49 protein-coding genes (2 of these 49 cut by a window edge) are annotated in these 57671 nt (G+C 44.3%); 23 read left to right on the top strand and 26 right to left on the bottom strand.

The annotated features are described in order from the left end of the window. Positions 1-332, bottom strand: partial view of a thioredoxin-disulfide reductase gene (gene trxB, locus VEA_RS11005; protein WP_006742613.1) — the beginning only. 628 nt of this gene lie to the left of the window's left edge; 332 of the gene's 960 nt are visible here — the first part of the coding sequence; it begins with the start codon at positions 330-332; its stop codon lies off the left edge, out of view. 359 nt (positions 333-691) lie between these two features. Here trxB and VEA_RS11000 point away from each other — a divergent pair, with 359 nt between their 5' ends. Both VEA_RS11000 and VEA_RS10995 read left to right on the top strand, forming a co-directional pair. After that, the gene (locus VEA_RS11000; RefSeq protein ID WP_005393193.1) at positions 692-1348 is read left to right on the top strand and encodes a 2OG-Fe dioxygenase family protein; all 657 of its coding nucleotides are present in this window, start codon (positions 692-694) and stop codon (positions 1346-1348) included. Beyond that, positions 1332-2567 (top strand): cysteine desulfurase-like protein, encoded by a 1236-nt coding sequence (locus tag VEA_RS10995; RefSeq protein ID WP_006742611.1) that lies wholly within the window; start codon positions 1332-1334, stop codon positions 2565-2567. The genes VEA_RS11000 and VEA_RS10995 overlap by 17 nt, the downstream gene beginning before the upstream one ends. A 95-nt stretch (positions 2568-2662) precedes the next feature. Here VEA_RS10995 and VEA_RS10990 read toward each other — a convergent pair whose 3' ends face one another. Beyond that, positions 2663-3487 carry a DUF2797 domain-containing protein gene (locus VEA_RS10990; protein ID WP_012841918.1) on the bottom strand — a complete coding sequence of 275 codons (825 nt, stop codon included), beginning with the start codon at positions 3485-3487 and terminating at the stop codon, positions 2663-2665. A 336-nt stretch (positions 3488-3823) separates the two neighbouring features. Between VEA_RS10990 and VEA_RS10985 the strand changes: the two genes are divergently transcribed. Continuing rightward, the gene (locus tag VEA_RS10985) at positions 3824-5161 is read left to right on the top strand and encodes a GGDEF domain-containing protein (protein ID WP_006742609.1); all 1338 of its coding nucleotides are present in this window, start codon (positions 3824-3826) and stop codon (positions 5159-5161) included. A 142-nt stretch (positions 5162-5303) separates the two neighbouring features. Here the strand turns inward: VEA_RS10985 and VEA_RS10980 are convergent, their stop codons facing one another. The 3 genes from VEA_RS10980 to VEA_RS10970 form a co-directional block, all read right to left on the bottom strand. After that, entirely contained in the window at positions 5304-6674 is a 1371-nt protein-coding gene (locus VEA_RS10980; RefSeq protein ID WP_005395853.1) for an SLC13 family permease, read from the bottom strand. Positions 6675-6893: 219 nt separating this feature from the next. Further along, positions 6894-7628 carry a SanA/YdcF family protein gene (locus tag VEA_RS10975; RefSeq protein WP_006742608.1) on the bottom strand — a complete coding sequence of 245 codons (735 nt, stop codon included), beginning with the start codon at positions 7626-7628 and terminating at the stop codon, positions 6894-6896. Between the two features lie 154 nt (positions 7629-7782). Next, positions 7783-9471 carry an NAD-dependent malic enzyme gene (locus VEA_RS10970; RefSeq protein WP_005395857.1) on the bottom strand — a complete coding sequence of 563 codons (1689 nt, stop codon included), beginning with the start codon at positions 9469-9471 and terminating at the stop codon, positions 7783-7785. A gap of 213 nt (positions 9472-9684) precedes the next feature. Here VEA_RS10970 and VEA_RS10965 point away from each other — a divergent pair, with 213 nt between their 5' ends. The 3 genes from VEA_RS10965 (at position 9685) to VEA_RS10955 (ending at position 14708) form a co-directional block, all read left to right on the top strand. After that, positions 9685-12039 (top strand): helicase-related protein, encoded by a 2355-nt coding sequence (locus VEA_RS10965; protein ID WP_041853044.1) that lies wholly within the window; start codon positions 9685-9687, stop codon positions 12037-12039. A 288-nt stretch (positions 12040-12327) separates the two neighbouring features. Further along, positions 12328-12705, top strand: coding sequence for a hypothetical protein (locus VEA_RS10960; RefSeq protein WP_005377965.1), 378 nt, complete (start codon positions 12328-12330; stop codon positions 12703-12705). A gap of 329 nt (positions 12706-13034) precedes the next feature. Further along, the gene (locus VEA_RS10955) at positions 13035-14708 is read left to right on the top strand and encodes an alkaline phosphatase D family protein (protein ID WP_012841915.1); all 1674 of its coding nucleotides are present in this window, start codon (positions 13035-13037) and stop codon (positions 14706-14708) included. Positions 14709-14786: 78 nt separating this feature from the next. Here VEA_RS10955 and VEA_RS10950 read toward each other — a convergent pair whose 3' ends face one another. The 7 genes from VEA_RS10950 to VEA_RS10925 all read right to left on the bottom strand — a co-directional run bounded on the left by VEA_RS10950 (position 14787) and on the right by VEA_RS10925 (position 20773). Further along, complete coding sequence (locus VEA_RS10950) at positions 14787-15890, bottom strand: phosphoribosylaminoimidazolesuccinocarboxamide synthase (protein WP_006742604.1); 1104 nt, start codon at positions 15888-15890, stop codon at positions 14787-14789. Between the two features lie 203 nt (positions 15891-16093). Beyond that, positions 16094-16486 (bottom strand): SulA-like leucine-rich domain-containing protein, encoded by a 393-nt coding sequence (locus VEA_RS10945; protein ID WP_012841914.1) that lies wholly within the window; start codon positions 16484-16486, stop codon positions 16094-16096. A gap of 422 nt (positions 16487-16908) precedes the next feature. Continuing rightward, on the bottom strand, positions 16909-17082 hold the full coding sequence (locus VEA_RS23935) for a hypothetical protein (RefSeq protein WP_012841913.1): 174 nt from the start codon (positions 17080-17082) through the stop codon (positions 16909-16911). 177 nt (positions 17083-17259) lie between these two features. Continuing rightward, the gene (locus tag VEA_RS10940) at positions 17260-18234 is read right to left on the bottom strand and encodes a J domain-containing protein (RefSeq protein WP_006742603.1); all 975 of its coding nucleotides are present in this window, start codon (positions 18232-18234) and stop codon (positions 17260-17262) included. 76 nt (positions 18235-18310) lie between these two features. Beyond that, positions 18311-18979, bottom strand: coding sequence for a YiaD family glycine zipper/OmpA-like lipoprotein (locus VEA_RS10935; RefSeq protein WP_005395877.1), 669 nt, complete (start codon positions 18977-18979; stop codon positions 18311-18313). A gap of 208 nt (positions 18980-19187) precedes the next feature. Next, entirely contained in the window at positions 19188-19883 is a 696-nt protein-coding gene (locus VEA_RS10930) for a DUF2786 domain-containing protein (RefSeq protein ID WP_005395879.1), read from the bottom strand. Between the two features lie 209 nt (positions 19884-20092). After that, complete coding sequence (locus tag VEA_RS10925) at positions 20093-20773, bottom strand: DUF3334 family protein (protein ID WP_006742601.1); 681 nt, start codon at positions 20771-20773, stop codon at positions 20093-20095. A 264-nt stretch (positions 20774-21037) separates the two neighbouring features. Between VEA_RS10925 and ydiJ the strand changes: the two genes are divergently transcribed. Then, positions 21038-24073, top strand: a complete 3036-nt coding sequence (gene ydiJ, locus VEA_RS10920) for a D-2-hydroxyglutarate dehydrogenase YdiJ (protein WP_012841912.1) — start codon at positions 21038-21040, stop codon at positions 24071-24073. A gap of 73 nt (positions 24074-24146) precedes the next feature. Further along, positions 24147-24608 (top strand): methyltransferase family protein, encoded by a 462-nt coding sequence (locus VEA_RS10915; protein ID WP_041852969.1) that lies wholly within the window; start codon positions 24147-24149, stop codon positions 24606-24608. A 110-nt stretch (positions 24609-24718) separates the two neighbouring features. Here VEA_RS10915 and VEA_RS10910 read toward each other — a convergent pair whose 3' ends face one another. The 6 genes from VEA_RS10910 to hutC form a co-directional block, all read right to left on the bottom strand. Next, positions 24719-25444 (bottom strand): DUF3581 domain-containing protein, encoded by a 726-nt coding sequence (locus tag VEA_RS10910; RefSeq protein WP_005395883.1) that lies wholly within the window; start codon positions 25442-25444, stop codon positions 24719-24721. A 337-nt stretch (positions 25445-25781) separates the two neighbouring features. Beyond that, the gene (hutH, locus tag VEA_RS10905) at positions 25782-27317 is read right to left on the bottom strand and encodes a histidine ammonia-lyase (protein ID WP_012841910.1); all 1536 of its coding nucleotides are present in this window, start codon (positions 27315-27317) and stop codon (positions 25782-25784) included. 11 nt (positions 27318-27328) lie between these two features. Then, complete coding sequence (hutU, locus tag VEA_RS10900; protein ID WP_012841909.1) at positions 27329-29026, bottom strand: urocanate hydratase; 1698 nt, start codon at positions 29024-29026, stop codon at positions 27329-27331. Positions 29027-29099: 73 nt separating this feature from the next. Next, complete coding sequence (gene hutG / locus VEA_RS10895; protein WP_012841908.1) at positions 29100-30110, bottom strand: formimidoylglutamase; 1011 nt, start codon at positions 30108-30110, stop codon at positions 29100-29102. Position 30111: 1 nt separating this feature from the next. Then, a complete protein-coding gene (hutI, locus tag VEA_RS10890; protein WP_006743324.1) occupies positions 30112-31362 on the bottom strand; it encodes an imidazolonepropionase in 1251 nt (416 codons plus the stop codon). Positions 31363-31491: 129 nt separating this feature from the next. Beyond that, entirely contained in the window at positions 31492-32199 is a 708-nt protein-coding gene (gene hutC / locus VEA_RS10885) for a histidine utilization repressor (RefSeq protein WP_006743323.1), read from the bottom strand. A gap of 247 nt (positions 32200-32446) precedes the next feature. On the opposite strand from hutC, the gene VEA_RS10880 reads away from it, so the two are divergent. Next, positions 32447-33190: a sporulation protein gene (locus VEA_RS10880; RefSeq protein WP_006743322.1), complete on the top strand. Its 744-nt coding sequence runs from the start codon at positions 32447-32449 to the stop codon at positions 33188-33190. A 6-nt stretch (positions 33191-33196) separates the two neighbouring features. On the opposite strand, the gene VEA_RS10875 is transcribed toward VEA_RS10880, so the two are convergent. Continuing rightward, positions 33197-34174 (bottom strand): DUF3187 family protein, encoded by a 978-nt coding sequence (locus tag VEA_RS10875; RefSeq protein ID WP_006743321.1) that lies wholly within the window; start codon positions 34172-34174, stop codon positions 33197-33199. A gap of 423 nt (positions 34175-34597) precedes the next feature. Between VEA_RS10875 and thrS the strand changes: the two genes are divergently transcribed. From thrS to pheT, 12 genes are all read left to right on the top strand, one after another. Further along, positions 34598-36526 carry a threonine--tRNA ligase gene (gene thrS, locus VEA_RS10870; protein WP_005395892.1) on the top strand — a complete coding sequence of 643 codons (1929 nt, stop codon included), beginning with the start codon at positions 34598-34600 and terminating at the stop codon, positions 36524-36526. 3 nt (positions 36527-36529) lie between these two features. Beyond that, a complete protein-coding gene (infC, locus tag VEA_RS10865) occupies positions 36530-37081 on the top strand; it encodes a translation initiation factor IF-3 (RefSeq protein ID WP_074191168.1) in 552 nt (183 codons plus the stop codon). Positions 37082-37202: 121 nt separating this feature from the next. Then, a complete protein-coding gene (gene rpmI / locus VEA_RS10860) occupies positions 37203-37397 on the top strand; it encodes a 50S ribosomal protein L35 (protein WP_005377932.1) in 195 nt (64 codons plus the stop codon). A gap of 40 nt (positions 37398-37437) precedes the next feature. Beyond that, entirely contained in the window at positions 37438-37791 is a 354-nt protein-coding gene (rplT, locus tag VEA_RS10855) for a 50S ribosomal protein L20 (RefSeq protein ID WP_004727974.1), read from the top strand. Between the two features lie 190 nt (positions 37792-37981). Then, complete coding sequence (locus tag VEA_RS10850; RefSeq protein ID WP_012841907.1) at positions 37982-38299, top strand: heavy metal-binding domain-containing protein; 318 nt, start codon at positions 37982-37984, stop codon at positions 38297-38299. Positions 38300-38666: 367 nt separating this feature from the next. Then, a complete protein-coding gene (locus tag VEA_RS10845; RefSeq protein WP_006741660.1) occupies positions 38667-39476 on the top strand; it encodes a helix-turn-helix domain-containing protein in 810 nt (269 codons plus the stop codon). Between the two features lie 490 nt (positions 39477-39966). Beyond that, positions 39967-40755 carry a TetR/AcrR family transcriptional regulator gene (locus VEA_RS10840; RefSeq protein WP_005395898.1) on the top strand — a complete coding sequence of 263 codons (789 nt, stop codon included), beginning with the start codon at positions 39967-39969 and terminating at the stop codon, positions 40753-40755. A gap of 246 nt (positions 40756-41001) precedes the next feature. Then, positions 41002-43380 (top strand): efflux RND transporter permease subunit, encoded by a 2379-nt coding sequence (locus VEA_RS10835; RefSeq protein ID WP_006741659.1) that lies wholly within the window; start codon positions 41002-41004, stop codon positions 43378-43380. 18 nt (positions 43381-43398) lie between these two features. After that, on the top strand, positions 43399-44190 hold the full coding sequence (locus VEA_RS10830; protein WP_005395903.1) for an outer membrane lipoprotein-sorting protein: 792 nt from the start codon (positions 43399-43401) through the stop codon (positions 44188-44190). Positions 44191-44200: 10 nt separating this feature from the next. After that, positions 44201-45376 carry a hypothetical protein gene (locus VEA_RS10825; protein ID WP_006741658.1) on the top strand — a complete coding sequence of 392 codons (1176 nt, stop codon included), beginning with the start codon at positions 44201-44203 and terminating at the stop codon, positions 45374-45376. Between the two features lie 192 nt (positions 45377-45568). After that, positions 45569-46552: a phenylalanine--tRNA ligase subunit alpha gene (pheS, locus tag VEA_RS10820; RefSeq protein ID WP_005385470.1), complete on the top strand. Its 984-nt coding sequence runs from the start codon at positions 45569-45571 to the stop codon at positions 46550-46552. Positions 46553-46570: 18 nt separating this feature from the next. After that, positions 46571-48976, top strand: a complete 2406-nt coding sequence (gene pheT, locus VEA_RS10815) for a phenylalanine--tRNA ligase subunit beta (protein ID WP_006741657.1) — start codon at positions 46571-46573, stop codon at positions 48974-48976. A gap of 217 nt (positions 48977-49193) precedes the next feature. On the opposite strand, the gene VEA_RS10810 is transcribed toward pheT, so the two are convergent. After that, positions 49194-50075 (bottom strand): AEC family transporter, encoded by an 882-nt coding sequence (locus VEA_RS10810; protein ID WP_006741656.1) that lies wholly within the window; start codon positions 50073-50075, stop codon positions 49194-49196. Positions 50076-50608: 533 nt separating this feature from the next. Between VEA_RS10810 and ihfA the strand changes: the two genes are divergently transcribed. Further along, positions 50609-50905, top strand: coding sequence for an integration host factor subunit alpha (ihfA, locus tag VEA_RS10805; RefSeq protein ID WP_005377899.1), 297 nt, complete (start codon positions 50609-50611; stop codon positions 50903-50905). Between the two features lie 123 nt (positions 50906-51028). On the opposite strand, the gene VEA_RS10800 is transcribed toward ihfA, so the two are convergent. Next, complete coding sequence (locus VEA_RS10800) at positions 51029-51808, bottom strand: RelA/SpoT domain-containing protein (protein WP_006741655.1); 780 nt, start codon at positions 51806-51808, stop codon at positions 51029-51031. A 316-nt stretch (positions 51809-52124) separates the two neighbouring features. Between VEA_RS10800 and VEA_RS10795 the strand changes: the two genes are divergently transcribed. Next, a complete protein-coding gene (locus VEA_RS10795) occupies positions 52125-52775 on the top strand; it encodes a thiopurine S-methyltransferase (RefSeq protein WP_041853041.1) in 651 nt (216 codons plus the stop codon). A gap of 71 nt (positions 52776-52846) precedes the next feature. Here the strand turns inward: VEA_RS10795 and purT are convergent, their stop codons facing one another. The 5 genes from purT to sbcB all read right to left on the bottom strand — a co-directional run. Further along, positions 52847-54022, bottom strand: a complete 1176-nt coding sequence (purT, locus tag VEA_RS10790) for a formate-dependent phosphoribosylglycinamide formyltransferase (RefSeq protein ID WP_006741653.1) — start codon at positions 54020-54022, stop codon at positions 52847-52849. Between the two features lie 145 nt (positions 54023-54167). Next, entirely contained in the window at positions 54168-55055 is an 888-nt protein-coding gene (cdd, locus tag VEA_RS10785; RefSeq protein WP_005397788.1) for a cytidine deaminase, read from the bottom strand. A 443-nt stretch (positions 55056-55498) separates the two neighbouring features. Continuing rightward, positions 55499-56176, bottom strand: a complete 678-nt coding sequence (locus tag VEA_RS10780; RefSeq protein ID WP_005377888.1) for an LrgB family protein — start codon at positions 56174-56176, stop codon at positions 55499-55501. Position 56177: 1 nt separating this feature from the next. Then, complete coding sequence (locus VEA_RS10775) at positions 56178-56552, bottom strand: CidA/LrgA family protein (protein WP_005397786.1); 375 nt, start codon at positions 56550-56552, stop codon at positions 56178-56180. Between the two features lie 55 nt (positions 56553-56607). Continuing rightward, positions 56608-57671 carry the 3' portion of an exodeoxyribonuclease I gene (gene sbcB / locus VEA_RS10770; protein ID WP_006741652.1) on the bottom strand. Its footprint extends 358 nt past the window's final position, so 1064 of the gene's 1422 nt are visible here — the last part of the coding sequence; the start codon falls outside the window, past its right edge; it ends in the stop codon at positions 56608-56610.

The following is a 57671-nucleotide window of genomic DNA, read 5'->3' as shown; positions in this document are numbered from 1 at the left end:
ATAATCAATGCGTCACATGTGTACTCGCCAGATTCGCCTTTTAAACGAAATGGGCGTTGTGATAGTTCTACTTCGTTGATGTGATCAAACACGATTTCAGTTTCGAAACGCTCGGCGTGCTCTTTCATGCGATCCATCAATGCAGGACCTGTCAGACCTTCAGCGTCGCCGGGCCAGTTTTCAACTTCAGTAGTGGTGGTTAGCTGACCACCTTGTTGCATTCCCGTCACAAGCACAGGGTTTAGGTTGGCACGCGCTGCGTAGACGGCAGCTGTGTATCCTGCTGGACCAGAACCAAGAATTAATAGTTTACAATGTTTTACGTCGCTCATTATGGCTCCAAAAAGGGCTGAACATTTCCCTCGATTGTATGGAAATTCTTAGTGCTTTAAAAGCATAAACAACGATTGTGATCGAATAATTGGTTATAGATTAGAACCCACTAAAGATTGATAAAGAACGTTGACTTCTAGCATAAAATTCTATTCGTAGTAGAGAAGTCTAGTTTCAAATATCGCCAAAGCGCAAAACTGAAACATGGTTCTGTATTTGTGCCTTGGATTGGTCTGTTATGTTGTTTTTGTTATTTTGTTGAAGCTATCAACGTTAAAAGCTGGCAATTGCAGAATATTTGCGTAACCTAGTGTGTAAATTAAATGTTAATTAATGTGCCTCATTAAAGGAGACAATGATGTTACATTCACGTGAGAATACTCTGCATTTAACACAGCTCAGCATGGCAGCAATTGAGCAGCTTTCCCCATCGTTTGAAGAACTGCCTCGTACCGAGCATGCAGATGGTCAGTATCGACTAAGACGTTATTCTGTGGTTGGTTTTGATAATGGCAAAGTCATTGACTTAAACAAAAACAGCTTTGTTCAATCGTCTGATATCAACCGATTCCAAGGTGATGTTGTAAGACAATTTGAGCCGATTGAGAAGGATATTCTCACCAGTGATGGTTTCCGAGAAATGTGCGAATTGTTTGTCAATGCGAATCATCTGCCTAACGGCCAGGAAATAGAAATTCACCAAATCCGAATCACAGCGCTAGAAGAAGAAACTCAAGTGGCACCTGAAGGTGTACACCAAGACGGTTTTGATCACATTGCAATGGTTGGCGTGGGACGTCATAACATCATTGGTGGCGACATCATGCTGTACAGCAGTCATAACCAAGCCCCATTTTTCCGTAAGGTGTTAGAAACGGGTGAGGTTGCAATATTGGCAGACAGTAAACTGTGGCACAACGCGTGCCCAATCCGTTCTGTCATTGATGATGAAGCGGGTCATATGGATGTGTTTGTACTCACGGCTACGGATAAGCGCAATGAACTTCAATCTTAATCTGATCAGAGAGCAGTTTCCGGCACTCGCTCAATACCATAACGACAAACCTGTGACGTTTTTTGATGGTCCAGGCGGGTCACAGGTACCTCAATCAGTGCTAGACAGCATGGTGGGGTATTTAGGTCGTTTCAACGCCAACTTAGGCGGGCATTATTTTTCTAGCCAAAAGACGGTTGACGTGATGCAAAACGCACGCGAGTCAGCGCAAGCTCTGCTTAACGCGCCGTCATCTGGCAATATCGTCTTCGGTGCGAACATGACATCGTTAACCTTTCAGCTCAGCCGTGCGATTAGCCGAGATTGGCAAGAGGGAGATGAGATCATTGTTTCTGCTTTGGACCACTATTCGAATGTGTCCAGCTGGCAACAAGCGGCAGAAGATCAAGGCGTTATCGTTCATCAGGTTCGTATCAACGAAGATGATTGTACGTTGGACTTGGAGCATTTAAGCAGTCTTCTTTCTGATAAAACGCGCCTTGTAGCGGTGACCTATGCATCGAATACGACTGGTTCTATCGTGGATGTGCAGCGAGTAGTAAGCATGGCGCACAACGTCGGGGCACAAGTTTATGTGGATGCCGTTCATTACGCGCCGCATCACTTGGTTGATGTTCAAGCGTTGGGTTGTGACTTTTTAGCGTGCTCTGCTTACAAGTTTTTCGGCCCGCACGTTGGTATTGCTTACATTGCCGATCAGTGGCTGCACAGTATTCGTCCGTACAAAGTCGAGCCAGCAACCAATATTGGCCCAGGCCGATTTGAAACGGGGACGCAAAGTTTTGAAGGTCTTGCTGGTGTCGTTGCTGCGGTTGAGTATCTGGCTCAATTTGGTGAAGCCGGTTTACCTCTTCGTCAACGATTGGAACAAAGTTACCAGTTGTATGAACAACATGAGCAACGCTTGAGTGAGCGTTTCTTACAGCGTCTGAGTGCACTAGATGGTGTCAATCTATTTGGCATTGCGAAAGAAGATAGCCAACTCCGCACACCGACTTTTGCGCTAACATTCGACCGATATTCTCCAGAATTTATCGCGAAAACGCTGGGAGAACACAACATCTGTGTTTGGAACGGCCACTTTTATGCGCTGGGCTTAGTTCGTCAACTTGGTCTAGAAGAGTCGGGTGGTGTAGTACGAATTGGTTGCATGCATTACAACACAATAGAAGAAGTCGATATGTTGTTCGATGTACTAGAAAACATCCTTGATGCGTAACTGATTATATCTTCCTGATAGAAAAAAAAGCTCGAGTCAAACTCGAGCTTTTTCGTTTTTATTTCAACAAACCATCTATATATATATATATGCAGCTAGGTGCTTACTTCCGCTTCATAGGAAGTGAATTTTCTTACGTTGATCACGCCAGTGTCAAAAATGAGGTATTGACCTTTGATGCCTTGCAAAGTGCCAGTAACAATCGGGTTTTTATCGAAATTATGCGAGGTGATCTTAGTTGGGTGCTGTTGCACCGGATAGCTAAGGTCGGTAATGCTTTCGCTTAATATTTCAATTGCATCTTCACCGAATTGCTGTTTTATCTCAGCAATCTTGTCTTCGACTAAAGGTAATAGCTCAGCAAAACGATCTTGCAGTGCCATTGGTTCACCATCGCCTTTCAGCAGTGTGCGCCAATTGGTTTTATCTGCGATGTGTTTCGCCAGTTCAACTTCAATTAATCCGGAGATATGTCGAGTTTTTACCTTAAAAATTGGCAAACCCTGAGTCGCACCTTGATCAATCCAACGAGTTGGGATTTGCGTGTGACGAGTGATACCAACTTTTAAGCTGGATGTATTGGATAGGTAGACAAAGTGATCCACCATGCAGTTCTCTTCGCCCCATTGTGGCTCGCGACAAGTCCCTTGGTCGTAGTGGCAAGTCTCTGGCTTCATGATGCACATATCGCAGCTTGCTAGCTTTTTCATACAGACAAAACAATGGCCTTGCGAATAACTCTTTTTCGTTTTCTTACCACATGAGCAACAAAAAATATTGCCCGTGTGAGTCAGTGTGAGCGTTTTACCCAGAAACGGCGATAGATCAATTTCTTCCTCACCAACAGGTAGACGGTAACTGACAGCACCGTCCAGAGATGCACGCATTTTATTTAGCGTACCAGTTGCAATTAATGACATGACATTACTCATTATTGTGTTTTTGCACAGTATATCCGAAGTGGTGATGAGATGCAGGGTTGACAGGCACATTAAAGCGAAATGTATCGCTCTGAAATGTTATGCACTGGCCTTCATGGGTTAGGAAATACGGCTGTGAAATGCTTCGCAAATAACAAGTGAACCGCATTTTTGAGAGATTTAAAAACGTGATAACGGTTCAAAACACGTTACCATGTATCGAAAGTAAGAACGAAAGCTAAAAGTAATTTTGTTTCTTGATAAATGACTTTGTTTGAAGTTCGAAAAATCATTGAGTACATTGTGTTGTATATAAGCTGAGCAGGTCACTCGCCCATGAAGTGGATCCATAAATTTATCTTTGCCCTCTCTATTTGCACTATTAGTTTGGTTGCGCTTTATAGTGTTCTTGGCGATACACGAAAGCTGACCATTACACCAGAACATTTCAATATCTATGCGACTAAAGACGCCAGCGAAGGTGGCTTGAGTGAGGCTGATATTTTTTACGATAAGCAAAGCCTAGTTCTCAGCTGTGACTTAAAGCAAAGCTCGTATGCTTGGCCTTATTGCGGAATCTCTGTTTATACCGATTCCACAACGCCAACACAGGGGATTGACCTTTCCAATTACCATACGATTCGATTGAAAGTGAGATATGAAGAGGCGGGGGTGGGGCCCAATCCGAGCCATGATTTGCGTTTATATCTGCGCAACTATAACCCTGAGTATTCCAAACCAGACGACGAGTACACGATTAAATACAATGGCATGCAGTTTTCTCCGTCCGGTTCAAACGACATCATCGAAATTCCGATTAAAAATCTACAGGTGATGACGTGGTGGTTAGTAGACAACAAAGTCGCGATTGAACACTCTGCACCTGAATTTTCAAACATCACACGTATTGATATCGCGACCGGATCTGGTGCGGCACTTGGCGAGCACAAAATTGTGATTGATAAAATTGAGTTTGAAGGCGCTTACCTTGCACAAGAAACGTTACTGTATGCGCTCTTACTCTCTTGGATGGCGCTTGGACTGGCATTTTCGCTGCACGAATTACGAAAAAATCGAGTCGCTTATGAAAAAGCGAAAAAACGTCATCGTCATTTAGAGAAGGTGAATGGTACGTTGCGAGCTCAAAACTATGAGTTTGCAGAGTTGGCGCATCGCGATGCGTTGACGGGAGCGATGAACCGTCACGCAGTTCAGCACTGGCTTGAGCAGCAATCACGGCAAGTTCGCTGGGGGCATAGTACATTCAGTATCCTTTATATGGATTTGGATAAATTTAAGAAGGTGAATGACAAATTTGGGCACCAAATGGGGGATGACATATTGCGCGAATTTGTCATGGTGGTGGCAAGTTCCATCTACCCAGATGACCGACTTGTTCGTTGGGGGGGAGAAGAATTTGTTGTATTTTGCCCTGACACCAATATTGATCAAGCTGTGAAGAAGTCGGAAATGATTCGCAAAAATGTGGAGAGTCATTTGTGGGTACACGGTGAATCATTAACATGCAGCATTGGCGTCGCCCAAATGCAAAATGAACGCGTCTCAGAAACCATGGCGAGAGCAGATGAAGTGCTCTATCAAGCGAAGCGCAATGGTCGTAACCGGGTCGAGGTTCATTATGGTTTGCTTGCCTGCGAAAAGAAGCAAGCCTAACGATTCGTCACTCAAAGGAATAAAAAAAGGTGGCCAACTGGCCACCAAGAGGGAAACTGCTGAACACCACTTAGGGGGAAGTTTAGGTCATCGATATGATTACCGTGAGCAGCAGTGTAGTGCTAATCGAACTTGCTATTTTTTACCAGAACAACCAAGCGAAAAGCGTTAGTGCAGCAATACAGGCAATGTTTAAGACGAAGCCAATTCGCATCATTTCTTTTTGCTTGATATGACCCGTACCGAACACAATCGCATTTGGAGGCGTCGCAACTGGTAACATAAATGCACAAGAAGCGGCGACGGCAATCAATGCAGAGAGAATGACCGGAGACATGCCTAAGGCCTCTGCGATGGTTGCAAATACAGGGACCAGTAGTGCAGCACTAGCGGTGTTACTTGCAAATTCAGTCAAGAAGACAACAAAAGCAACCACTGCAAGAATCGTTAGGAGAATACCGGCTTGCTCAAGGAAGCCTGACAAGCTATGAGCCAAAAATACGCTTGTTCCGGTTGCTTTTAGAACGTTGCTCAAACAGATACCACCACCAAATAGGATTAACACACCCCAGTCGGTTGTTTTCTCAATATCTTTCCACTCGACGGCGCGAGAAGCCCCAAGCAGAAGGATCGCACCTATTGCGACAAGGGTATCGAACTTAGCGAAGCCACCTAGCATAGCGTTAATTGGCTTACTGAATATCCACAAAGTCACGGTCAGTAAGAAAATCGCCAGCGTAATCATTTTGCCGTTTGTCCACTCGACTGGTTGATGGTCAAGGTCAAACTTGTGGCTAAGGTCAGGCTTAGTCATGGTGTACAAAACGAGAATAGCGATTGGCATTAGTACTAATGAGATAGGCACACCGAGCTTCATCCACTCAGTAAAACTTAGGCCGACTTCAGCTGCTGCAATGGCGTTTGGTGGGCTACCAACCAGCGTTGCAATACCACCAATCGAAGCACTGTAAGCGATGCCGAGCAGAACAAACAAAAAGGTATTGTGATTTTTCTTCGCGTCTAGCTTTGTCATCACACCCAGTACAAGGGGCAGCATCATAGCGGCAGTGGCGGTGTTTGAAATCCACATTGACAGGCCAGCACTCACACCAAATAGCATGAATACAGCGACAGACATTTTGCCTCTTGCGAGCAATAGCACTTTATCAGCAATAGCTTGGTCTAACTTCTGCTTATGCAAAGCTGCAGCAAGTGCAAAACCACCTAAGAATAGAAAGATGATGGAGTTGGAGAAGTTGTTCAGTGCGGTCTGAGTATTAAACACGCCTAAAAATACCGCAAGTAATGGTATGAGTAGCGCGGTTATGCTGACGTGAATTGCTTCGGTTAGCCAAAGAATAGCAACAAAAACTAAGATGCTCAGGCCGGTTACTACTTGTGGCTCAAAGGGTAGGGTATTAAACAAGATAATGAACAATACGATATTCGCGTTCAAAATCATGCTGTTGCGAGTGAAGAACCAGTTCTTCAATGTCACAGCGAGTGCGGTCATGGGTAGTGCTCCTTTTGCATTGCCTTTTGTCGGTTTTTTTATGGCAAAGTAACTGACTTGTAGTTATTTATTGATTAAATGTTACTTGGAATGCAAAAAAGAGTTTTGCCTGAATCGTAGAGCAAATTAGAAAATGTGATGTTGAGAATTGGAAATGGGTAGAAAACTACCCATTTGTTTTATAGAAATGTTATTAGCCTTGTGAGCTGCGTGATTCCTCTATTCGACGGGAACTTGCAGAGGCTCATTAGAGATTTTTTCAGGCTCTTTTACTGCAACGATAGGCTCTTGAGGACCAAGAAACTTGGGCTGCGTATTAATAATGTAGAGGTCTAAAAAGGCTTTCACACGGGCGAGCAACTCTCGAATACGCATTGATGTTTTTTGTTTGTTTGTCGTAGGTCCTGCTACCGCAAGACACTGCGCATCAATATTGTAAGCATCGGCAATAAACAGCGCTCGCTCACAATGAAAGCGCTGAGTCACAATCAGAAAGCGCTCCGAAGCAAAAATCTTTTTCGCCCTCACAATCGAATCTAGAGTACGAAAGCCAGCATAATCAAGGTGAATCACTTCCTCAGGCACGCCGGCTTTAAGTAAGTCGCGTTTCATCGTCCACGGTTCGTTGTAGGAGCGATGGGCGTTATCGCCACTCAATAAAAACTGTTTTACTTTGCCTTGGTTGTAAAGCTCAATCGCCGCATTAATGCGATGAGTGTAGTAAGTGTTGAGGATCTTACCGATGTATTTACTGGTACCGAGAACCACAGCAACCTCATGTTGAGGTATTGGTTCGTATTCAGTGAAAATGCTTTCTTTGGCTTGTAAAACCACCCACCGGTCGATGGCAATAACAGAAACAAGCAGACTAAGTACAGAGATCGACAAAATCAAAGCAAGTCGCTTCCAGGAAAATTTCAGCTTCCACTTTGATCTTATGCGAGAAAACAACAAAACGTTTTATATCCTTAACTAAAAATGTAGTTCTCATCATATCTGATAGAAACAAAAAGAGAGAAGCCCATTTATGCCAAAATCTGGTTAGGATGATAAAAAAATAAAAGCCCCTACATGGTAGGGGCTAATTATTAAACGAAATGTCTCAAGCTTAGAACGCAGTGCGTTTGTAACGACGGTAAACAGGCTGCCAGAACGATTGTTCAATCGCCACGTTCAATGCTTCATCAGTAATTTCTAATGCCACACCTTGTTCGATTGCCTTCTTACCAACAGCAAACGCGATCTTTTTCGATACCGAGTGAATCTCTTCCAACGGTGGAAGTAGTGCACCACGACCGTTGATTGCTAGAGGAGAGCATGTTGCGAGCGCACGGCTCGATTCCATTAGCATTTCGTCGGTGACACGTTTTGCGTTTACAGCAAGTACACCAAGGCCAATGCCTGGGAAGATGTAGCTGTTGTTACATTGTGCAATCGGGTAAGTGCGACCTTCATGAACCACAGGCTCAAATGGGCTACCTGTTGCAACAAGTGCTTCACCATTTGTCCAGCGAATGATGTCGTTAGGTGTTGCTTCTACGCGGCTTGTTGGGTTCGATAGTGGGAAGACAATCGGACGCTTACAGTGTTTATGCATTTCTTCGATGACTTCTTGGCTAAATAGGCCAGGAGCACCAGAAACACCAATCAGTACCGTTGGTTTGGCGTTACGCATAACGTCGAGGAGTGAGAAGCCATTTCCTTCATTTTCCCACTCTTTCGTATTGGTATGTTTCTGCACCAGGCGTTGTTGGAAATCAAGAAGGTTAGGCATACCTTCTTGTAACAGACCCCAACGGTCAACCATGTAAACTTGTGAGCGAGCTTGCTCGTCAGAAATCCCTTCCGATACCATTTGTGCGATGATCGCTTCTGCGATACCGCAACCAGCAGAGCCAGCGCCCAAGAAGGTGATACGCTGTTTAGACAGCTGAGTACCTGCTGCTTTACAGGCTGCAAGTAGAGAGCCAACAGTAACGGCCGCCGTGCCTTGAATATCATCATTGAAGCAGCACACGCGATCTTTGTAACGCTCAAGAAGAGGCATCGCATTTTTCTGAGCAAAGTCTTCGAACTGGATCAAGGCATCAGGCCAACGGCGCTGTACTGCTTGAATAAACTCTTCTACAAATGCATCGTATTCTGCACCCGTAATACGAGGGTGACGCCAACCCATGTACATCGGATCAGCTAAACGTTGCGGGTTATTGGTACCCACATCAAGCACGATTGGTAGCGTGTAAGCAGGGCTGATACCACCACACGCGGTATAAAGTGACAGTTTACCAATAGGAATACCCATGCCGCCGATACCTTGGTCACCCAAGCCAAGGATACGTTCGCCATCTGTCACAACAATCACTTTAACGTTGTGGTTTGCTGCGTTGTTCAGCAGATCGTCAATACGGTCACGGTTCGGATATGAAATGAATAGACCACGACCACGACGGTAGATGTTAGAGAAGTTTTCACATGCTGCGCCGACAGTTGGCGTGTAGATGATAGGCATCATCTCTGAAATGTGGTTTTGCACTAGGCGGTAATACAGTGTTTCGTTGGTGTCTTGGATATTACGCAGATAAATGTGCTTATCCATATCGCTTTCGAAACTCTTGTATTGCTGGTAGGCACGTTCCACCTGCTCTTGGATTGTTTCGGTAGACTCTGGAAGCAAGCCTTCTAAGTTGAATGAACTACGTTCTTCAGCAGAGAATGCACTGCCTTTGTTCAAAAGAGGGGTTGCTAAAAGAGCCGGACCCGCATATGGAATATATAGTGGGCGTTTATCGTTGTTCATTGGGTGCCTTATGTAGGGTTGAAGGATGCGCACCAAATTTTAACGGGTTCACCATTTAGTTGTAAACATGCGTTGATGCACATCAATGTAATGTCGCAAAAAAACTCAGATACCGCCGAAAATATCGGCAATATTGGTTGTTTAGAGATACCTAAAGCAGGATTTTTTTACTTGGGTATAATGTTCTGCATCATCAAATCAAATCCAATTTCTATGTTTCAACTACCTATCGACAGCCTGCAAGCTGAGTTTGACCAACATGTGAACCAAAACCATCTCGTGGTGGAAGCCGAAACCGGGTCAGGTAAATCTACACGTTTGCCTATGTGGGCGGTAAAACACGGACGCGTGCTGGTTATTGAACCACGTCGAATTGCTTGTACCTCGTTGGCTGAATATCTTGCGGAGCAATCTGGTGAGCCAATAGGTCGCAAAGTCGGTTACGCGATCAAGCTTCATGCCTACTTTGATGAAAAAACCGAAGTTGTATTTGTGACTCCGGGAGTCGCACTGCGTTGGTTTGCGGAAAACAAGCTAGCAGGCTTCGATATCGTGATAGTGGACGAATTTCACGAGCGACGCTGGGATATTGATCTATTAACCGCAATTTTGAAGCAAGAAAATCAACATCGGTTGATCGTCACTTCCGCTACGCTGGAGGGCGAAAAGCTAGCGCGTTACCTGAATGCGAAGCGTCTGCGATCTGAAGGGCGTTGCTTTCCAGTCACGGTGACACATAGTTCTTTAGACAGCCGTTATTTACCGAATAAGAAGGGATGTGAACAAGAGGTTTTCAGAGCGGTAAAAGAAGCATTGGAAGATGAAGATGGCGATATTCTTGTTTTCCTGCCTGGACGCAAAGAGATCACCCAATGTGCTCAGATGCTACAAAGTTGCGGCGAAGTCATGGTGGTCAAACTTCATGCCTCGGTTAGTGATGAAGAACGGCACCGCGCGTTAACTACGCAAAAACAACGAAAAGTCGTATTGGCAACCAATGTTGCGGAAACCTCCTTAACGATACCTAACATCCGAGTAGTCATTGATAGCGGCTTAGAGCGTCGAACCATTCAACGTAACGGTCGCACAGCGTTAACGCTGACCCACATTTCTAAGGCCAGCGCCGCGCAGCGAATGGGGCGGGCGGGCCGTGTTGCTGAAGGGGCTTGTATTCGTCTATATGGTGAACACGCGCCTTTAGAATTAGTGACGCCTCCAGAATTGCACAGAGAAGAGCTCGTCGAGCCCATGCTGGCAGCGGCTTGTTGTGGATACCGTCTTTCAACACTCGATTTTCTCGACTCAATTCCTCCAAAGTCGCTAGAGGCATCTCATTCGACGTTGTTATCTATGGAAGCGATTGATGAGGATGGCAATGTCACGCAGCACGGTAGAAAAGTATACCCACTACCTATTGATGCACTGTTTGCCGATCTTGTTACCAGAATTCAAGCGAAGCCAGAGAAGGAAGCAATGATTGATTTGGCTGCCGCCTTATCTGTGCCTGCGCAGCTCTATCAGCGACAAAGTGGCGAAGTCGCTGAGCTTCTATCTCAAGAGGAGCCATACGGATGTGATGCCTCTTTGCTTATCCGTTTGGTTCGGGGGGAGCGACTTCCGGGCATTGTCATTGATGCCAGCGCACTCGAAGAGGCACAAGGTTTAGCGAAACAAATGCGAGAAGTATTTGAATTACCGGAACTTGACGTTGCCTCTCGATATAACCGTGAAGCGCTCTTTTTCTCCATCGCCTCATTACACCCTGAGCTTGTGTTTGTCCGACGAGCTCGTCGAAGAGATGCTCTAGGAAATGGAGTAGTCGAGATGCTGGTTGGGCGTAACAGCCGCTTTCCTGATAAAGAAGAAGCGGCCATTGTGCTAGATAGCCATAGCGTGCCAGGACGAGGCGTTAAGCAAACACTGAACCTCGCATCGGTCATGATGCCTATCCCGCTGACGTTGTTACGCGAACTTGAACTAGGGGAGTGGCAACAAGGCGAGACGAATTATGAAGAGGAGGCCCCAAGAGCAACGATGCATTTGGTCTACGCCGGGCGAACAGTCTGTTCTGAACATCAAGCGTTACAAGGTGATGTTGCTGTTCAGTCTATTGTCGAAATGATAGAAGACGAGACACTGTTACCAGGTTTTGCTTCTCAAAGAAAACAACAAATCCAACACTGGAAACTCTACAACGCATTGGGCCTTAATGTCGAAGGAGAAGAGGTTAACGACTTGGCCTCCTTGACATTTTCTAGCTGGTTAAAGGATCAGTTGGAAACATTAGGCGTTGAAAATGTCGATGATATGGCGTTGTTTGAACCGGAAGACTTAACATTTTACGGTGTTCCAGAATGGGAATACGACGATTTCACGGAGCAGTACCCTTTGGAACTTTCGCTGCCAGAACTCCAACTGGATGTTGAGTATTACGCGTCTCGCAAGCTGGTACAGGTCGTTTATCGAGAGGGAAACCGTAAGGGAGACCCGAAGCGTTGGGAGCTGCCACGCTGGGCTGGTTGGAAGATACAGTATAAAAAGGCCAGTCGAGTGATTGATGTGAAGTAGGTAGGCGGATGACGTTGTGACAAGAATTGATATTTTTTTGGTGAATCTATAATAATTTCATATTGATAGCGTTACTTACGTGTTGTTTTTAGTTTCTTAATTGAAATATTAATCAATTGAATGCTTATATATGGCGAAGCTGTACATCAGTTGTTACAAAGCTGGTTTTAATATTTCCTTTTGCATGTAAATTAGTGCATAAAAGACGAATGTTTTATATCCCATTGCTATATCAAAACAGTTGAACGATATTTGGTATATCTCATTTTCGAGTGTCGGGGGCATAGAATGGATCAACAAGGAAAGACGTGCATTGAATTCGACTACACTAGCTTTTTAGGGGCAACAGGTAGTAAAAAATGGACCTTTTTAGAGGCATTTGCCACCATCGCGCCTATTTTCGGTTTGATGTGGAAACAGAACATTGCGGAATTGAGCAAGCCTGAAGATCGGTTGTGGGATGCCGCATTAAAATCGATGTCTTCTCGTAAAAGTGATGAATCCAATTTGGTCCGCTTAACCCAGTTAGCTAAACATGAAGGGATCAATGAATTGCGAGTCGTTATGCCATATTCGCTCGATGTTCAGCAAATCGAGTACATAGAATCTCGCAGTCAGTTGAAGGTGGACACGTCAGAACAAGATGTCCTGAACATCAAGTTTTAGGCTGAGCATTTCCACTTCATCGATGTACCACTTAACAATAGTGCAATGAAAAGCGACCTCAAAGTAGGTCGCTTTTTTATTTTGAGGTTTTTGTCACAGGTCTTGGAAGTGTGATGAATATAGAGTATTTGCACTTAAATTAACAAAAATGTAACGTTTGGAAATGCAATTGTCATAACTAGCTTCTAACTTTGTGTTTTTAGGACAAATTACCGACTAAGTGGTTGGTACTGTAAGTTCGAATTAACGTCCCTTATTGGCATACAAGGATGATTGAGTCACCACGTCATTTGGGCATAAAAACAAACACAATAAGAAAGGAAGTCAATATGTCTTTGTCTCGTCGAGACTTTATGAAAGCTGCCTCTTCAACGGCGATTGTTACCGGGCTGGTGGGCTGTGGTAGCGATGCTAGTGAATCTGTTGCGGTTACCTTTGAGCACGGAGTGGCGAGTGGAGATCCTACTCAAACACAAGTAATCATTTGGACTCGTGTTACGACCTCAGCAAGCTACGCAGATGTAAGCTGGCAAGTTTCATCTAACGAAAATTTTACTGATATCGTGCAAAGTGGCACTTTTGCCACAGACACGAGCCGAGATTTCACGGTAAAAGTCGATGTTCAAAATCTCAACGCAAATTCTCGCTACTACTATCGATTCATGGTTGGAGATGTCACTAGCGAAGTCGGGCAAACTCAAACATTACCAGAGGATGGTGTAGAAAAGGCATCCATGGCTGTTGTTTCTTGTGCAAACTATCCTGCAGGCTATTTCCATGTGTATCGAGAGATCTTAAATCAACATGAACAAGACCCGTTTGATGTGGTGCTTCATCTCGGTGATTACATTTATGAGTATGGTGCTGGTGGCTACGCTAGTGAAGATGCTGAGGCACTAGGGCGAGAGCCAAGCAAAGGCACTGAATGTATTACCTTAGATGATTACCGAAAACGGTATGCGCAATATCGCCAAGATGCTGATCTGCAAGCGTTACATGCGAGCCTACCAATGATTGCTGTCTGGGATGACCATGAGCTTGCAAATGATACTTGGAAAAATGGTGCGGAAAACCATCAAGAAGAGGAAGGCAGCTTTAATGATCGTCGTGCAGCTGCGGCTGCCGCGTGGACAGAATGGTTGCCCGTTCGTGAAAACACTTTCTCAAACATGCTGATTTACCGTCAGTTTTCGTTTGGAAGTTTAGTCAATTTGATGATGCTCGACACGCGACTTGTGGGACGTGATAAACCGTTGGATTACTTCTCGCTCAGCTCTCCAAAGATGGAAGCTATTGGCGGTTTAGTTGCTCAGTCGCGCAGTGAAGACCGAGAGCTGTTAGGCGCTGACCAACTCGCTTGGCTGATGGATGCGTTCAGTACGCACGACGCAACTTGGAATGTGCTAGGGCAACAAGTGTTAATGTCTCGTATGGAGCTGCCAAGTTCGGTGATGACCGCTATGTTTCAATTGTTTACTGCCACTGAAGACCAAAAAACAGAGGCGTTATTAGCGGTAAACTCTGCGATTACGGGTTATCTCTTTGACCCAAGTTTAGATACCATTGCTTTGCCATATAACCTAGATGCATGGGATGGTTACTACGTTGAGCGAGAGAAAGTTTATCAACTGGCCAAAGCCAGCAGTGGTAACTTTGTCTGCTTGGCAGGAGATACGCACAACGCATGGGCAAGTGAGCTTAAAGACGTATCTAAGCATCCTATCGGGATAGAGTTTGCAACTAGCTCGGTGAGTTCCCCTGGGCTAGAGGCCTACCTAGCGTTAGATCCTGTTGCGATCGCTCAAATGGAATACACGTTGCCGCACTTAGTGTCAGAATTACAGTGGGCAGACATCAAACAGCGTGGCTTTATGCGCGTTACTTTTACGCCCGACAAGGCAGAGTCGACCTGGTATTTCGTATCAACGATTAAAGACAAAACATATCAGGTGACGACTAAGTCAGCCTCTACAACAGATGGCACTACGTTAAATATCGGCTAAACTGAGCCTAATACGAAAAAAGTCCGCAAGCTAGTGCGGACTTTTTATTGGAAAGCGTTTAGCAATCTGGCGACAGTGCTAGTCAATCAATCCGTATTCTTTGCTCAGTACTTCGATGATTTCCGCTTTCGGATTCTCACTCAAATGAATCGGCTTGCCTGTAATCTTCTCGGCAATACCAATGTAGGTGCTCGAAATCGCCATCAAAGATTCGACGGGTAAAGCATTATCACGAGCGAGTGCTTCGCGCTCTGGCATACGTTCTTTGTTTAGCAGGATATCTGGGTCAGGGAAGTGGTTAAGTAGGAACTGGCGGAAGCCTTCTTTTGAGTTCTCTACGATGTGACCTGCTTGGTACTCTTTAGCATCCCATATACGAGACGAGTCTGGTGTACCCACTTCATCCATGTAAATCAGCTTTTCATTGCCAGCAGCATCATGAACATAACCAAATTCGAATTTGGTATCGACAAAGATTTGGTCGATTTCTTCTAACGCTTGGCTGATAACGTTAAAGCCTTCTTTCAGCAGTTTTTCGTAGAGTGCGATATCGTCGGCACTTGAGAAGTTAAATGCTTCGTAGTTGTCTACGATGTTTTGACGAGTAATATTCACGTCATCCGCTTCTGGCACACCGGGAATACCTTTTAGAATGCCTTTTGTGGATGGGGTCATGAGCAACTCTGGCAGTGCTTTGTCTTTTTCTAACCCTTCAGGAAGTTGGATTCCACAAAACTCGCGCTCGCCATTTGCGTAAGCGCGCCACATCGAACCCGTGATGTATTTGCGGCAGATGGCTTCTATTTTTACAGGTTTGGCTTTTTGTACAATCCAAACAAAAGGGTGAGGAATGTCTAGAATATGGCTATCTGCTAAGCCATTTTCTTTGAACAGTTTGAACCAGTGATTAGAAATCGCATTAAGCGCAGCCCCTTTACCCGGGACACCATTAAGACCACCTTCAGCATGCCAAATACAATCGAATGCAGAGATTCGGTCGCTAATCACCATGATAGCCAAAGGCGCATCTGGAGCGACATCGTATCCTTTTTCTTTGATCAGTCGGGCACTGTCTTCTTCAGTTAACCAGTAAACTGAACGAACTTTTCCGCTGTGAACGGGTTTATGGGTGCGAATTGGCAGGTCGTCATTGACGGCAAGTACTTGATTAGCAAGGCTCATTGCGACATTCCTATCATCTTAATCAAACGTCAGAAAGAGAAGATATTCAGCAAAATGTGGGCGCTGAATAAATCGAATGTGGGCATCATACCAGAACTATTTTAACTCGCCAGAGAAAAAGCAAACGTTTGCTTATTTTCTTTAATACAAAAAAAGCCCCCTTAAAAAGGAGGCGAGATGCAGGATGGATAACGTCGAACTTATTAGTGGTACTTATTAACTCTGCCTTCGACGAAAAAAACCTCACACTGATAGCGCTGCGCCATGTCGCGCAACATCGATTGATTCATAAGTGCAATTTTATTTGATGCGACAACAGCACTGGCATTACCTGATCGGATGGCTTTGATCACGATCTCGACTTCTGAAAGCTGTTGAGAAGGCTTCATTTGAATCACGTTTTTACAGCAAATATTAGAAGCAGTAAGTTGTTCAAAGTCTGGACGAGGGCAGTCTGCTGTAAACAAAATCCATTGTTTCTGCTGCGATAAAACAGCCAGCTTAGATAGAAGCTGATCCGAAACGGCCATGGGCTGAGTTGCTTGTGCCAATACGTTGTAACGAGAGTATGTATGAGATTGACTTTGTAACTGCATCTTACTGTTCCTTTATACATGCTGTATGTGTATACAGTAGTTTGTTTTGACGACCTGATCAACCCGTTTCTCAAAAGTTATTTGCGTTTTTTTGAGAAGGAAACAAAAGGATTTTATTTTAAGTATCTGAATTTATTTGGTTATTTTTCATTTTTGATATGTCTAACATCAATTTAAAAATGTGAGATGAGTAGAAAATTGGACGAGATACATACAGGGGGTCACTACTGTATATACAGGTGTTTTTTCACGGGCAGTGGTTTGTATACAGTAGGAGAGGGGCTGATAACCGATGCGACATGCTATGTAGGATAGGAGGGAATACGAGATAGAGATTGGAAATAGGGCTTGGCCGATCAAAAAAGCGCCTTAAAAGGCGCTTTTGAAAATCAGTTCCGTTGATTCCGTCTTGCTTAGCTCGCTCATTGCAAGCGTTCGCGCATTTGTAATTCGCCTTGGTTAAATAGGCGCACGTCGATTTTTGCCATGTCGTAACAAGCTTTACATGAGTAATGGTGCTTGCCATCTAAATAATCGTGACGAGTTACAAGACTAGGTTTTTTACACCAATCACAGGTGCCTTCTTCAGTGAACATTGATTTTCTCCCCACCTAGATTAATTTGAGTCGTTAGGTGTTATTTTGCGCTGAGCATTATGGCATAAAAGCGAGACTTAAGTTAAATGTCTGTTAATTTGTTTGAGAGGGAGATCGATTGCGGCGCTTGATTATATGGGTCTAAAAGCATGCTAGCCAAAGTGTCTCGACCTGTTTTTACTGTTTTGTAACATTTTGTGAGACAAGCTTAAAGGCATGATTGAGTCGCTTCATTTCTTCTTCACTGCCTCTTGTGTCCGGATGATAAAGCTTTGATAGCTGTCTATAGCGTAGCTTTATTGCTTGTAAATCAGGGATGTGTTGTGGTGTGTAGCCAAACATGGCGCATGCGACGCTTAGCTTATGGTTCTCTGCCTGGGTTTTGGATTTCTTAAATTCTTTGAATACTTTCTCTAGCTGGCGTTTCAGTTGCTTGTTCGTAAACTCTAGCTCTTTAACTTTTGCCGCCATTCGCTGATTTTGGCTTTCCTCTTTGGCTTCACGCGCTTTTCTATTCTGCTTATGTTTCTTGATTACGAAGAAGCTTAAGCCGCTGATGATGAGTATCGCCGCTAGCCAGATCAGCCATAAAAACTGCGAGTATTCTACCTTGGGGTTTGCAACTGTGCTTTTCTCTTCTTGTGTTTGTTCAGCCTTTTTATCGAGCGACTTTATTTGCGAGACTTGTTTAGCTCGCAGTTGGTTGAAGCGCTGCTCTAACAGTTGATTATATGCTTGTTCTGCTGCTGGATTATGCTGAGAAGCCATTTGATACAAGGCTTCAGTCAATTGAGAAGTTGTGACCTTATCTTGATTGCGCTGAATAAAATCGGCGAGAAGAAAGCCACGATCGGTTGGGTCATTGAGTGCGATAGAGGTTAGCCAATATAACGCTTGTGTTTCATTTTTTTCGCCATTTATCCCTTTAGCAAAGTCGTTCGCGAGCTGTTTTTGCGCAGGGAGGTAACCTTGGTTGGCGGATTGCTCTAGCCAGTAGCGTGTTTCTGTTGAGGCTTCAGCTTTGTTTGATGCCAATAATTGTTGTGCGTACTCGTATTGTTCTATGGGGTCATTTGGAGCTTGAGAGGCAAGCGAGTAACCAGAAAAGCAGAGGCTAAATAAGCAGAGTAGGGCAGACGTTTTGACAGACATTGATATGTCAGGCCTAACGATTATGGTTAGGCCTGCTCCGGTAATTTTTTATTATTACCGCTATGGTGCAACCAAATTACTTCAGTGGCAAGATCTGGATTTCAACACGACGGTTGCACGCACGACCTTCAGAAGTTTGGTTTGAGCAAATTGGGTTACGTTCGCCGTAGCCACGTGCAATTGCACGACCAGGTGCAACGTTTTGAGATACTAGGAATTGACGTACGGACTCTGCACGACGCTCAGACAACGTTTGGTTGTATGACTCACTGCCCGTGCTATCAGTGTAACCGTCGATAACAAGGCTGGTATCTGGGTATTCAACCAAGATGCGAGCAACACCGCGTAGCGTATTATGAATGCTAGCATCAAGCTGGTAAGAGCTTGAAGAGAAGCCGATACCATTTTCCATACGCAGTAAAAGCTGGTTCTCACCAACACGCTGAACTTGTACACCAGAATTTAGCAAAGCGCGACGCAATTCTGCTTCTTGTTGGTCAAAGTAGTAACCAACGCCAGCGCCAGTCGCTCCGCCTGCGGCCGCACCAATGAGTGCATGCTGACGACGTTCTTTAGCGTCATCGCCCGTTGCTAGACCGATTGCTGCACCAGCGATAGCACCAATAAGCGCGCCTTGCGTGGTTGAGTTAGTTTCGTATTCACCCGTTGTTGCATTTTGGCGTTGAGTGGCTTGACAGCCAGTAAGAGCTAGCACTAGAGCTAGTGCAATAGGCATCTTTTTCAAGGGAAAATCTCCGTATAAAACTGAGGCGAAACCATGCCTCATAATGGGATGCGAATTATGAATAAGTAAGCATTGATATTTGTTATGAGAAAGTAAGATTGATAAGAGTTTCTGTAAGAAAATTCTTATCGTTACTATCACAACTTTAAAAAGTAGGTCCCAATCACATTGGAATATTGGGACCTACGTTAATCAATTGCTGTTCTGGTTATTTCGATGGATTGCCCAACATTTTACGCGCTTGCTCGCCGCCAACACCACGGTTAACGGAGACTCTTCTACCTTTCTTTAAGCCCACTTCGTAGTCTTCGGTTAGGTTTTTCATCGCTTCTTTCAGTTGCTTCTTGAAGGTTTCGCGGTCAATGTTTTGGAATTCTTTATCAATATAATCATTGATTTTGTTGGCCGACTCTTCGTCTGGGGAAATGACTGGAAGTTTCTCTATCGCGCCCTCTACCCAACCAGATACAAATGAGTTCACGCGGCGAGTCACCTCTTGAGAAGAGGTGCCCGTACCTGCGAAGCTGTTTCGGAATTGTCCGGTACTTTCGTTCATCTCGCGATAAATAATATCGAAAGCAAATGCAGCAAAAATCGCGCGATCTGCTTCACCGATAAACTCGACACGTTTGAGCCCTTTGTGATTCAACAACACCGCTTCAACACCGAATTTAGTGTTAATGCCGCGAATCACTCGCAATATGGTAGAACTGATATTCGCTGGTAGTAGGTGGGAAGATTGTGTTTTCCCCATTCTGATAAACTCAATATCGTCTTTATCCAGACCATATTTGAGCATGAGGCGATGTGCCATTTTGATAGCATTGGCAGCCTCATTAACATTAGCGGAATTGCCCAGTTCTAAGCACTTGGCGATTTTTTTCAGAGCTTTTTGTTTATCCATCGACAACCAGTAACGAAAGCAGAAAATTTATGAAGTCAGACATATTACCTTTTTTGACATAAAAACGAAATACAAGGTGGGAGTGAAGGTGGTTTATGGACATAAAAAGAAGCCCCGCGGAAGGCGAGGCTAGGCGTTTTAGTTCGTCATAATCAGTATGAAGTCGTACTTGTGTCTAAGAAGCCATTCTTCATTAAGATTAGTTGGAATTACAATCCGAGCTGGTTGAGTAAATCATCGGCGTCATCGTTTGAACTCGACGATTTAGATTCTTTCTCAGCCATATTTTTACGTGTTGCTTCTAAAATATCGTCTGGATTTTCGTCTTCTGCGATTTCAAACTCTTCTAGTTGGATGAACTCAGTTTTGTCCATCGCTAACTCCAGATAGAAAATGTTGTTATTTTCGGTGGAGAACGTCACTCGGCGAGCTTGAGGGCGGTCAAGGTTGGTATCCACTTGTAAGATGACTTGCTTATTCAGCGCCATCATTTTTGGCTGGTTTTGTGTGATGTTCGTTTGCAGCTCTTTACGAATTTTATTGGTGAAATCTCCAACCAGTTGGTTCATTAGCTCACCCAGAACATCTCCCACCTCGTCAGAAGTATGAGATATTGCCAGTTCTTCTTCTGGCATACCCATATTACGCATGTAGTTGGTGTAGATCTCTAATGCGGCTTTTGCCGTAAAATTAATTACGACCAGCCCGGTAAACCCGCCATCAAACAGAACAAAACAGCCAAAATCTGGCTTGAGGCTAGTCTTGTGGATTTTTTGCACCATTGCAGAGTAATTTACTTGAGAAGATGTCGCCGAGGTAAGGACGCCAGAAACAGACTGGCAAAGTTTGAGAAGGATATCTTCAGTGGTCACAATTTTATTTTTTTTCATTCTGAAAACTCATCTATAAACGCGATTCGTTCCCCAATGTAAGGCATCAAGCGTGAAAAAATAAAGCATAAGTTTAATTATTGTATCGAGATTCTGATTTGCTCGTCTTTTTAAATGTTGTAAAGTGACGAAATTCAAAGAATATTACTTCACTTACTCTTTTGTGGTGTTTTGTTTCGCTGAACGCCAACTTGTATGATAAGTGAGCAAATAATTACATAACCCGCAGCTGATCGGATTCAGCGTCGTAGGGGCAGGAAGCAAATGTTACCAAGATTACACTCGCAAACTGATGTTGATCCTCTTGTTCTTAGTTTTCTGAAAGAGCTTGAGCACGCCGGATTCACTGGTGATATCGAAAGCCAATATTCAAGCCGACTAGCGGTTGCCACTGACAACAGTGTTTACCAGCAACTTCCTCAGTCTGTCGTTCATCCCAAAACGACAGAAGATGTTTCTCTCCTCGGGAAACTGAGCAATAAAGAAAAGTACGAACGAATTACCTTTTCACCTCGTGGTGGCGGCACAGGGACCAATGGTCAGTCGCTAACCAAAGGTATTGTGGTGGATATGTCTCGCCACATGAACAAAGTGCTTGAGATTAATGAGAAAGAAGGCTGGGTTCGTGTACAAACTGGTGTAGTGAAAGACCAGTTAAATGATGCGGTTCGCCCTTACGGTTACTTCTTCTCTCCAGACTTATCTACCAGTAACCGTGCCACGATTGGCGGAATGGTCAACACCGATGCTTCTGGTCAAGGATCTCTGAAATACGGAAAAACATCCGATCATGTATTGTCGCTACAAGCGGTGTTTGCTGATGGTTCAGTTTTAGAGTCGGACTTGTCTCATGGTTACCCAAAAGAGGGCGAGTTTGCTGCCAAGGCGCTACGAGTAACGGAATCCGTATGTCGTGAAAAACGCCAGCAGATCGTGGATAAATTTCCTCCTCTCAACCGATTCCTAACGGGCTATGACTTAAAGAACGCGCTAGATGAAGACGATGATCGTTTCGATATCACACGAGTGCTGTGTGGCGCGGAAGGTTCATTGGCATTTATTACTGAAGCGAAGCTAAACCTGACGCCAATTCCGAAAGCACGTACTTTGGTTAACGTTAAATACAACAGTTTTGACTCTGCGCTGCGTAATGCACCGTTTATGGTCGAAGCGAAAGCGCTATCTGTAGAAACCGTTGACTCGAAAGTACTTAATCTCGCGAAGCAAGATATCGTCTGGCACACCGTGAGTGATTTGCTTACCGATGTTCCAAACAAAGAGATGCTTGGCATCAATATGGTGGAATACGCAGGTCAGGACGAAGAGGAAGTTGCTGCGCAGGTTGCAGCGTTGACCGCCAAGCTCGATACCATGTTGGAAACAGAAGAAGCGGGCATCATCGGCTACCAGGTTTGTAACGATGTAGCGAGCATTGGGCGTATTTACAACATGCGTAAAAAAGCGGTGGGTTTGTTAGGCGCAGCAAAAGGTCGTGCTAAACCGGTCGCATTCGCTGAAGATACCTGTGTGCCACCAGAAAACCTGGCAGACTTCATTGTAGAGTTTCGAGAGCTGTTAGACAGCAAGTCTCTGAATTACGGCATGTTTGGCCACGTCGATGCCGGGGTGCTTCACGTACGTCCTGCGTTGGATTTGTGTGACCCGCACCAAGAAGCATTGATGCACGAAGTTTCTGATGAAGTGGTTAAGCTGGTGGCGAAATACGGCGGTTTGATGTGGGGTGAGCATGGCAAAGGTTTCCGCTCAGAATATGGCCCTGAGTTTTTCGGCGACGAGTTGTTTACTGAGCTGAGACGTGTGAAAGCGGCATTCGATCCACACAACAAAATGAACCCGGGCAAAATCTGTACGCCACTTGATAGCGATGCAGAGTTGGTAAAAGTAACCGACACCAAACGTGGTTACTATGACCGCCAAATTGACGTACAAGTGCGTGACAGCTTTAAGCAAGCGATGGAATGTAACGGTAACGGTTTGTGTTTTAACTACGATACCAGCTCACCGATGTGTCCATCGATGAAAGTGACGGCCGATCGTCGTCACTCGCCAAAAGGGCGTGCTGGCTTGGTTCGCGAGTGGTTGCGTCAGCTTACTGAGCAAGGCATTGATATTCTTGACTTAGAAAAGCAAACACTAGAAAACAAAACATCAATCAAAACCATGATTGACCGCGTACGTCATTCTATCAATCGTCGTCACGAATACGATTTCTCCCACGAAGTGTATGAAGCGATGAATGGTTGTTTAGCATGTAAAGCGTGTGCGAGCCAGTGTCCGATTAAAGTCGATGTTCCGAGCTTCCGCTCACGCTTTTTAAACATTTATCACTCTCGTTACCAACGTCCAGCAAAAGATTATCTGGTTGCGAACATAGAGACTATGCTGCCGATGATGGCGAAAGCGCCAGGTGTCGTAAACGGTGTTTTGAAGCAGTCGTGGGTCAAGAGCTTAACGGCTTCAGCAGTTGGGTATGTCGATGCGCCGTTGTTATCAGTACCTACATTGAAACAACGAGTAGAGTCGCTGACAACGCCTTATGATCTGCAAGCGCTCAGCGGTTTGTCTTCGTCTGAAAAGAGCAAGCATGTTTTAATTGTTCAAGACCCATTCACTAGCTACTACGACGCCGATGTTGTAGAAGACTTCGTTAAATTATTGAAAAAGCTGGGCATGCATCCGGTGCTTCTGCCATTTAAGCCGAATGGTAAAGCACAACACATTAAAGGGTTTTTACGTCAGTTTAAGGATACAGCAGCCGATACTGCGAAGTTTTTGGCGATGGTAGCGGATCTGGATATTCCTTTAGTTGGTGTCGATCCTGCGTTGGTGTTGTGTTATCGAGATGAATACGCTGAAGTACTTGGCAGTAAGCGAGGTGATTTCGATGTACTAACGGCCCACGAATGGCTTTACCCAAGACTAGAAGCGTTTGAAAGCGGAGAGCATAACGCGCAGGAACCTTGGTATCTGTTTGCGCACTGTACTGAAAAAACCAAAATGCCGAATGCGGAAAAAGAGTGGGGCGCTATTTTTGCTCACTTTGGTGCGGTTTTAAATACTGTACCGGTTGGTTGTTGTGGTATGGCGGGTACGTTTGGTCACGAGGTCGATAAGTTGTCGATGTCGAAAGACATTTACAATTTAAGCTGGAAGCCAAGCTTAGATAAGTTAGATAACGAGAGATGTTTGATTACTGGCTACTCTTGCCGCAGCCAAGTGAAACGCTTTGAAGGAACAAAGCCCAAACATCCCGTTCAGGCGCTGTTAACTTTGATATAATCACATCAAATTAAGCCCAGTTTTACTGGGCTTTTTTAGAAGTCACATACAACAATTTCAAAGGATATGAATCTTGAGAAAACTTGAACTCAAAGTCCCACCTGTTGCGGTGTTTTTGTTGGTCATACTACTCATGTATGGACTGACAGTTCTGGTGCCGAGCCTGAATATTAGTGTGCCCTTTGTCGAGGTTGTGGTTGGCGGGTTAACTTTGCTCTCTGGTTATATGGGCATTGCTGGTGTGTATGAATTCCATAAAGTAAAAACGACGGTTAACCCTGTAAAGCCTGACACGGCCTCTTCCGTGGTGAGAACTGGCGTATTTTCTTTTTCGCGCAACCCGATGTATATGGCGCTACTGCTTCTAATCATTGCAATTGGTTTGTGGTGGCAGCACTTGAGTGTGGTGCTTTGTAGCGTCGTATTTGTCAGTTATATAAATCGATTTCAAATCAAGCCAGAGGAACGTGTTCTAGAGCGATTGTTTGGTGAAGAGTATGTGGATTACAAAAACCACGTCCGCCGCTGGATCTAAGCATTGCGTTTAGTTTTATTTGGATGAGACATAAAAAGAAAGCCCAACGATCGACGTTGGGCTTTCTTTTAGTAAACACGTTTTTTGAGCGCTTCTGATAGGGCAGTCGATTAGGCTGCCTTAACGAACTTTGCTAGGAATGCATCTTTACGTTCATTGAAACGGCGTACAAGGTCATCAACCGCTTCTTGGTCATATGGTTTCAAGCCGCTTGCAACCATGCGCTTGATGCCTTTGCCAACAACTTCACCGTCTTCTTTGAACGCAAAGTTTAAGGTGACTACCCCACGTTTGCCTTCCACGTCGAACGTTGCGCCAGTGAAATCCACTTCAGGATGCGTAAGGTCTAAGCGTGAAAATTCAACTTCCATGCTTTCATAAATAACTAATGGACGTTGGCAGTTGATCATCATTTGCTTCTCTTCCATAAGAGGAACCATGATGTGAGGGAAGTTCATGCCAGAGAATTGCACGTAATTTGTTACGACATGCTCAATAAATGCGGGATCGTGATTAGTCTCACCTTCACGGGACATGTGTAAGTATTCTTTACCTGCCTCGTCAACAACGGCGCTTTCTTTTTCACACTTATTTTCAATATGAAGTGCTACACCATCGTTTACCATGCCAGAGAAGTTAAAACGCATCTTTTGGCTGACGCCTTCTTTACTAAGAAGCACTGCGAAAAGTAAGTCCCCAGGGACACAAAAGCGTTTGTTGTCTTCATCGTGGATTGGGTTATAGTCACCTGCGACACGTTTTGCAAAGTGGCTTGCTTGTTCGCGAGTGAACTGAAACTGGTGATTAGTGTTTGAAAAATAAGGTGTTAGAAACATAATTTTTACGTAGTAACCAAAACTGTGTGGGATTATATGCGAATATCTGCGTAGCAATGGTCCATCCAGTGAAAACTTCACCGTATCCTAACAATAAGACACTATTTCGGCGGATAAATCGTTAAAAACGCATACTTTAGCAACGCTTTTATTTGTGAAAGCAATAAACAGCGACTTTATTACGTCGGCTATTTTTAAAAGTATAGCAATAACAATATGCAAGTGTTCATAAAGATCGCTGGGAATACGTTTAATGAGGAGATAAAAAAGCTCCACGCGAAACGTGGAGCCTTCAAGTTATCATCCGGTTTTTAGGTTAAGTGCTAGTAATGCTGGATTACTGAACACTTGGTAACAGGCTCTCTGGCATGAGCGTGTTGTGAATAGCCAGCTTAAGCAGAGTATTGGCCTGTTCAATGTCCGGCGCAAAGTAGCGATCTTTATCGTAGAACGATACTTTTTCACGCAACATCTGTTTGGCAATCTCGATACGCTCAGAGGACTTGTTTGGTGCTCTAAAGTCTAGGCCTTGTGCTGCTGATAGGTATTCGACCGCTAGAATACCGCGAGTGTTTTCGCCCATTTCTTTCAGTCTGCGAGCCGCGAATGTTGCCATTGACACGTGATCTTCTTGGTTTGCTGATGTTGGCAAGCTGTCTACTGACGCTGGGTGAGCGAGCGTTTTGTTTTCGCTTGCTAGCGCAGCAGAGGTGACTTGGGCAATCATGAAACCAGAGTTCACACCACCATTATCAACTAAGAACGGTGGTAATTTTGATAATGCGCTATCGATAAGCAATGCCATACGACGTTCAGACAGGCTGCCGATCTCAGCAATCGCCAGTGCTAGGTTGTCAGCTGCCATTGCAACAGGCTCAGCGTGGAAGTTACCGCCAGAGATGATGTCGTCATCTTCAGCAAACACCAACGGGTTATCTGATACGGAGTTCGCTTCTACTTGCAATACTTCGGCGGCGTTGCGGATTTGCTGCAAACACGCCCCCATTACTTGAGGTTGACAGCGCAAAGAATACGGGTCTTGCACTTTTTCACAGTTAGTATGCGAATCACCAATGTCACTTGATGTATCCAATAGATGACGATAGGCCAGTGCAGCGTCCATTTGGCTGCGATGACCACGTACACGATGAATGCGCGGATCGAATGGACGTCGGCTGCCGAGAGCGGCTTCGACAGACATTGCCCCACATACTGTAGCCGAAGCGAAAAGATCTTCCGCGATAAACAGACCTTCTAATGCGAACGCTGTTGATGCCTGGGTACCATTTAGCAGCGCTAAACCTTCTTTCGGCGCCAGAGTTATGGGTTCTAGACCTGCGATTTTTAACGCTTCTTGCCCAGAAATGATATTACCGTTGTGACGAGCTTGTCCTTCACCTAGTAATACTGTGCTCATGTGGGCCAGAGGAGCTAAGTCACCTGATGCGCCAACAGAGCCCTTTTTAGGTACACAAGGGTAAACTTGTGCGTTAACTAGGTCGGTCAACATATTAATGACTTTTAGGCGAATCCCAGAAAAACCACGAGACAGACTATTGATTTTCAATACCATCATCAGACGAACCGTTTCGTCTGACATAAACTCACCGATGCCTGCTGCATGAGAAAGAACGATACTGCGTTGCAGTGTTTCTAAATCTTCCGGGGCTATTCGTGTGTTAGCCAATAGACCAAAACCAGTGTTAATTCCGTAAACCGTTCGATCTTCCGCGATGACACGATCCACGACTTGCGTGCTTTCTTCAATGGCCGGAATGGCTTCAGGATCCAAAGTAAGGTTGACTGGTGAACGGCTCACTTGGCGTAGTTCGTTTAAGCTAATATGACCTGGCTTTAGCGTTAAATTTAACATCTCTTTCATCCTTACTTGAGCTTCTTCAGTTCTTCGTTGAGCATTGGCAAATCTAGCCCTTGCTCTGCTGCACATTGTTTAGCAATATCGTATCCCGCATCAGCATGACGCATCACGCCTGTTGCTGGGTCGTTATGCAGCACGCGGGCAATACGTTTTGAGGCATCTTCACTGCCGTCACAGCAGATAACCATACCTGAGTGTTGCGAGAAGCCCATACCTACGCCACCACCGTGGTGCAGTGAAACCCAAGTTGCGCCGCCCGACGTATTGAGTAGTGCGTTTAATAGTGGCCAGTCTGATACGGCGTCAGAACCGTCCATCATGCCTTCTGTTTCTCGGTTCGGGCTTGCAACGGAGCCAGAGTCTAAGTGGTCACGACCAATGACAACAGGCGCCTTAAGTTCGCCATTTTTCACCATTTCGTTGAATGCTTGACCAAGACGCTCACGATCTTTAAGACCAACCCAGCAAATACGTGCAGGTAAACCTTGGAACTGAATGCGCTCGCGCGCCATATCTAGCCAGTTATGTAAGTGCGGATTATCTGGAATTAGCTCTTTTACTTTTTGGTCGGTTTTATAGATGTCCTCAGGATCGCCAGAGAGAGCAGCCCAACGGAAAGGACCGATACCTTCGCAGAATAGAGGGCGAATGTAGGCTGGAACAAAGCCAGGGAAATCAAATGCGTTTTCTACGCCTTCTTCCAGAGCCATTTGGCGGATGTTGTTACCGTAGTCGAGTGTTGCGGCGCCGCGATTTTGCAGTTCTAACATGGCTTGAACTTGCACTGCCATGGATTTTTTCGCTGCTTTAACAACCATTGCTTCATCTTGCAAACGCATTTCTGCAGCGTGAGACATGCTCCAGCCTTGTGGTAAGTAGCCATTGAGCGGGTCGTGTGCAGATGTTTGGTCTGTTACTACATCAGGCGTGATATTACGTTCTACCAACTCAGAGAAAACGTCTGCTGCATTACCTAGTAGACCAACTGATACTGGTGTGTCTGATTCTTTGATGATAGCAAGCGCTTCATCTAAAGATGTCGCTTTCTTATCGACATAGCCTGTACGTAGGCGGTAATCGATACGCGATTCATCACACTCTACCGCAATCATGGAGAAGCCCGCCATCGTACCAGCTAGAGGCTGAGCACCACCCATACCACCAAGACCGCCAGTTAGAATCCATCGGCCTTTTGCTTCGCCGTCAAAGTGCTTTTTCGCAACAGATACGAATGTTTCGTATGTGCCTTGGACGATGCCTTGTGAGCCAATGTATATCCAGCTGCCAGCGGTCATTTGGCCGTACATCATCAAGCCTTGTTTATCGAGCTCGTTGAAGTGTTCCCAGTTTGCCCAATGAGGAACGAGGTTTGAGTTTGCGATAAGCACGCGTGGGGCGTTTTTATGGGTAGGGAAAACACCAACAGGCTTGCCTGATTGAACTAAAAGCGTTTGGTCATCTTCGAGTCTTTCAAGTACTTCAACAATCTTGTCGTAACATTCCCAGTTTCGTGCCGCACGGCCAATGCCGCCATATACAACCAGCGAATGTGGATGTTCTGCAACATCAGGATCGAGGTTGTTCATCAGCATACGAAGAGGGGCTTCGGTTAGCCAAGATTTTGCGCGCAGTTTATCTCCGTGAGGTGCACGAATTGTTCTGCTTGTATCAAGTCGTGGATCTTGTCCCTGGCGCTGTGTCATTTCAGACTCCTTTAGTTTCTCGTGATGACCAAGTACTTGCTTGGTCGTAATAATAAGTGGCATCTAGGATGCGTTATGGTTTGTGTTGCTTTTCCGCCATCGCGTTGGCGATATCCCAACACAAACGGGCAGCTAAGCGTGCAGTTTGACTATCGACGTCATAATTAGGGTTGTATTCGGCGATATCAGCCAGCATGAGCTTATTTTTGTAATGAAGAATTCGATCTAAAAAGGGTGCAATAGTGTCGTAACTCACTCCCCGAGCCGCAGGGGCGCTGACCCCGGGTGCGGTTGCCGCAGGAAATACATCCAGATCAATGGTCAAATAGAGGTAATCACAGTCGTCAATAAAATGTTGAAGCTGAGTTAAGTGATAACTGTGGTTTAGGTAACAAAGCTGATTGTCTTCTACATACCAAACATTTAACGCATCTGCTTTTTCAAACAGCGCTTTAGTGTTGCTACTGCGGCTTACGCCAATGCAAGCGTAATGAAAGTCCCAATCATTGCGTTGGCAAAAATGATGAATTTGGTTGAAGGGAGTGCCAGAGCTTGGTTTGATGTCGGCGATGCTGCTCTCGAATGCGCGTAAATCGAAATGCGCATCGAAATTTATGATACCGATTTTAGGCTTCTTCTCTGGATAGTGCGCTTTAAAATACTCCGCTAAGCCGGAAAACGAGGCCCACGCAATCTCATGCCCGCCACCTAACACGATGACAGGCGTATGAGGTAGTGCGCTTGAAATGGTTGCCGCACATAGAGATTGGCTCTCTTCCAGTAAGTCGTCTTCGCACACCACGGTGCCTAAGTCATATAGTGGGACGTCTTGGTGCCATGCTAAATTAGCGAGTGCTCGTCGGATTAAGTCTGGCGCTTTTTTCGCGCCAATGCGTCCTTTGTTTCTCGCTACGCCAGCATCCGTAGCAAAACCCAGTAATGAGACGCCACTTGCAACGGCCCCCAACTCATCTGCTTTCTGGCGTTGAACCACGTGATGAATTCGCTGACCAAGTTTGCCGTCCTCGGCATCATGACGGCCTTGCCAATGAAATAGGGGAGAGTGTAAGTCGAATTGAGACATATTATTGGCCTCCGTGTGAAACGTATTCACCATTTACTATACGACCTACCAGACGTTTTGCTCCGACTTGATAGCTTAAATCTGCAGGGCTTTCGATATCCCAGATAGAGAAGTCCGCATCAAACCCTACTTTGATGGTGCCACGTGAGTTTTGATAACCCAGAGCTTTGGCTGCATGTTGCGTTACACCACGCAGCGCTTCTTGCGGTGTAAGGCGAAATAGTGTGCACGCCATATTCAGCATGAGTGTGAGATCAGAAAACGGTGATGTACCTGGGTTGACGTCCGTAGCAATTGCCATCGGCACGTTATGCTCTCTCAACAACTCAATCGGTGGTAACTGAGTTTCTCTTAGAAAATAAAAAGCGCCAGGCAATAGAGTGGCGACAGTGTTTGAGCGAGCAAGTGCTTTAACACCTTGCTCATCTAAAAACTCGATGTGATCCGCTGACAGACCGTTGTATTGCGCAGTGAGGGCTGTACCACCGAGATTCGAAAGTTGCTCTGTATGCCCTTTAACCTTTAAGCCGTGGCGTTTTGCAGCTACAAACACTTTTTCTGTTTGTTCAAGATTGAAACCAATCGATTCACAAAAAACATCGACACTCGTGGCTAATTCTTCCTTTGCGACAACAGGGATTATGTCCTGACAAATGTGCTCAATATAGTCATCTGCACGGCCTTGGAACTCAGGCGGAATGGCGTGAGCGGCAAGAAGTGTAGTGGTGATTTTAACTTTGCGCTCTTGTTCAAGCATTTTGGCTGCACGGAGCATTTTTACTTCGTCATTCAGTGTCAATCCGTAGCCTGATTTCACTTCGACAGAAGTGACGCCGCTCGCGAGTAGCCCGTCTAAACGTGGCAACGCTAACTCAACTAATTGCGCTTCGGTTGCTGAACGCGTCGCATGCACCGTTGAAAGTATCCCACCGCCTTGTTTGGAAATTTCTTGATATGGCACGCCGTTTAAGCGCATTTCAAATTCGTTGGCACGATTGCCCGCATAAATAAGATGAGTGTGGCAGTCGATCAAACCTGGCAGAACTAACTTGCCTTGAAGGTCGATACTCTGAGCGTAATGTTGGGTAGACAGCAGAGACTCGGTTTGCGGTTCGTCTTCACCAATTGCACAGGTGCTGATCGCAACGATTTTTCCAGATTGAATGCCAATACGAGCAGGAGACGTTGGCAGATAACCGCGCTCTCCCGACTGCATGGTGACCAGACGTGCGTTTTCAATCAGCAAATCCATTTTTGTGTTCCTGTGTTTATTTGTATTATTAAATGTATATACAAATAAATAGAGCAAAATAAGAACACTGACAAGATTGATGTTGCTAAAATGTGATCAAAACGTAGATTTAGAGGACCGATCTTGTCATTAAATGAGCACTTTTGAGCTCAGCTTATATTTGTTACCAGGGTGATAAAGTAGGGCGGTACTGACTAACTTATCTTGGCTCCACGTTCTGCGATTCAAGAGAAGGCAAGGCTCATTGGCTTGCATTTTTAAGTCTTGTTTAATACGGCCGTCAGGCACAATTGCCTCTACGGTATGTTCAATAGCGCTGAGTGGGCAATTATCTGACAGGTATTGATTCGGAGTGATTTGTGTGAAGTCTTGATTTAAATAACTCGGGGCATATTGGCTGTTCACCCAGCGGAGTTCCAATTGAATAGGCGTTTGGTCTTCATAGTGAATGATTTCACTGTAAAACACCGTTGTGCCAAGCATGACGCCGAGTTTTGTCGCAATGCTGTCATCTGCTTTTATGGCAACTTGTTTGAGCACTTTACTGCTATATTGTCGCCCTCGGTCGCTGACTTCTTCGGCAATGTTTCGAATGTCTAACAGAGGAGATTCTGACTTTTCACCAGGATCACACACAAACGTACCTAAGCGTGGGCGACGTTGTAATCGGCCCTCATTAACTAAGTCCCGAATTGCTTTGTTCACTGTCATTCTACTGACACCAAATTGCTCGGTAAGCTCAATCTCTGTGGCGATACGATGACCAACTATCCACTCTCCAGCATCAATTTTATCGAGGATAAATTGTTTGATTTGAATGTAGAGTGGTGCAGACATAATGATTCCCTTTTATTTGACTATACAAATACTGCTTAATTTAGGTACAAATTGCAAACATTTCTCGACGAATGCACCACTTAGTGACAGAACAATCCTATTGTGGGGCTGAATGATTCTTGCTGTTGAGCATTATTTGGATTGATGATGGAATTCGAACATTTTCTTGTGGTCTATTGCTTGCAGAGTATAAAGCAATTGTGTAAACAAACGATTATGAGAAGAAAAGTCGCTAAAAAGGAAAAACATGTTTAAAAAATTGAAAGCATCACTGGGGATCGGTTCTGCAAAAGTAGATACGATTTTAGACGAAATGAGCGTGTTTCAAGGAGAGACGCTGAAAGGGCATGTTCATATCAAAGGCGGAGACGTCGAACAACAAATTGATGCTATTACGATTAAATTGAACACAGAGATGAAAGTTGAAGTGGATGATAGCGTAAGTTACCAAACGTTCACTATTGATCAGCTGAAGGCGGTAGACCCCTTTGTGATTCAACCTAATGAAGAGAAGCAGGTTCCGTTTGAGCTAAAACTGCATGATGAAACTCCAATTACTGCGGTTAGCGCACTTACAAATCAATGCCATGTTTGGGTTGAAACGACGTTAGATATTGATTTTGCGATTGACCCGCGTGACCGTGACTATATTGAAGTGAAACCACTACCAGTAGCATCTCGCGTTATTCAAGCGATCGAGCAAGCTGGTTTCACTATGGTTAAAGCCGATGTTGAAAAAGGCTTTTTGCGCGGTGGCTCGTTTGCTTCTCGCTCTGGAATTTATCAAGAGCTAGAGTTCCGCAATAATGGTTTTATCTCATCAAAAGAAATTGAGCTTTCTTTTATTCTGGAAGGGCAGGTCATGCATTGTTTGGCGGAGATTGACCGTTCGCTCAGCTTGGCTGGTGACCAATATCGCTCGTTTACATTGCCGATCAATGCAACTGATGCTCAAGTCGCTGCCGCGGTCGCACCAACGCTAAATCTATAGTTCTCATCAACTTGATGAGAATATGTACCGATATCCTATTGTGAAAGCGATATCGGTACTGTTATCCATGTTTCGTGCGTTCTCTACGGCTAAAAACTCAAGCGCGGAGTTTTCCATTAGATATCGATAGCCTAATACCAGTTCATTAGAGGCATCAGCAAACTCTGCGGGTCCTTCTGTTGAGCCTTGATACCAATGGTATTCAAACATCAGGTGGTGGTGATCTTCCAACGCATAACGGTACCCAGCTGCAACGGCAATCGTATTATGCCGATAGGGTAGATCCAGTAAGGCGCGATCATCTGAGCGAAAAGTTATGCCAACCATCGAGTAAAATGCATGGGCGTCACTCAAATAACTGTAATTTACTTGGAAACCTTGCTCGAAATTACTGCCTTGAAAAGTCCCGTGAGCAACATCATTAAAATATAAGCTGCCACCAATAGATAGGCCGTGATGTTCATTCTGAAACACTTGATATTGCAAATAAGTAGATAAGTTATTGGCAAGCGTTTGTCCTTCGAAATCATCTTCTAGCACATCATATTGCGGCATTGAAATGTAAAAACGATCTCTGTCTACTTTGTCTCGGCCATTCTGTCCGATACCGAAAAGGTTATGGAAGCTTTTAGTCAGTCCATCTAAATGGTTATCAGCGGCAAAAACCCACCGATAATTGAGTTCCCATTGCCAACGGCTATTGATTTGCCACTTGCTGCCAATTTCGATTTGGTTGTGGTAATAATCCAGTGCGTATTCATCAGTATGAGCCCAAACACTAGCCACGGTTCCTGAGCCATAGGTTTCGACAAAGTCAGAGGGAAGGCTATGTCCTGAGCGCAGTATATTGGTATGGCTAACCACTTGCATCGGAGATTGTGCGTAAGAACGTAGCGGCCCATACAGGTCATCTGATGCCATGGCTGGTACACAGCATATCGAAATGCTTAGAAGCCCCATAAAGCGCGATTTGAAATAGATCATGATGAACACCTACATGCAAACTACTCAATAAAACAACTATATACCTAAATTGCACTTTGAGGTGGAACTAGGTGTGCTGGGTCCTGTGTTAGTTAATATGTATTAGGAACTATTATACCAGTTGTGTATTCAAGTTCTATTGGGAGGGGGGAACTCTGTTTACAAGTGATGTGAGCCCTTAAGAAGAATCATCAGATTGTTGCCACGAGTTGTTGCCACGAGGGTTGAGGTTAAGTTCTTATGATAAAACAAAATCGCGCTTTGCAATCTAAATGTGAGCTAGGTACAATCCCACTTTCGATAACGGTCCGGTATTCGTGTTACCGAGAGGCCTTTATTGACTCTCAACTATTTTCAACAAATAGCTTCTAATTTGAATAACATGTGTTGCTTGGTGTGCAACACCACTGTAAAGGACATAGCATGCCTATTATTACTCTTCCTGACGGCAGTCAGCGTCAATTTGACAACCCAGTTTCTACTATGGAAGTTGCGCAATCGATCGGTCCTGGTCTTGCAAAAGCAACGATCGCTGGTCGTGTAAACGGTAACCGCGTTGATGCGTGTGACCTAATTGAAGAAGACGCAAGCCTTGAAATCATCACCGTAAAAGATGAAGTAGACGGTCTAGAAATAGTTCGTCACTCTTGTGCTCACCTTCTTGGTCACGCTCTTAAGCAGCTTTACCCACAAGCTAAAATGGCGATTGGTCCAACCATCGACAACGGCTTCTACTACGATATCGACCTAGATGAGTCTCTAACGCAAGAAGATCTTGAAAAGATTGAAAAGCGTATGAAAGAGCTAGCGAAAACCAAGTACGAAGTTGTTAAGAAAAAAGTAAGCTGGCAGGAAGCGCGTGATACGTTTGAATCACGTGGCGAACCATACAAAGTGGAAATCCTAGACGAAAACGTATCTCGTGATGATCGTCCAGGTCTTTACCACCATGAAGAATACATCGACATGTGTCGTGGTCCTCACGTTCCTAACATGAGCTTCTGTCAACACTTCACCCTATTGAATGTGGCAGGTGCTTACTGGCGTGGTAACAGCGACAATAAAATGCTTCAACGTATCTACGGTACGGCTTTCCACGATAAGAAAGCACTGAAAGCGCATCTAACTCGCCTAGAAGAAGCAGCGAAGCGTGACCACCGTAAGATTGGTAAGCAACTAGACCTATTCCACATGCAGCAAGAAGCACCGGGTATGGTGTTCTGGCACCACAATGGTTGGTCTATTTTCCGTGATCTGGAAGTATTCATCCGCGCTAAGCTAGATGAGTACGGTTACCAAGAAGTAAAAGGTCCGCTAATGATGGACCGTGTTCTTTGGGAACGCTCAGGACACTGGGATAAATACGCTGATGCAATGTTCACAACTTCTTCTGAGAACCGTGAATACGCGATTAAGCCAATGAACTGTCCAGGTCACGTACAGATCTTTAACCAAGGTCTAAAATCGTACCGCGACCTACCGCTACGTATGGCTGAGTTCGGCTCATGTCACCGTAACGAACCATCTGGTGCACTACACGGCATTATGCGTGTACGTGGCTTTACTCAGGATGATGCTCACATTTTCTGTACTGAGAGCCAAATCCAAGAAGAAGTAACAAACTGCATCAAGATGGTGTACGATACGTACCAAACATTTGGTTTCGATAACATCGTAGTGAAACTGTCTACTCGTCCAGAGAAACGTGTAGGTTCAGATGAAATCTGGGATCAATCTGAAGAAGCATTGAAGCAGTCTCTTGAATCGATGGATATCCCATACGAAATTCAAGAAGGTGAGGGTGCGTTCTACGGTCCTAAGATTGAATTCACACTATACGATTGTCTAGACCGCGCTTGGCAGTGTGGTACTGTCCAGCTAGACTTCAACCTACCAGGTCGCCTAGGCGCTACTTATGTAGGTGAAAATAACGAACGTCTTGTACCGGTAATGATTCACCGTGCGATTCTAGGTTCACTAGAGCGCTTCATCGGTATCCTTATCGAAGAATATGCTGGTTTCTTCCCAACTTGGTTGGCGCCAGAACAAGCAGTTCTTATGAACATTACTGATAAACAGTCAGGTTATGTTCAAGAAATAGTACAAAAACTACAAAAAAGTGGAATTAGAGCTAAAGCGGACTTGAGAAATGAGAAGATTGGCTTTAAAATCCGCGAACATACTTTGAAGCGTGTACCGTATATGCTTGTTGTTGGTGACCAAGAAATGGAAGCTGGCGAAATTGCAGTACGTACTCGTAAAGGTAAAGATCTTGGTAAATTTAAAGTGGATGATTTTATTGCATACATCCAAGACGAGATCTCTAGCCGTAAGCTCAATCTGGAGGAATAAGCTATTAAAGGCGGAAGACGTGGCCAACAGCCGGTAAAACAAAACCCGCACCGTATCAACGGTGAAATTCGTGGTATTCGTGAAGTTCGACTAACAGGCGCTGACGGTGAATCAGTTGGTGTTGTATCGATTCAAGAAGCCATTGCAGCTGCTGAAGAAGCTGGTATGGATCTCGTTGAGATCAGTCCTAACGCCGAGCCACCTGTTTGTCGTGTGATGGACTATGGTAAGTTCCTCTTCGAGAAGAGCAAAACTGCTAAAGAGCAGAAGAAGAAGCAAAAGCAGGTCCAGATCAAGGAAGTAAAATTCCGTCCTGGAACTGATATTGGAGACTATCAGGTAAAACTACGCAACCTGACGCGTTTCCTTGAAGAAGGCAACAAAGTGAAGGTAACAATTCGCTTCCGTGGCCGAGAGATGGCACACCAAGACATCGGTGTTGACGTTCTAAATCGTCTTAAGGAAGATACTGCAGAACTTGCTGTAGTTGAATCTTTCCCTAAGAAGATTGAAGGTCGCCAGATGATCATGGTGCTAGCCCCTAAAAAGAAGTAATTAACGGCTCATCAAGTAATTAAAACCTAGCCGCTTTCCTTTCGATAAAGGCATAACGGCTGGGTTTTGTTCGCCCTAATTACGTTGTTTATTAAACCTACTCAATGCGGAGTTATTCATCATGCCTAAGATGAAAACCAACAAAGGTGCTGCTAAGCGTTTTAAGAAAACTGCTGGTGGTATTAAGTACAAGCACGCTACAAAACGTCACATCCTGACTAAGCGTACTACTAAGAACAAGCGTCAACTACGTCCGAATGCAATCCTTCCAAAATGTGAAGTGGCTGCAGTAATCCGTATGTTGCCATACGCTTAATTCTTTTTAGTTATCAATCGTTTAGTTTAGGAGAAGCATAATGCCTCGCGTAAAACGTGGTGTACAAGCTCGTGCACGTCATAAGAAAGTTCTAAAACAAGCTAAAGGTTACTACGGTGCGCGTTCACGTGTTTACCGCGTAGCTTTCCAAGCAGTTACTAAAGCTGGTCAATACGCTTACCGTGACCGTCGCGCTAAGAAACGTCAATTCCGTCAACTATGGATTGCACGTATCAATGCGGCATCTCGTCAAAATGGTCTATCTTACAGCCGTTTCATCAACGGTCTTAAGAAAGCATCTATCGAGATCGACCGTAAGATCCTTGCGGACATCGCAGTATTCGACAAAGCTGCATTTGCAGTTCTAGTTGAAAAAGCGAAAGCTGCTCTTTAATTAGCAGTTTAGGATTAAGAGAAGGAGAGCATTAGCTCTCCTTTTTTATTGCTAAAATATATACCCAAATATTTTTCAGTTTTGCCATTCAGAATCTTGTCTATCAGTCTTCCCGATTTGATTAGTGATCGCTGCTCTGTTGGTAATAAAATGGCTTGGGTATATATTTTACGTTTATAAGGGACTAAAAATGATCTACACAACGACAGAAAGCATTCCGGGCAAGCAGATCTCTGAAATAAGAGGGGTTGTAACTGGTAATGTTGTTCAATCAAAGCATATTGGCCGTGACCTCATGGCGGGTATCAAAAGCATTGTTGGCGGCGAAATTCGCGGTTACACGGAAATGATGACCGACGCGCGTGATATAGCTATACAGCGCATGATAGCAGACGCTGAATCTAAAGGTGCAGATGCGATTGTAGGGATTCGATTTACCACGAGCTCAATCGTAGATGGTTCTTCGGAAATTTTGGCATTTGGTACTGCAGTGAAACTGGCGGACTAGTCTACTTGAATAGCTTTGCAAAAATGCTAACAGAGAGCGGTGAATTATTATGCATTTACCGTTCTGTTCCTTTTAGGTTAATTATTCTAGATTTTCGCAGAGCGAATAGGCTTATATTCTTAACTTTACGTTACCATTAAAATTAATCCAAATAATTTAGAGTAATTTACTTCACTTTTGTTTTGTGTATCATTTTATATTCATAATGAAATTGAATTCATATTGAATTTTTCATTTATCGCGTGAATTTTGATTTCGATATATTAATTCATATTTTTCTTATAAAAATATGAACTTATACCTTGCCAAGCGGTTCTAAATTGTTACAAATACTATACAGCTGTAACATTGCCAAAAGGAATTGTAGATGAGAGATCTGACTCCCGAATACTTGCTAGCCGCATTACGCCAAGCGATTAAAACAAAAGGGCTAACATATCGAGAGCTATCTGAGAAAATGGGCATGCCGCTGTCCACTTTTAAGAGACACTTAACAAGCACAAATCTCGCTTTGGATAAACTGCTTGAATATTGTAGAGCTGTTGATTGCACGTTAGATGAGCTACAAAAGCTTGCGAATCAATTACAAGGTGAAGACGAGGATTACTTTAGCCGTACGCAAGATGAAGTCTTTTTTCAATTTCCCCATCTTTACGATTTTTATCGTGAATTGAGAATGCTGCGAGGCAAAGATGGATATTCCATTTTAAAGAAAAAGTATGATTTGTCTGAGCAGAGCATGTCTGATTACCTAAAAGCTTTGGAGTTATTGGATCTTGTTTACGTTGATGAAGATAAAAATATAACGTTGCACGGGCCGTTATATTACAGCTATGCAGAAAACTCCAAGCTCAATGATAAATATACGGAAATCATAAAAGAACAGACAACAACCCACGATAAATGCGTTCGTGTGGCTTTGGCACGCATGAAAATTACCGAAGAGCAGCTTTTGCAATTGGAAGATCAAGTCGCAAAAACGGTTATCGATTTTCATTCCAAAAATGTTGTGGCAGAGAACTTCAACGTCTCTGATTTTACTAATATTGTTCTACTTGCAGGGCCACATCAACCAGTCACATTCTCTGATGGAATTATCGAGACAGAAGGGCGATTTATTGACGATATTCGTTATGCCATTGCATCTGCAGGTGATAAACCAAGCCTCTCGATTTAGAAATTCAGTCTTTTACTTAAAGAGAATCGCTTTTCTCACCATGTTATTGAGTTTTGCAGCTCTAATATTGAAAGGAAGCAGTAAAAGAAAAGCCCAAGACAGAACACACTATTGTAAATAGAGCATCTATCAGTTGCTGTTTTGAATCCAAACTTTAAGTGTTTTGGGCTTTTTTGAATAACATCATTTCAATATCACTCGTTGTCCAATTTTTAAGGTTCTGATTTTTGGGGTTATGTCCCCGCACTCCACTCTAGATTTTCCTTACAATCAAATCATTCTCGCTGAACCAAGCATCTTGATGTTACTTGGTTATATATAAGTAATGCTTATTTTTCGGTTAGCTATAAATTCATACTTGCAATGTTTGTTTTTTGATCTATTATGACGAAGTGTCATTTATGACGGTTCGTCAAATTTAGTGGCGTTCCTGTATTCAAGAATCGTGTTACAATTATTGGGAGTGTGTTGGTATACGGATCAAAGGATTATGTTTAACTTTCGCTGTAAAAAAGATAGCAAGCAAGACGGATGTCGTACGTCTTCAGGGCTAACTAAAAAACAACAGGCGATTGCTGATCGTGAAATAGAGCTTATTCAATTGGCTAAGTCTCTGGTTCAAGAGCAAGGCTTTGCCAACTTAACGATGGACAAGCTCACAGCAGCAAGCCCTTACTCGAAGGGAACGATCTACAATCATTTTTGCAGCAAAGAAGATGTGATTCTTGCGCTTTGTATTCACTCGCTGAGAAGCGAAGCAATATTTTTCGAACGTACCGCTAAGTTCAATGGCAATACCAGAGAAAAAATCATTGCTATGCATGTAGGTTATCGTATTTACGCTCGTATGGAGCCTGTACTATCAACTTGTGCGATTGTTGCAAAGACGCCTTGGGTCCTAGAGAAAGCTTCGCCTAAGCGTGTGAATGAATTGAACAACTTAGAAGAACAAGTAATAGATGGTGCTGATGCGTTAGTGAATAATGCGGTGGAATGTGGAGACCTTAAGTTCTCTCCCGCAATTGGTTCTGATGCCATCGTATTTGCTAACTGGTCTATTGCCTTCGGTTCAAACGCTCTAGCGCAAAATGCATCGAACAGTCGATGTATTCAGCGAATTCAAGATCCATTCTCAGTACTGCATAACGCGAATATGTTACTTGATGGTTTAGGGTGGTCACCTTTATCGACAGAGTGGGATTACCGTAAAACGTGGCGTCGAGTGGAACAGGAATTGTTCAGCGAAGAGCTTGCTTATTTAGAGTCTGTGAATCGCTAATCGTTATAGAGGCCATCTAATATTTTAGTTGGCTTTTTTATTACACCATTGTGACGAAGCGTCAAAAATTAGAAATTGGTACTCAAGTTACCGATCTCGAGAAGTATAGGAAGTTACTCAAAAACTAACTTATATAACCAAATAAATTCGATCTGATTTTTATATGTTGAAGTTATCTGGTTATCACAGCATTCGCTGTTTTTTTTAGTTTTTAAATTTGACGAAACGTCACAAAAGGAGAGTGTGATGCCACATCACAACGTTCAACAACAAGCCCGAATGAGCTGGGTCAAGCTACCAACGAATTACAGTGTGTTGGTTGTGCTTGCTACCGTTTTATTGATTGTTATAGCAACTATTGGAGGAAAAAATCTTTACTTTAGAGGGGATTACGACATCTTTTTTGATGGAACAAATGAGCAGTTACTTGCGTTTGATGAAATTCAGACTACCTTTGCAAAATCTGACAGTCTTGCTTTGGTCATAGCGCCAAAAAGTGGCACTGTTTTTACTCCTAACACCTTATCTCTTATTCAGCAGATCACTGACGAGGCGTGGCAAGTCCCATACTCCACCCGTGTTGATTCCCTTGCCAACTACCAGCATACCGAAGCGTTTGAAGATGATCTTCTTGTCGAAGATTTACTGTATAGCGAATATGAATTGACGCCTCAGCGAATCGAGAAAGTCAAAAGTATTGCGTTGAGTGAGCCGGTTCTGAAAAGTTCACTGATTTCCGAAAAAGGGGATGTCACGGTCGTGAATATTACGGTCCAACTCCCTGAGGTCGATAAAACCGCTGAAGTACAAGAAGTGGTTGCCTACATAAACGGAATGATTGAGCGTTATCAGCAAGTGTACCCGGATACTGAGTTCCACAAAGCCGGTATTATTGCAATGAACTACGCGTTTATGACCGCAGCTCAAGATGACAGCGCGACGCTAGTGCCGACCATGCTACTAGTGATATTGGTGTTTTTGACCATCATGTTGCGCTCATTGCTTAGTGTTATCGCGACACTCATCGTTATTATCGGCTCAGTTATGGTGACAATGGGCTTATCAGGATGGGCTGGTATGTTCTTAAGCACGGCGACAGTTAATGTGCCTACCTTGGTGATGACGCTTGCCGTCGCCGACTGTGTGCACATCATAGCGACGATGCGTCAGTCTATGCAAAACGGCTTTAGTAAAGCCCATTCTATTGAACGAAGTATTGCGCTCAATTTCATGCCCATCCTGATTACCTCCATTACCACCGCGATCGGCTTTTTAATGATGAATATGTCGGATTCTCCAATCCTGAGAGATTTCGGCAACCTATCAGCCCTTGGCGTCATGATTGCTTGTTTCCTTTCCATCACATTACTTCCGGCGTTACTTCATATCCTTCCTGTTAGGGTGAAGTCAGACACTGCTGATGAAAGAAAGCACTTTATGGATCACTTAGGGGATTTCGTGGTGTCAAAGCGACATGCGTTATTGCCGTTGTCGGTGCTTGTCATTGTCGCGAGTGCGAGTTTGATTCCGCTGAACAAAGTCAACGATGAATCCGTCGAATATTTTGGTCATAGCAATGAATTTCGTCGAGCGGCTGATTTTATGGAAGAGCGAATCAGTGGCATGGCGAACATCAGTATCGCGATAAAAACTAACGAATCGCAGGGCATTGCGGATCCTAATTTTCTCAATACTGTGGGTAAATTTACTGACTGGCTAAGATTGCAGCCAGAAACGGACCATGTTGCGACCTTGAGCGATGTTTATAAGCGCCTAAACAAGAACATGCATGGAGATGATCAGGCTTATTACTCGCTCCCTCAAGACAGAGAATTAGCGGCTCAATATCTGCTGCTTTATGAAATGTCACTACCGTATGGCTTAGATTTGAACAACCAAATCAATGTTGATAAGTCGTCAATCAAGATGGTTCTCACCGTGGAGAACTTGGGCAGTGTCGAGCTTGTTGATTTGGAAAATCGTATTTACCAATGGTTTAACGAAAACGCGCCTCAGTATGATGTTGTTGCTTCTAGTCCATCACTGATGTTTGCGCATATTGGCGAAACGAATATGGCTAGCATGCTGTCAACTTTGCCTATCACTCTGGTCTTAATTTCGGCATTACTGATCTTTGCCTTACGCTCGTTCAAGCTCGGTTTAATCAGCCTGGTCCCGAATATCGCCCCTGCGCTTATTGGTTTTGGTATTTGGGCGCTGGTTTCTGGTGAAATTAATTTGGGGTTGTCTGTTGTTGTGACGTTGACGCTTGGCGTTGTGGTTGATGATGCCGTTCATTTTCTCTCTAAATACCAACACGCTCGTAAAGATGGCCATAGCGCGGAACAAGCGGTTCGTTACGCTTTTCGTACCGTGGGGCGCGCGCTTTGGATTACGACTGTCGTGCTTGTTGCTGGTTTCTCCGTTCTGGCGATGTCGAGCTTCCGCTTAAATGCCGATATGGGACAGTTGAGTGCCATTGTTATCTTCATTGCTCTTGTTGTGGATTTCATCTTTCTACCGACTCTACTGATGTTGTTTGACAAAGGCGTCTACGACGAGGTGGGCCGCCGAAACAAGCTTAAATCAACTGACTCTCAAACCACGGCTGTTACTCAGTCATAACGAATCAAAGGATTGAACATGAATTTACTAAAAAATGCCTTAAAAGTATCTGCACTTTCTGTCTCGCTTTTTATGAGTCATGCGGTGTTAGCGGATGAAGCGAAAGGATTAGAAATTGCTCAAGAGCGCAAAGCCCGTGATGAAGGGTGGGGGGATTCTGTTGCTACCATGAAAATGATTCTGCGGAACGCACAAGGAGAAAGCAGCACACGTTTAATGCGCCTCCAATCACTCGAAGTTGAGGACGATGGTGACAAAGGACTCACAATATTTGATGAACCAAGAGATGTGAAAGGCACCGCGTTTCTCAACCACTCTCATACAGTGGGTGCCGATGACCAGTGGCTTTACCTTCCAGCACTGAAGCGTGTGAAACGTATTTCCTCGCGTAACAAATCAGGCCCTTTCATGGGCAGTGAATTTGCGTATGAGGATCTCAGTTCCTTTGAGATTGAAAAATACCGTTTCAATTACTTAAAAGATGACACCATAAATGGGCAAGATGTTTTCGTCATAGAGCAAATCCCTACAGACAAAAATTCAGGTTATACCAAGCAAACGGTGTGGTTAGATAAAGCGCATTATCGCCCACTGAAAGTTGAGTTTTACGATCGCAAAGGGTCGTTGTTAAAAACGCTTTCTTTCTCAGATTACAAGCAGTACCTCAACCAATATTGGCGAGCGCACACCATGGCGATGACAAATCATCAAACAGGAAAAAGCACTGAGCTAACAACAAGTGAAATGCGCTTTAACACTGGGCTAGAAGACAATGATTTTCATAAGAATGTGTTAAAGCGAGTGAGGTAGTGGAGGAGAAATGAACCGATCAAATGTTGGGTTGTTGCTTAGCGCAGCAACCTCTTTTTACTCGATGCCTCTTGCCGCCGTTGAGCTTGCTGGACAAGTCAATATTGAGCATCGTCAGTTTTTTGAAACTGGCTCTCAGGGCCAGAGCAAAGCGCAAACGTCATTGGTTTTGCAGCCAGAATTTTACTGGGAGATGCAAAATGGTGATGCGAGCTTTACCCTCACACCTTTCTATCGTTTGGATAGTCTAGACGATGAGCGAAGTCATGGAGACATAAGAGAGGCGCTTTATCTGACGTACTGGGATGATTATGAGCTTCGAGTTGGGATTAGTAAGGTTTTTTGGGGAGTGACGGAATCCGCCCATTTGGTTGATGTAGTAAACCAGACAGACGCCATTGAAGCCGTCGATGGTGAAGATAAGCTCGGTCAGCCGATGTTGCATTTTACCTCATTCAAAGATTGGGGCACCGTCCATGCAATGTTATTACCTTACTTTAGGGAGCGAACGTTTGCGGGTACTGACGGGCGCTTGCGAACCGAACCTGTTGTCTCAGATGATGCTATCTATGAATCAAGCAGAGAAGAAAAGCAGGTAGATGTGGCTTTTCGATATTCGAAAATGCTTGGCGATTGGGACGTAGGCCTGAGCTATTTATATGGAACAAACCGGGATCCTTACTTTCGTTTTGAGTACGGGGAATTAAAGCCTTACTACGCTCTGATGAGTCATGTCGGTCTCGATGTACAAGGAATCGTTGGCGATTGGTTATGGAAGCTGGAAAGTGTTTATCGAGATAGTGCTGATAATCATGTCGGTCTTGTGACGGGATTTGAGTACACCTTCGTTGGCGCATTTGACACGGTTTGGGATGTGGGTGTGATTGGTGAGTACCTCTACGACAGTCGTGGGAATAACGCACAAACTATCGGTCAAAATGATGTGTTTGCAGGCATTCGTTGGGCGCTCAACGACGAGGACGGAACGGAAGTGTTGACGGGAATCACAAAGGATTTAGATAACGCCGATGTTTACAATGCCAAGTTAGAAGCCTCGAGCCGAATATCGAATAACTTTAAGTGGCAAATTGATGCTTGGTTGTTCCAAAATGAAACGCCAAACGATTTGCTCTATTTCGCCCGAGATGACGATTTTATCGAGCTATCTATTCAATACTATTTCTAAAACACAAAGGGCACAACTTAACGGCAGATTAATGAAAGATGACATTTTTGACGTTTTTGTGCTCTTTTTATTCAATAACCTCTTCTTTTCGTAATTCAATTTGGCATTGGTGCCCGGTTTGGCTACTATGTACAGCTATCAAAAAACCAATCACTCCCTTATGGACACTACCAACAGGTAGATGAGGAAACGATGCAACATCTAGAAGAGATCATTGCTAGCGCGAGCACTGCAATTGAAGCTGCCGAATCGCTAGTCGCACTTGATGAAGTGCGTGTTCAGTATCTGGGTAAAAAAGGTGAGCTAACTGCTCAACTTCAAAGCCTAGGCAAACTACCACCAGAAGAACGCCGTGAAGCTGGTCAAGAGATCAACAAAGCGAAAGGCGTCGTTCAGCAAGCTATCGCAGCTCGTAAAGACGCACTACAACGTGCAGAGCTTGAAGCGAAACTAGCAGCAGAAACAATCGACGTAACACTACCAGGTCGTCGTATTGAGAACGGTGGTTTACACCCAGTAACTCGTACTGTAGAGCGTATTGAGAAGTTCTTTGGCGAACTTGGTTTTAACACCGAAGCTGGCCCAGAGATCGAAGATGCATTCCACAACTTTGATGCGCTAAATATTGCCGCTGACCACCCTGCTCGTACTGATCACGATACTTTCTTCTTCAACCCAGATTTAATGCTTCGTACTCATACGTCAGGCGTACAGATCCGTACGATGGAAAATGGTAAACCACCATTCCGTTTCATCGCACCAGGCCGTGTATACCGTAACGACTACGACCAAACACACACGCCAATGTTCCACCAGGTGGAAGGCATGCTGGTTGATGAGAACGTAAACTTTGCACAGTTGAAAGGCATCCTGCACGATTTCCTATGTAACTTCTTCGAAGAAGAAGTAGAAGTACGTTTCCGTCCATCTTACTTCCCATTCACTGAACCTTCAGCTGAAGTAGACGTGAAAGGCAAAAACGGTAAATGGTTAGAAGTACTAGGCTGCGGTATGGTTCACCCAAACGTACTACGTAGTGTAGGCATCGATCCTGAAAAATACTCTGGTTTCGCATTCGGTATGGGTGTTGAGCGTCTAACGATGCTTCGTTACGGCGTGAACGATCTACGTGCGTTCTTCGAAAACGATCTTCGTTTCCTAAAACAGTTCAAGTAATCCAGAGGGTTCATCAACATGAAATTCAGCGAATCATGGCTTCGTGAGTGGGTAAACCCAGCGGTTACTACTGACGAACTCACTCATCAAATTACAATGGCCGGCCTAGAGGTAGACGACGTTCTTCCTGTAGCGGGTTCTTTCACTGGCGTTAAAGTGGGTCACGTTGTTGAATGTGGTCAACACCCAGACGCAGACAAACTTCGCGTTACTAAAGTAGATGTAGGCGAAGAAGAGCTTCTAGACATCGTTTGTGGCGCACCTAACTGTCGCCAAGGTCTGAAAGTAGCGGTAGCAACAGTTGGTGCTGTTCTTCCAGGCGATTTCAAAATCAAAAAAGCGAAACTACGTGGCCAGCCATCTCACGGCATGCTTTGTTCGTTCACTGAACTAGGCATTGATGTTGAGTCAGACGGCATCATGGAACTAGCAGAAGACGCAGTAATCGGTACTGATTTCCGTGAATTCCTAGGTCTAGATGACGTAACGGTAGACGTAGATCTAACAGCAAACCGCGCTGACTGTTTCAGCATTCGTGGTCTAGCTCGTGAAGTTGGCGTACTAAACCGTGCTGACGTGACTGAGCCATCAGTAGAAGCAGTTGCCCCTTCAATCGACGATAAAGTGTCTATTGAAGTGAAAGCTCCTGCTGCGTGTCCTCGTTACCTAGGTCGTGTTGTTAAGAACGTAAACGTTCAAGCTGAAACGCCACTATGGATGCAAGAGAAACTGCGTCGTTGTGGTATTCGCTCTATCGACCCTGTTGTAGACATCACTAACTACGTGCTTCTAGAGCAAGGTCAACCAATGCACGCATTCGATCTAGCGAAGATCGAAGGTGGCATCGTAGTTCGTATGGCTGAGCAAGGTGAGAAGCTAACACTTCTTGACGGCAGCGAAGCAGAACTAAACGCAGATACATTAGTTGTTGCTGACCACAACAAAGCACTTGCAATCGCAGGTATCTTTGGTGGTGAAGAGTCTGGTGTAACAACTGAGACTAAAGACGTTCTACTAGAGTGTGCATTCTTTGCACCTGACCACATCCGTGGTCGCGCACGTAGCTACGGTCTTCACACTGATTCTTCAATGCGTTTCGAGCGTGGTGTGGATTACGCACTACAAGTGAGCGCAATGGAGCGTGCAACTCAGCTTCTTGTTGAAATTTGTGGCGGTGAAGTAGCACCTGTTGTTGCAGTAGAGTCTGAAGCAGACCTACCTAAGCCAAACAAAGTTGCTCTACGTCGTACGAAGCTAGACAACCTACTAGGTCACCACATCGCTGATGCTGACGTAGTAGAAATCCTAGAGCGCCTAGGTTTGACTGTTGAAGCTTCAGAAGAAGGTTGGGTGGCAGTAGCGCCAACATGGCGTTTCGATATCGCTATCGAACAAGACCTGATTGAAGAAGTTGGCCGTATCTACGGTTACGACAACATTCCTAACCAACACCCAGCTGCAGCACTTAAGATGCACAACCACGTTGAAGCGGATCTTCCACTGAAACGCGTTCGTGATCTTCTTGTTGACCGTGGTTACCACGAAGCAATTACATACAGCTTCGTTGAGCCTGAACAACAAAAGCTAGTTGTACCTGGTGTTGAGCCTCTAGTGCTTCCAAACCCAATTTCTGCAGACATGTCAGCAATGCGTCTTGGTCTTATCCAAGGGCTGCTGAACACGGTTGTTCACAACCAGAAACGTCAACAGCCACGCGTTCGTCTATTCGAATACGGCCTACGTTTCATCCCATGTGAATCTGCAGAAAACGGCATGCGCCAAGAGCCTATGCTTGCAGGTGTTATTGCTGGTACTCGTGGTGAAGAGCACTGGGATATCGAAACTAACACCGTTGATTTCTTCGACCTTAAGGGCGATCTAGAAGCGATTCTAGAGCTATCTGCGAACGAAAAAGCGTACTCTTTCGCTGCACTGTCACCTGAAAGCAAAAAAGCTAACCCAGCACTTCACCCAGGTCAATCTGCGGCAATCATCGTAGATGGCAAAGAAGTGGGCGTGATCGGTACCGTTCACCCTGAGCTTGAGCGTAAGTTCGGTCTAAACGGTCGTACTATCGTATTCGAAATCGAATGGTCTGCAATCAACAGTAAAGTGATCCCAGAAGCGGTTCAGCTTTCTAAATTCCCATCAAACCGTCGTGATATCGCGGTAGTTGTGGACGAAGCGGTAGCATCTGGTGACATCGTTAATGCTTGTTTAGAGCAAGGTGGCGAGTTCCTTAAAGATGCGAAGCTGTTCGACGTTTACGTAGGTAAAGGCGTTGAAGAAGGTAAGAAGAGCCTAGCAATCGCTCTGACTCTACAGTCAGTTGAGCGTACGCTTGAAGATGCAGATATAGCTGGTGCGGTTGACGCTATCGTTGCTCACGTTTCTGAGAAGTTTGGTGCGTCTCTACGTGACTAAGCGTTAGACGAACTATCTCTCTTAAGAAACTAAAAACCCTGTCAAATCGGCAGGGTTTTTTTATGTTGAGCATTATCTTATTGTGATTCACGTACTAGGCCGTTTACGTCACCTCCCACAACCTCAAAAGTCTGGACCAAACTCGAGGTAACGCTTAATCGAGACTTGGCATATATCGTTTTTCAGCCAACAGACGCTAACGCTAGCTTATTGGCGGCTAGGCGGCGAGTGAGAGGGTATAGCTAAGCAGAAGTGGGAGCGTAAGAATACTGAAAAAGTTGCCAAATAGTACCATTGACGCCACTTTCATGGGCTCTATATTCAGCCTTTCCGCAAATAGGTAATTCATGACGGCTGGTGGCAGCATTGTGAAGAGTACCATCATTTGCAATTGCATCGTTGGAAGGGGAATTAACCAATAAATAAGTGCAAATGCAACCGCCCCAGTTGCAAGCGACTGCACGGTACACAATACACCAACCTTTAAACCGTCCACTCTTAAATGACACATTTGCGCCCCCAGGGATAAAAGCATCACGGGTACTGCCGCTTGCCCAAGTAGAGCAGTCGTTTCGTATAAAGGTGCCCATGCCCCCACATTTGACACGTTGAGAAACAGAGCCAACGACGCAGCTAAAAAGATTGGCATCTTGACTATTTGCTTAAAAGGGTTGCCATGACTAAGTAGCATTACACCTAAACTAATGTGCAAGCATGCTGATACGACAAATAGCAGTACTGCTGAGGATAGCGCAATTTCTCCAAACGTATAGGTAAACAAAGGAATAGCAAGGTTTCCGCTATTGCGAAACATATGTGGTGGTGCCCAGGTTTTAAACGACAGTGACGTCAATCGACATACAGGGATCATGAGTATTGCGGGAACCAAAACCGCGACAATTGCTGCAAAAAGGAGTGGTCCCTGATTCGAGTCTAACGGCATGCTAACGAGCGAAGAAAACACCAGCGCAGGTGTGAAAACCTCAATGTTAATGCGGTTGATTGGACGAAAGTCAGGCTTGATGTAACGACCTACCAAATAGCCGACGCCGACAAGAGCAAAAACAGGGAAAAGAATATTTATGATTTGATTAATCATGGTCGCCTAGATGAAGTGTAAGGAGCTAATGTGGAGATACACGAAGAACCACATTATCAACCTTTATATATTGCGTCATCGCTGAACAGTGAGAAGCGTGGGTTTAATCAAGCTTTCTAAGCACAGTTGCAAAGCCAGGTGGTCATACCATTTAGTTCAATTGTTACGTATCGAGTTACATACAAATCACTGAATTTACGACAAGTTCTATGTCAAGTGTCTGTTAAATAACCAATCTCTGATATTTTTATTAAATAGTGATTAATGTTGATATTTAAACTACTTTTAGTTTTATCAGCTGGATGTTTTTCCTATTAAAGAGAAAACAAAAACAAAAATATCAAAATGTTGGCGTTTAACAATAATTTACATAGTGCTATTCCTTTTGTTCGCCAAGAAAAAAGTTGGCGAAAATCATAAGCTTGTCATACACTTCCTGATGTAACCCCGATATGTTGTTGAATTGGTAGGGTAAAACTGCTCTGGCGCTACACTAACGTAGCATTGTTTAACATAGCTTTGAGGAAAGTTTTATGGCGCTCACAAAAGCCGAACTGGCAGAAAACCTGTTTGATAAATTAGGATTTAGTAAGCGGGACGCCAAGGAAACGGTGGAAGTGTTCTTTGAAGAGATTCGTAAGGCACTGGAAAGTGGCGAACAGGTAAAACTGTCAGGTTTTGGTAACTTTGATCTTCGTGACAAGAATGAACGACCTGGTCGTAACCCGAAAACCGGTGAAGATATTCCAATTACTGCTCGACGTGTAGTGACTTTTCGCCCGGGTCAGAAGTTAAAAGCTCGTGTAGAAAACCTGAAGAAAGTACAGTAAGCCGAATAAATGGATCACGCTAAGGCGTGGTCTTTTTTTTGCGTAAAACTTGTGTCGCATATAAACGAAAACCACCGCAATGCGGTGGTTTTTCTGTTTTTGAGTATATCTTAATGATATGGATTACGCTGCTTCTAGGTGCGTTGTTAAGTATGGTTGCCATGCTTGTTGGTACAAGTTTTTAGACTGTGCACGCATGTTGCGAATAGAAGCGAGTTCTAGTTCGCTTAGTTCGCGTTTCTCCATCATCGCTTGGCGTTCTAGTTTCTGGATTTTTTCGTATAGGTCGTGTTCAGGACCGCTTTTCACATCTGCGATGGCTTTTAAGTGCAGTTGAACTTCGGCAACCAGATTTGTCTTTGGTAAACGAACGAGTAAGTTCAAGTCTCTATAGCCTGAAGGACCAGGTTTTTTGAAGCGATTTTTTACTTTAACAATTGTTGTTTCACGCTCTAAGGTTTCATAAATGGAGACTAAGCTCGCGACGTCTTCAGCAACAATCGTGGCACGGGCTAGGTCAGTAATGCGTTCGACTTTTCCATCTAACTCCAAAGCTATTTTTTCTTCTGCTCGTTGTTTGGACTTTACGCCTGCGAAGTATGGCTGAGCATCATTAAGAAGTGCGGTACTTTTACAGATAGTTTCAAGCTCAAATTGTGCTTGGTGAGCTTTGCTGTAAAGAATGTCGAAGTCAGTGTATGGCTGAGTTGGAGTTGCGTCGATTGACTGAATACCATACAAGCCGCTAAGGCTATGTTTAAAGAGTTTCGAACAAACTTCGTTTTGGCTTGTTGAACGATTTTGATCGCCACTCGGCGCTGGGGTAATTGGAAGTGCGGCAAATGCCGGTGCACGGCTAAGTACCAAAAGCATCAATGCTGTAGTACGAAGAAATAAGCTCATTCACTCTCCTTAACTTGCTTGTACTTAGAAAATAGGGAACATAAAGGTCGCTAAGTTCGGCAAATCAGGTACTAACTTATTAATGGGGTCATTACGAAAGATTCCAAGGTTTCAGTTTTGTCTTGAAGTGGAATCGTGCGTTAGATCACCATTTCTCTTTTCTTTATTCTGTTTATCAGACAAAGGCGTGGTTCCTATAAGAACGTTTACATCCTATCACCGCTGTATTAACCAAAGATGAACGGCATAGACAAATTGAAAAAAATCGTTAGTCTTACTTCTCAAAATGAAAATCAGCCGACAAGTAGAAAGTAAAATGAGAGACCAAGAGTTTTGGCATAATAAATGGGCCAGTAATCAAATCGGATTTCACTTGGAAGATGTAAACCCGCTATTACCTGCATATTGGCAACACACAAACCCAAAGCGTGAAGACAAAGTGTTAGTGCCTTTGTGTGGAAAGTCAGAAGACTTGATTTGGTTGGCGATGAAGCATGATTCAGTTGAAGGTGTTGAGCTGAGCCATATCGCTGTTCGTGCCTTTTTTGCTGAACATTTTTATACGCCAACCGTGACGCCTGTTAATGGTATGCACGAGCTTTATCAATTTGATGAGCTCTCTATTTATACTGGGGACTTTTTCACTGCACCAGTATCTCAAGCCGATATCATTTATGATCGCGCCGCGTTGGTTGCTTTACCGAAAGATATGCGAGAGGAGTATGTAGAGCGTCTCAAGCAACTTTTGAATCCAGGCGGTCGTATTTTGCTTGTTACACTCAACTATCCTCAAGAAGAGATGGCAGGGCCTCCATTTAGCGTGCCAGTCGAAGAGATTGAGCAGTTATTTTCAGGTTACAAAGTTACCTGTTTGAACGTAGATGAAGCTGATGAAAACCATCCTAAAATTGCGAAAAAAGGCTTAAGTCGCTTCTCTGAAGAAGTGTACCTAATCGAGAGTGAATAGGTTTTTTTGGTTTGTAAAACGAAATAGCGCAGCAATTTGAGCTGCGCTATTTTTGTATAAGTGGTTCGTATTTAATAAGTGATATTCACTTTTGATGCACTTTCAACAGCATCTTGAACGGCTTCTTCGGTGGTTTTTCGTCGCGTAAGGACAACACCTAAACGACGGCGACCATCGATTTCTGGCTTGCCGAATAGACGAACTTGCGTTTGAGGTTGAGCTAAGGCTTTGGTTAGGTTGTCAAAGCGAATGTTTGTAGAAGTCCCTTGACCAAGAATAACGGCCGACGCAGATGGACCATATTGTACGATATTATTAATCGGCATTCCGGTAAATGCACGTACGTGGAGAGCAAACTCTGACATTTCCTGAGAAATCATAGTGACCATGCCTGTATCGTGTGGGCGAGGAGAGACCTCATTGAAAATGACCTTATCGCCTTTAACAAATAACTCTACACCAAAAATGCCGTAGCCACCGAGTGCGTTGACTACTTTCTCTGCCGTGTATTCTGCTGCTTTTACTGCGTTTTCTGACATGGCTTGTGGTTGCCATGATTCGCGGTAGTCGCCATCTTCCTGACGATGGCCAATTGGAGCACAGAAGTGAACACCGTCAACGGCTCTGACGGTCAATAAAGTGATTTCGTAATCGAAGTCGATAAAACCTTCCACGATCACGCGACCTGCCCCCGTACGTCCGCCTTCCTGTGCGTAATCCCATGCTTTTGCTACGTCGTCTTCGGTCTTGATGACACTTTGCCCTTTACCTGAAGAACTCATAACTGGCTTTACTACGCACGGGATGCCTACATGCTCAACCGCGGCTTTGAAGTCTTCAAAAGTATCTGCAAAACGATAAGGTGATGTCGTCAGTTCTAGTTCTTCTGCAGCCAAACGTCGGATACCTTCACGATTCATTGTTAGCTTGGTTGCCTTAGCGGTTGGAACAACATTCAGCCCTTTTTCTTCAAGCTCTACCAGTTTGTCGGTTGCGATAGCTTCGATTTCAGGTACGACGTAAGTAGGTTGTTCCTTTGTAATAACTTCTTCTAAGGCGCTTCCATCTAACATATCGATGACGTAACTACGGTGAGCAACTTGCATCGCTGGAGCATTAGCATAGCGATCACAAGCAATCACTTCTAAACCAAGTCTCTGACATTCAATTGCGACTTCTTTACCGAGTTCGCCAGAGCCTAAAAGTAATACACGGGTAGCATTTGCGCTGGTTGCAGTGCCAAACATAGTGTTCCCTTACAAAATAGAGTGGTGAGACAGAAATTGCAGGAGATCATACTGAAGTTTCATGACAAAGCAAACGTTTGCTTTTGGTTTTTAGGCAATAAAAAAGCTCTACATGCCGTAGAGCTTTTTATACTGAAATTGTCGCTTATACGTTGACAAAACTAAGTGGAATATCTGGATTCAACGCTTCTAACGTTGATTGCGTATCAGCCAAATGACTGATCTTGCCTTCTGAGTTTTCTACCAGAGCAGCGGCTTTGATATTGTCAAAAGTTTCACCCGCAAGTAGTACTTGGATCAGCGCAACTTGTAATGGCGGCAAGCTAGGGTTAAACGCCGCATTTTCCGCATAAGCACCTTGGAATACACGGCCGCTAGCCATTTCTAATGCTAAGCCACTCAAGTTGTTGGTATATGGTGAGTGGCTCATGTTCATCGCTTCAACAGCGCTTTGAATTAGAGTGTCTTCATCATCGCATGAGAACTGATGCTTTACTTCTGCCATTAAGCCGGATTCGATACCGAGATCGTTTGGTCCAAAGGCTTCAGGTAGGTATTCATGCAGCGACTTTTCTTCGCGTTCTGGGAGCTGAATTTTAAGCTCGTTTGCGGTAGATAACTCGTTCATGAACTGACGGCAGTGACCACATGGGCTGAAGTTAATAGTGATATCTTTAATACCACGTTCACCTTTCATCCAAGCGTGGCTAATTGCAGACTGCTCAGCGTGAACTGTTTGACCTAACTGAACACCAAAGAATTCCATGTTGGCACCGAAGTAAAGGCGACCTGAGAGACCACGAACGATAGCACCGACATAAAATTCAGAAAGAGGAGCATAGGAATATGCTGCGGCAAAAGGAAGTAGAGCAACACGAAGCTCTTTATCTGATAGACCGGTAGCTGAAAGCAACTGCTCAAACTGTTGAACTGAAAGCGTAGCATCAAAATCATCAGCTTGGATGATAGGAGCAAGTTGTTTGGAAAGTGCTTCTGGAGCGCCTGCTAGCGCCTGTTCAATGCGACTTTTCATGTTGAATCCTTGTTATTGCATGGACAGTTATTCTATGTGAAGGATAGAAATGTTCCGTGCGTTAGATCACGATAAATAATGCAATTGATAATTCTGTTACATAATTAGAGTGAGCTCACACATGTATTCGATTGCACTGACGTGAAGCGTTATCTCCGTCTCACAATTAACCATATCAGTATATATTCATATGACCAAGACGCTGGGATATGTTAATTACGATGCCTACATGTCCACACAACGTTATTCCTAGATATCTAAGCAACGTTGAGTCAGTAATATTGCACTGAATGTTGAAGTTATTAGTGTGTATCTCGTCAGAGTACCTTAACGATCTTACTAGAACGGGTTGTTAGATGAGGTAATACAAAATTTTGGAAGGGATAAGGAAGAAACGGGAAGGCCACGGCCTGCCGGAAGGAGGGCAGACCGAGAGCGCTTAACTATTGATATAGCCAGACAGCCAAAGCAAAAAAGCTTGGAGCCAAAATAGAAGTGATGATGCCGCATAAAACCAATGCGAGTGATGAGAACGCGGCATCAATGGGCTGTTTCTCTGCACATGTCGCGGTGCCTAAGGCATGAGACACGGTACCCATTGTTAGGCCACGTGCAATCGGGTGTTTAATTCCAATTAAGTTGTAAATTGGGTATGCCAAAATCGCGCCCAATAAACCAACAATCAGAACCAAGATCGCCGCAACGGCAGCTTCACCACCGAGGTGACTCGAAATTTCCATTGCTATTGGCGTAGTGACGGATTTACCCACTAGACTTGCGATTAAACTGATATCCGCTTTGAAAGCGACTGCGATCAAGGTGGTTGTCATCATAGACATCACACTGCCTACCGTGCAAGCAAAAGTGATGATTCGCCAGTTTGCTTTAATTTGTGGTAGTTGTTCATATAACGGGTAAGCCAGAGCAACTACAGCTGGTTGAAGTAAAAAACTGATCCCTTCGTTATCCGCATAATACGTTTCAAACGGTACATTTAAGTAAGTAAGCAAAGGAATGAGCACTGCAATACTGATCAGCAAAGGATTTGCTAGAGGATTATTCACTTTGATTGCGATTTGGCGCGCGACAAGAAAAACCGCAATGGTAACAACTAACCACATATCAGTGCTTCTCCTTTAGCAAGTAGTCCAGCAGCCAAGCGAGGCTGACCAGTACAATGAGTGAGCCTCCAACTGCGCTAGCAATGATAGGGAGGGCATTAGCGAGTAACATATCGAAATGTTGCATTAATCCCACGCTAATAGGAACGAACAACAAAATCATGTAGCGGATAAATAGCGTGGCGCCAGGTTTGACCCAATCGACCTTTACAAGCCCAAGAGTCATGGAGAAAAACAGTACGAGCATACCGATGACACTTCCTGGGACGGAAACGCCAGTGAACTTTTGAATGGTAATTCCGATGCCAAGTGCCCCCATGATGAGGAAGATTGAAATGAGCAGTTGGATCAGTTGTAAGAATCGTTCTTTAATCATTTTGACAGTATATAAACAACAAGCACACCATAAGGTGCGCTTGTATTAGGAGGAGTTAAGAAGCTAAGCTCTCTACATAACGGTACACGGATTTTAATATCGCAATCTTCTTTTCGTCACTTTCATGTTCGTGAACTAAGTTTTCTAAATTCAGCATGTACTCTTCAATTTGGCTTTCAAACACTTCTCGACAGTGTAATGCCCAGCGTCTCTGTTCTTGCTCGTCTAATGTGCCTGGGAAGTTACGCGCACGATAGCGGAACAATAGAGGTTTAATGCGCTTGTCATCAAATTCAATGTCCAATGCGGCAAGATTGTTCGGGTCGGTTTCTCGAATGATATCCATGGCTGCGCGATCGGCCGGAGAGAAGAATCCGTCGTAAAGTTGCGTATCGACGTCATCACTTTTATCGAATTTACGCTCGACTGAAAAGAGGCTAATCAACTTTTCTCTAATTTCAGGATGTTGGCGCAACAAAGCGAGATTAGCGAGACATTGCTGGCGATCAATGCCAATAGACTCTGCATTTTCAGCCGTTAACGTTTTTGCAGGGGCGAGAATAGGGCATTTGTTCAAATGAACTAGTTTAACTGGCACTGGTAGCAATTCACCAAGATCTTCTCGCTTAGTGTAGAGTCTTTCGTGTAGCTCTTCTGCGGATAGCTCAAGAATAGGTTGAGGGTCTTTCGCTAAATCGATAGTGATAACCGCGTTGTTATTGGTTGGATGCCAAGCAACAGGCACAATCCAGCTAGTGTACTGGCATTCGCGCCCTAGCATGCCTGAAACGTGCATCAACGGCGTCATGTTGACGATGTCGACTAATTCATTGAGCTTGCGCTTTTGGCGCATAGAAAAGAAGTAGTCAAACAATTTTGGTTGCGCTGCTTTGACTTTTTTCGCCATTTCGATAGTCGCAATCACGTCTGCCATCGCATCGTGCGCGTTACTATGTTCTATGCCGTTAGCAACAGACAAGTGCTCTAATTTAAAACTAGTGAAGCCATCTTCGTTTTCTGGCCATTCTACGCCTTCTGGGCGAAGGGCGTGGCATGCGCGTAGCACATCGAGTAAATCCCAGCGCGAGTTACCGTTTTGCCAACTCCATGCGTATGGAT

The sequence above is a fragment of the Vibrio antiquarius genome, assembly GCF_000024825.1.
In the GTDB taxonomy this organism is placed as follows: domain Bacteria; phylum Pseudomonadota; class Gammaproteobacteria; order Enterobacterales; family Vibrionaceae; genus Vibrio; species Vibrio diabolicus.
Note: the sequence above shows the minus strand (reverse complement) of the source record. Positions and strands in the feature narration are given on the sequence as shown.

Bases quoted from the DNA above. Each gene is read 5' to 3' on its own strand.
- VEA_RS11000 (WP_005393193.1), top strand. From the start codon at position 692: ATGTTACATTCACGTGAGAATACTCTGCATTTAACACAGCTCAGCATG.
- VEA_RS10995 (WP_006742611.1), top strand. From the start codon at position 1,332: ATGAACTTCAATCTTAATCTGATCAGAGAGCAGTTTCCGGCACTCGCT.
- VEA_RS10990 (WP_012841918.1), bottom strand. From the start codon at position 3,487: ATGTCATTAATTGCAACTGGTACGCTAAATAAAATGCGTGCATCTCTG.
- VEA_RS10985 (WP_006742609.1), top strand. From the start codon at position 3,824: ATGAAGTGGATCCATAAATTTATCTTTGCCCTCTCTATTTGCACTATT.
- VEA_RS10980 (WP_005395853.1), bottom strand. From the start codon at position 6,674: ATGACCGCACTCGCTGTGACATTGAAGAACTGGTTCTTCACTCGCAAC.
- VEA_RS10970 (WP_005395857.1), bottom strand. From the start codon at position 9,471: ATGAACAACGATAAACGCCCACTATATATTCCATATGCGGGTCCGGCT.
- VEA_RS10965 (WP_041853044.1), top strand. From the start codon at position 9,685: ATGTTTCAACTACCTATCGACAGCCTGCAAGCTGAGTTTGACCAACAT.
- VEA_RS10960 (WP_005377965.1), top strand. From the start codon at position 12,328: ATGGATCAACAAGGAAAGACGTGCATTGAATTCGACTACACTAGCTTT.
- VEA_RS10955 (WP_012841915.1), top strand. From the start codon at position 13,035: ATGTCTTTGTCTCGTCGAGACTTTATGAAAGCTGCCTCTTCAACGGCG.
- VEA_RS10950 (WP_006742604.1), bottom strand. From the start codon at position 15,890: ATGAGCCTTGCTAATCAAGTACTTGCCGTCAATGACGACCTGCCAATT.
- VEA_RS10945 (WP_012841914.1), bottom strand. From the start codon at position 16,486: ATGCAGTTACAAAGTCAATCTCATACATACTCTCGTTACAACGTATTG.
- VEA_RS23935 (WP_012841913.1), bottom strand. From the start codon at position 17,082: ATGTTCACTGAAGAAGGCACCTGTGATTGGTGTAAAAAACCTAGTCTT.
- VEA_RS10940 (WP_006742603.1), bottom strand. From the start codon at position 18,234: ATGTCTGTCAAAACGTCTGCCCTACTCTGCTTATTTAGCCTCTGCTTT.
- VEA_RS10930 (WP_005395879.1), bottom strand. From the start codon at position 19,883: ATGGATAAACAAAAAGCTCTGAAAAAAATCGCCAAGTGCTTAGAACTG.
- VEA_RS10925 (WP_006742601.1), bottom strand. From the start codon at position 20,773: ATGAAAAAAAATAAAATTGTGACCACTGAAGATATCCTTCTCAAACTT.
- ydiJ (WP_012841912.1), top strand. From the start codon at position 21,038: ATGTTACCAAGATTACACTCGCAAACTGATGTTGATCCTCTTGTTCTT.
- VEA_RS10910 (WP_005395883.1), bottom strand. From the start codon at position 25,444: ATGTTTCTAACACCTTATTTTTCAAACACTAATCACCAGTTTCAGTTC.
- hutH (WP_012841910.1), bottom strand. From the start codon at position 27,317: ATGTTAAATTTAACGCTAAAGCCAGGTCATATTAGCTTAAACGAACTA.
- hutU (WP_012841909.1), bottom strand. From the start codon at position 29,026: ATGACACAGCGCCAGGGACAAGATCCACGACTTGATACAAGCAGAACA.
- hutG (WP_012841908.1), bottom strand. From the start codon at position 30,110: ATGTCTCAATTCGACTTACACTCTCCCCTATTTCATTGGCAAGGCCGT.
- hutI (WP_006743324.1), bottom strand. From the start codon at position 31,362: ATGGATTTGCTGATTGAAAACGCACGTCTGGTCACCATGCAGTCGGGA.
- hutC (WP_006743323.1), bottom strand. From the start codon at position 32,199: ATGTCTGCACCACTCTACATTCAAATCAAACAATTTATCCTCGATAAA.
- VEA_RS10880 (WP_006743322.1), top strand. From the start codon at position 32,447: ATGTTTAAAAAATTGAAAGCATCACTGGGGATCGGTTCTGCAAAAGTA.
- VEA_RS10875 (WP_006743321.1), bottom strand. From the start codon at position 34,174: ATGATCTATTTCAAATCGCGCTTTATGGGGCTTCTAAGCATTTCGATA.
- thrS (WP_005395892.1), top strand. From the start codon at position 34,598: ATGCCTATTATTACTCTTCCTGACGGCAGTCAGCGTCAATTTGACAAC.
- rpmI (WP_005377932.1), top strand. From the start codon at position 37,203: ATGCCTAAGATGAAAACCAACAAAGGTGCTGCTAAGCGTTTTAAGAAA.
- rplT (WP_004727974.1), top strand. From the start codon at position 37,438: ATGCCTCGCGTAAAACGTGGTGTACAAGCTCGTGCACGTCATAAGAAA.
- VEA_RS10850 (WP_012841907.1), top strand. From the start codon at position 37,982: ATGATCTACACAACGACAGAAAGCATTCCGGGCAAGCAGATCTCTGAA.
- VEA_RS10845 (WP_006741660.1), top strand. From the start codon at position 38,667: ATGAGAGATCTGACTCCCGAATACTTGCTAGCCGCATTACGCCAAGCG.
- VEA_RS10840 (WP_005395898.1), top strand. From the start codon at position 39,967: ATGTTTAACTTTCGCTGTAAAAAAGATAGCAAGCAAGACGGATGTCGT.
- VEA_RS10835 (WP_006741659.1), top strand. From the start codon at position 41,002: ATGCCACATCACAACGTTCAACAACAAGCCCGAATGAGCTGGGTCAAG.
- VEA_RS10830 (WP_005395903.1), top strand. From the start codon at position 43,399: ATGAATTTACTAAAAAATGCCTTAAAAGTATCTGCACTTTCTGTCTCG.
- VEA_RS10825 (WP_006741658.1), top strand. From the start codon at position 44,201: ATGAACCGATCAAATGTTGGGTTGTTGCTTAGCGCAGCAACCTCTTTT.
- pheS (WP_005385470.1), top strand. From the start codon at position 45,569: ATGCAACATCTAGAAGAGATCATTGCTAGCGCGAGCACTGCAATTGAA.
- pheT (WP_006741657.1), top strand. From the start codon at position 46,571: ATGAAATTCAGCGAATCATGGCTTCGTGAGTGGGTAAACCCAGCGGTT.
- VEA_RS10810 (WP_006741656.1), bottom strand. From the start codon at position 50,075: ATGATTAATCAAATCATAAATATTCTTTTCCCTGTTTTTGCTCTTGTC.
- ihfA (WP_005377899.1), top strand. From the start codon at position 50,609: ATGGCGCTCACAAAAGCCGAACTGGCAGAAAACCTGTTTGATAAATTA.
- VEA_RS10800 (WP_006741655.1), bottom strand. From the start codon at position 51,808: ATGAGCTTATTTCTTCGTACTACAGCATTGATGCTTTTGGTACTTAGC.
- VEA_RS10795 (WP_041853041.1), top strand. From the start codon at position 52,125: ATGAGAGACCAAGAGTTTTGGCATAATAAATGGGCCAGTAATCAAATC.
- purT (WP_006741653.1), bottom strand. From the start codon at position 54,022: ATGTTTGGCACTGCAACCAGCGCAAATGCTACCCGTGTATTACTTTTA.
- cdd (WP_005397788.1), bottom strand. From the start codon at position 55,055: ATGAAAAGTCGCATTGAACAGGCGCTAGCAGGCGCTCCAGAAGCACTT.
- VEA_RS10780 (WP_005377888.1), bottom strand. From the start codon at position 56,176: ATGTGGTTAGTTGTTACCATTGCGGTTTTTCTTGTCGCGCGCCAAATC.
- VEA_RS10775 (WP_005397786.1), bottom strand. From the start codon at position 56,552: ATGATTAAAGAACGATTCTTACAACTGATCCAACTGCTCATTTCAATC.